Here is a 49,615-nt window from a genome sequence, read left to right as displayed (position 1 = left end):
ACCTCAGGCCTACGTGACTCAACCGGGCCCGCCTCCCAAGTAGGATGCGGTGAGCAAAGCGAACCGCATCGATCGTGCATGCGGATCCAGGAAGTTGTCCTCTGGCAGACAGAACGCGAACGTTCCGGTGCGCCTTTGGCTTACCGCATCCTACGGACGTCTATCACCTCAGGCCTACGTGACTCAACCGGGCCCGCCTCCCAAGTAGGATGCGGTGAGCAAAGCGAACCGCATCGATCGTGGATGCGAAGACAGGAAGTTATCCTCTGGCAGACAGGACGCGAACGTTCCGGTGCGCCTTTGGCTTACCGCATCCTACGGACGTCTATCACCGCAGGCCTACGTGACTCAACCTGGCCGGCCTCCCAAGTAGGATGCGGTGAGCAAGCGAACCGCATCGATCGTGGATGCGAAGACAGGAAGCTATCCTCTGGCAGACAGAACGCGAACGATGCGGTGCGCCTTTGGCTTACCGCATCCTACGGACGTCTATCACCTCAGACCTACGTGACTCAACCGAGCAGGCCTCCCAAGTAGGATGCGGTGAGCAAAGCGAACCGCATCGATCGTGCATGCGGAGCCAGGAAGTTGTCCTCTGGGAGACAGAACGCGAACGATGCGGTGCGCCTTTGGCTTACCGCCTCCTACGGACGTCTATCAGCGACAGGGTGGGAAAGCGCCTACTTTCCCAGATGCTTGTCGAAGAACTTCACCATCACCGCATAGGCTTCTTTCGACTCGGGCAGCTCCGGGTCGGAGAAGAAGGAGTGCCACATGCCATCCCAGACGTGCAGGTCGGCTTCCACACCCGCGTTGGTAAGCAGCCGCTGGCTTTGCAGCACGGAACTCATGGCGGAATCACGCGTGCCGGTGATCAGCAGCGTCGGAGGGAAGCGCTTCAGCATATCGGGTGAGTTGGCCGGCAGCACCAGCGGGTCGGTTTCATCGGCGCCCTTGAAGTAAGGCAAGCGCTTGGTGAGTGGTATCGGGCCGCTACCCACCGGGTCACCGCTGAGCGCCGGGGAGACGTACGTGGAATCACCGCCCAATGGCGCGATGGAACCGCAAAAGGTACCGATGGCGCCGGGTACCGGAATGCCGTCCTTGATCAACCGTGCCACGACCTCGCCCGTCAGGATGCCGCCGGCGGAGCAACCATAAATGCCGATGTTCGCAGCCGAATAGGTTTTCAGCAGCTCTCTGTACACCTTGACTACGTCCTCGGTAGCCGCAGGAAAGACATGTTCCAGTCCTTGCCGATAATCAACGCCGATGACCTTGATCTTGCCAAGCGCCGCCACCGGGATGGCTTCCACCAGCGCGCCGCTATGCGCACCCCACAGGAAAGCGCCGCCGTGCAGGTTGATCAGCACCCGTTGCCGATTGATCGGCGCGATGCCATCGGCGGGCTCCACGACATCCGCACCCACGCCTGCGATCGTCTGCGCGGACAGCTTCACCGGATAGAGCTTCTTCATGCGCTCGGCGCGACCGGCGTTGATCTGGTCGTAGAAGCGGCGTGGCGCTTCGATGCCGCCTTCCCAGCCCGGCGTCTGCTTGTTTTCCACCAGCATCTCGCGAAATCGCTTCAACGATTCCGGCGATGCGAACGTGGAATACGGCACGCTGAAACTGGGCAGCGCCATGCTGCCATCGGCACCGGCGACAGGACCCGGAGACGGAGGCGACTCTGCACCGTAGGACACATTTGCCAAGCTCAATAATCCGGCAAGCAAGAACACAGATGCACGCATGCTGTTTCTCCGTGATGGCCTTCGCCATAGGTGAATGTAGCAATCGGGGGCGGTGCCCCCGTCGACAATCCTGAAGCGACTTATGGGACTACGGGGCTTCCACCGTCAACGGGCGCACGTATTCCAACAGGCTGACCAGGGTCTTGCCGGGTTCTTCCCATGGCGCCATGTGGGCGGAGCGTTCAAACCAGATGGCTTGCTTGTATGGGGCTTGCACCTGATCCATCCACCGCGCGGTGGGCTCGGAGGGTGTGGTGTAGTCGTGGCGGCCCATCAGCATCACCACCGGTATGGGGAATCTAAGTACGCCGGTGAAATCCACTTCCAGGAATTCCGGCATCAGCTTGTCCAGGGTGAACACGCTGCCCTGGTTGATCGCGCAGCGGTCGCGATCGTCGTAATCCGGCGACAAGCGCGGGGCGCGGAAGTAGTAGTTGGAATCCTCTCGAAAAGCGGTCAGGCCGCCGTAGAACTGCGGCCACTTGCGCGCAATGATGATGCGTTCGCGAGTGATCGGCTTGTCTCCCGGGTACGGGCCGATGGATTCCAGTTCGCGCAGAGCTTCCGCATTACCGTGTGCCCTCGCCTGTGCCAATCCGTACTCGTAGCTGATGCGCTCGTTCTCGCGGGTGTTGATGACCTGGCCGATACCGACGTAGGCATGGAACAGATCCGGCCGCTTCAGCGCCGCATGCATGCCAACCACCGTGCCCCAGCTGTGGCCCATCAGGATCAGCTTCTGCTTGCCGTAGCGTTTGCGCAGGTGCTCGGCCACTTCGATGGCATCGTCTACGTAACGCTGTATGTGGATGGTGTCGGCGATCTTTTCCGGTGCCGTAATGTTGAAAGTCTTGCCCGCGCCGCGCTGGTCGTAGTTGGCGATGGTGAAGTATTCCTCCAGCGGCCGCTGGAATTGCCACTGGCTGGGCGTGATCGGTGCCGCTGGCCCACCGTGCACGAACAGCACTAGCGGGTTGCCGCGGTCCTGCCCGCGCACGTTGATCCACTGGTCGACGCCGCCTATTTTGGTGGCGTACGCCTCTTGCACGCCGGTAGGCGCGACTATCCTGCCGAGGTCGCGGATGATTTCGCGCGCGGGCTCATAAGACGACCTGTCGGGGCAAGCCTCCTGCGCTTGCGCGAATGGCGACAGTGCCGCCAGCAGGGCAACGATGGACAGCGAAGCTTTCATAAGTGGTTCCTGATATGGCACGACCAGTATTGACATGACGGGTGACTCGCTTCCCGTGTAGATCGTCATGTTCCGTCGTAGCGTGCGTTATGCACATGGATGGAGGCGGATCGCCGCAGGCATGGGGTGGGCGCGTCGACGTGCGCACAGCGCACGCTGCCAAAGGCGGCCATGATCAATACTACGTCTGGGCAACGGATATCCAGATACGATAAAGCGTCTTGGAACGAACATTCTTCCCCGGAGCGATTCGATGATCCAACGCCTGTGCATTTCACCTTTCTCGCCACTGCTCGCAACCGCCGTGGCGCTTGCCGCACTTTCCGGTTGCGCCACGGTCCCCGCCGGCAGCGCGATGTCCGTCGGCCAAGAGGCGACCATCGAGGGCAATGTCGTCAGCGTCAACACTGATCCATGGGCCTACGACGGCAACGCAGTGGTGATGGTGTCCACCGCCAAGGGCGACGTCCGCGTGCAACTTCCCGCACGCTGGAATCTGTGCAAGGCACAACCCCTGGACGATATACAGTCGTTCGAACCCAACGACCGCGTGCAGGCCGTTGGCACGGTAACCGGCCCCGGCGAGATGGTGGTATGCGGACAACCGGAGCATCGGCTGACCGAGATGTAGGCAGCTACGTAGGATGGGTCGAATCTTGGTTCATTCGTAACGCGATGACCGTCACGGCACAGGCCTGTGGACCGTCACTTTCGTCGACCCTATATCCCCTACAATCCTTCGACGGCGACGCTGTGCCTGTTCCCCCAACTGTTCCAGGCATAAGCCAAAGCGCCCTCGTTGATCGGCATGTGCAAGAAAGCGGACGCCCTGTAGCCGCGCGACGCGTCGTGCGGATATGAGTGCGATTGACTCAAATAGTCACGGAGCCACCCCCCATGAGCCCCGAACAACGCATCGATTCGTTAACCGGTATTCGCGGGATGGCGGCATTGCTGGTCGTCTACGCACACTTGGCCGAGGAACATTTCTTCGCCATCAGCGGGCTGCATCCCGGCGAGATGGGGGTGATGGTGTTCTTCACCCTCAGCGGCTTCCTGATGGCCTTTCTCTATGGTGGCAAGGCATTCGATTATTCCGCCGTCGCCCGCTACGGCATCTCCCGTTTTTCGCGCATCGCGCCCGCGTATCTCACCGTGGTGGTGGCGTCGTATCTGATCTACAACCTGATCGACGCTGATTTCGTCTACGCCATCACCCATCAGAACCTCATTCGCCACCTGGCGTTCTCGGGCAATGTGTCGGCGTTATGGAGCATCCCGCCGGAGGTTCAGTTCTACGTGATCTTCGTCGGGCTGTGGCTGGCGCTGTGGGCTTTCAGAACCCGCAACAACGCCGCCCTGCTGGTGCTGGCATTGACCGCCGTCTTCACACTGATGGCCTATCGCGGCGCACTGCCTGGCACGTTCGTCGGTTCCAAGATTCACTACTTCGTTGTTGGCGTGGCGTTTGGTCTGTCGCGCAGCCGGGCTCAGGCGGGTGTCGGCCTGACTTCCCTCAGCTGCCTGCAAGCATTGGCGGTGGTGGTGATCGGCCTGGTGGTGACCGGCGTCGTCGGGCTCGACCTCGGTACCAAGCGCGAGCTGTACCTCGATCTTGTGCCCGCGCTGTTCGCCGGGGTCTTCGTGTTCCTGTTCTCGTTCGACACCGGCCTGAGCAAACTGCTGTTCGGCAACCGCGCGATCACCATGTGCGGCGAATGCAGCTTCTCGATGTACCTGCTGAACCTGCCGGTGATCTACATCGCTATGGTGTTGATGGGCGATATGCCACCCACTCCCGCATTGGCTGTCCCGGTCACGGTGGCGATCCTGCTGGCGGCTTGGGCGATGTATCGATGGGTGGAACTACCTGGTGCCACGCTGTTGCGTGGACTGGGAATGCGATTGCTCGTCAGGCCACCCGCGGTGGCGGCTGTCGTCATGGCGCCTGTCATTGAGGAAGCGTTCGTAGAAGAACCGCTCGCCATGGACACGCTCTCGATTGACACGCCAGGTGCCGAACAAACCCCGTGATGCGCTAGCGGTCCGAAGCGCGGCACGCAAACAAGGGGACGGCTGGGCTGTTGGTCAACCCAGCATCCTGCGTCACGCATCGAAAGCGCTGGGTTGATAGAGCCAACCCAGCCTGCGATCGTCGTCTTGATACCTGTCGCGCCTTCTCGGGCGCCCTACTTCCAGCCCGTGGTCCAAGTGCCTTCCCAGATGATGTCGACGCCGCTCGCGTCGTCCTTGAAACGGACTACCTTCGCCTCGCCACTACCCAGCTTGTAAAGAAGAACGTGGCCCTTCCCGTCGATCAGCATCGGCGAGAACGCCGTCCAGCCCTTGCTCCAGCTCATGTCGCCGGTGATCTCGACACCCTGGCCGTTGGCCTTGAGCTTGATGAGCTTCGCGTCTCCCGTGGCGGCCTTGTAGCCGAGCAGGAACTGCTGGCCCATGTGGGAGACGGGAACCAGATTGGTCCATCCCTTGGTCCACGTCCCCGTCCAGACGCCAACTGCCGCGACGCTGGTACCGCTGCCGGTGATCTCGTCGATCTCAACTTCACCGGTACTGCCTTTGTACAAAAGGACGAACTGTGCGCTGCCCATCTGGTAGGGGATGAGCGCCGTCACTCCCTTATCCCAGGTGCGCTTGTAGACACTCGTCGTGCCATCGCCTGTCGCGCTGATGCGGTCGATGTTGGCGTAGCCGTGGACCGAGTCGTACGCAATGAAATACTTGTCCCCGGCCAGCGTCAGCGGGACGAAATCCGTCCAGCCTTTGTACCAAGTGTTGCTACTGAGCGTGGTCACGCCTGCCCCATGCAGGTTCAAGCGCAGGAAACTAACTTGGCCGGTAGATGACTTGTAGACGATCGCGTGCGGATGGCCGCCGGTCGCCAGGCGATAGGGCATGAAGTTCGTCCAACCCGTACTCCACTCCCCGTCCCAGGTCGACGTTATGCCGGTGCCGTCAGGATCCATGCGGACAATCTTGGTCTCGCCGGAACCCGACTTGTAAAGCAACTTGTAGTGGTCGCCGCCCTGCGTCCAGCCCATGAAGGTGTTGCCGGCGCAGTTCAAGCTGATGATCTTCTCGGCGCTGCTCTTGCCCCAGGTGCCATAGGAGCTCTCGTTGTCCGCGTGCGTTTTGATCAACGCCCCGGCGAAGGCGATCCGCACGGCTTGGTTGTCTTGCAGCTGCGTGTAGTGCTGGTGGATCGCGTCCGCGCCGCTCTTGCCCGTGCGCCCGATCTGCTCGCCCTGGGCTATTTCCCGCCCGACCGTAATCGGCAACGGGCTCTCTGTCTCAAGGTGGATGTAATGGGTGACCCAACCATCGCCGTGATCGAGATAGACCCGGTACTCATCATTCACCATGCCCGCGAACGTCACCTTGCCGGCGGCGGAAGCGAGCACGGGCTCGCCCGCGCCGATGTTGGCCAGGTTCTCGTCGCGCACGGTGATATCGATGCTGTCCTGGTCCGGCCAATGACCGTCATAGGTCGACGCGTCCCATATCTGGCCGCATTTGGCCGGGAACTGGAACAACGGGCGCGGGCCGGCGGCATGCGCCGAGGGCATCGCGTTGACGAGCAGTATCGAACTGAGCAGGAGTGTCGTTTGTAGCTTCATCGTTCTTCTACCTCAAAAAGTTGTCGGTTGTGTACGACGGGATCGGACGCCGGATGTCGAGCAGTCCAGGGGCGCTTTGGCGTGACCGGACTCGAATCGGAGCGGCGTCTTGGCCCCGTTCATCCAAGTAGTCGCGAAGACGGAAAGAAACCCGCCACTTGCTGTGAAATGGGGCTGGGGGGGGATTGGGCGCGGCGGCCGGTGGAACGTGGTGGGCTGCGTGCTTGTGTAGGAGCGCCGTCCCGGCGCGAGCTCTTCGCCTTTATCGCGATCTGCCGGCTTCGCTTTGTTGCGATCTGACGAGAAGAGTTCGCGGCGGGGACGTCGCTCCGCGCCGCGCCCCGATGGCTCCTCGGCACACGCGATCAGGAACGCGCCGCAGCGCGTCAAGATGGCGAACAGGCGTCAGTTGCTTTTGGCTTTGTTACAAGCTGATGGGAAGAGCTCGCGGCGGGACGCCGCTCCGCGCCCCGATAGGCCCCTCAGCGCACGCGACCACGAACGCGCCGCAGCGCGCCAAGGCGGCGAACTGGCGGCTTCAGCTGCTTTTTTGCTCTACCGCGATCTGACGGGAAGAGCTCGCGGCGGGACGCCGCTCCTACAGAAGCTACGGCCGCTCTACGATTACCGAGATCCCGAAGAAGCCGTGCATTCCGCCGTCGTGCGAACCCGGCCCAGGTTGAAGATCACCATGCTCACGACCGCGAGCAACCAAACACCCAGGGCCGCATACAGCATCAATAGATCGAAGCCATGCGCGAGCGCCGCGCGTACGGCATCAGACGCAGCCAACCCCTGCGGCAGCACTTGCAGATCGCTCAATGCAGACAGATTGCCAGCCGCAATCTTCTCCGCTGACGCACGCAGATCTTCCGCGCCGACATAACCACCCAGACGGTCCCGAAGATTCGAATGGATACCCGACAGCAGGATGAACCCCATGACCGCGATATTGATCGATAGACTGATGAAACGCGCGCTCATGTCCATGCCGGACGCCATGCCCGCCCGATCGCTCGGCACCGAGCCGGTGGTCGTGTTCGTCACAGGCGTGTTGGTCAGGCCCAGCCCGGTGCCGGCCAACAGCAATCCGGGCAGTAGCGTTGCCCAGCTGGCTTGTGCCGCGCTCCCGCCTATCCGCAGCAACAAAAAGCCTGCACCAATCACGAACAATCCCGCTGGAATTACCCATCCAGATCGATACCGCAAGCTCAGCCGCTCGGCCAACGGCGGCATCACCAACGCCGGCAACGTGTACGCAAGCAGGCATGCGCCAGCGACGAAAACCCCGTAGCCCAGCACGCCTTCCAAGTAAATCGGCAGATAGACGATAAAAGGCCAGAAACTGAAGTTCATCGCCATCGCGCCGACCATGGCACCCGAGAAATCTCGCAGCTTGAACACCGAAAAATCGAACATCGGATGCGGATGCGTCTTCTCTGCCCGCACGAATACCGCGAACGCTACCGTGGTAACCAGAGCGATGCCGATCGCGGCGGCACTGGCCAATCCGAGGCTTGGCCCCTGCGTGATGTAGAAAACCAGACCGAACACCGCCAGCGACAACGTCGCAATGCCAAGGCCGTCGAGCTTCTTCGCCCGCGGATCGCGCGATTCACGCACGCCGACAAGCAGAGGAAGCAACGTCGCCACCATCAATGGCACATGCACCAGGAACACCCAGCGCCAGTTGGACACCGCGACGATCGCGCCGCCGATGATCGGCCCGAAACCGAGCCCGACGCCGAACACCACGCCCCACACCGCGAACGCACGCGCACGGTCGCGGCCGGCTGGAAACTGGTGCGACAGGATCGCCGTACCGCAGATCAATATCGCCCCGCCGCTGGCGCCTTGCAGGAAGCGGGCGGCGACCAGCGTCCAGGGACTTTTCGCCAAGCCGCATATCAGCGAAGTAAGCCCGAAAAGCACCAGGCCGATGACGAAGATGCGCTTGCGCCCGTAGCGGTCGCCCAGCGTCCCGATCGCCATCAGTACCGAGGTGCAGGCGAGCGTGTAGGCGTTCATGATCCACTGCATCTGCGCGAAATCCGCATGCAGCTCGCGCTCCAGCGTGGGCAGGATCACCGGCACGCTGGATATCTCCAGACCGAACATCAAAGAGGACAGGGAGACCGCCATCAAGGCGGCTGTGTTGTGGTTGAAGCGGGTCATCTTGGCTCCGGGGGAAGACGTCGCGGCGCAGCGAAGGGAGGCCGTTCCTTGTGGGAGTGGTGCCGGCATGCTGGCACCGGTAAGTCGCGACGTTGATGTTTCCGGTCGCGACTCACGTCGCTCCTACAGGTGAAGACCACATTGTCGGCAAGCCGATCTAATGAGGGAAATGATTTAGTTTTTCGAATATCATTAATTTCCGTCATGTATCCTGCCGCCGCATGGACTTCGACCCGACCCTGTTGCGCACCTTCGTCGCCGTTGCCGATACCGGCAGCTTCACGCGCGCGGCGCAGCGCCAGCACCTGACCCAATCGGCGGTCAGTCACCAGATCCGGCGGCTGGAAGAACAGGTCGGCCGCCGCCTGCTCAGCCGCACCACGCGCAGCCTGACGGTGACCGAGGACGGCGAAGAATTGCTCCGGCACGCGCAACAGATCCTGCACTCGTTCGATGCGCTGGCCCGCCGCTTCCAGCCTTCACCGCTGTCGGGCACGGTGCGCTTCGGTGCGCCGGAGAACTTCATGGGCGGTCGTCTTCCGCGACTGCTGTGCCGGTTCGCGCGCGATTTTCCTGCGGTGCGGTTGGACGTCAGCATCAGCGCCAACCTCGACCTGCCGGTCTTGATCAAGGCCGGCGATCTGGACTTGGCCGTGGTGATCTCGGTGCGGGATCCGGACAACCTGGACGCGGGACGGCTGCTACGGCGTGCGCGACTGGTCTGGGTGGTGGCGGATTCTTTCGAGCCAGCGCGAAACGCGCCCCTGCCGTTCGCGTTCTACCCGCCGCCCTGCGTGCATCGGCAGGTAGGTGTGCGCGCGCTCGACCAAGCCGGCATCGACAGCCATATCGTCTTCACTTCGCACAGCCAGGAAGGCATCCACGCGGCCGTGCAGGCCGGCCTGGCGATCACCGCGATCGCCCACGACGACATCAAAGCGGGCATGCGGATCATCGACGGCGAGTACGGCCTGCCGCCGCTGCCCGACATCGATTTCAGCCTGGTCTGGAGCAGCGGCGGCAAGACCCCCGCCACCACCGCCTTCGGTGAGTTGATCTGCGAGATGGCGGATACGTAGGATGGGTCGAGCGAAGCGACACCCATCGATCGCGATGATAGGTATCGATCGATGGGTATCGCTGCGCTCAACCCATCCTACGGTCTTAAAACGGCGTTCCGGAGAACTTGCCGTCTTCGACGATGAAGATGGAATCCTTGAAGGCAGGGTGCGAGTTTTCGACGTCCTGCAGAAAACCGAGATCAGCGCCGTAGAACTCGACGAGACCCTCACGCGGCTTCACGACGGCGATGCGCTGGTCGGCCTGGAAGAAGAAAATCTCGTCGACATTCAAATCGCCATCTGTCGACGACCAATGATTGAAGTTCGTCGTGCCCATGAGGTAAGCGGTATGGGCGGTGAACTGGCATAGGAGCAGGTGGTAGTCGTGTCCATCGACGGTCTCGCGCACGGATTTCAGCGGCGTGGCTTCCAGCACATCGAAGAGCCCGCTCTCGCTAAGTTCCGTTTCCAATTTGTAGTAACTGAAGCCAACAAGGTCGCATGTCCGCGCCAGCAGCGGCGCGATGCTCCTCCACGTTTCATTCGGGAGGAAAGCCCAGGCGGTGAGTTCGCCGTCGGCGTTGAAGGAGGGGTTGCGTACCAGAGTCGCGTTCATGCGATCAGTTCCTGATGTCCATGTGTCCGTTCTGTTGATCAACCCGAGCACCTTAGGATGGGTTGAGCGTAGCGGCCTTCAACGGCGAAGCAGGTCTACCCATCGCTCGATACCATCGGTCTGGATGCTTCACACATCTGATGGGTGTACCGGCTGCGCCGTTGAAAACCGCTGCGCTCTACCCATCCTACGACCCTGCGAATCCTCAAACAAACCCAATCCAACGCCCCGCGATCAACGTCGCTATCCACAACAATCCCGACACTCCAGCCAATACCCGCACACGCATCGGCGGCGCATGTGTCGCACCCGGCAACCCAAGCGATCGCCATTGCCGGTGTTGCACCACGACGTTGACCAAGGCCAGCGTGAGCAACAGCAACTTCCAGCGGAAGGCGGTGTTCTGCAGATAATCCGCGGGATTAACCGAGAACAGCCATGCACCGGTGAGCGCGGCCAAGGCCAGACCGGTGGCGGCCGTGCGTATCGCCACCGGGGCCAGCACCGACAGGGCGGCCTGTGACCGCCCCAGCACCAGGCGCAAGTCCAGCGGCAGGATCGCACCCAGCAGCAAACCCAGGCCGAGGATATGCGCAGCATTGACGAACAGGTACGCCGTACCCGATTGCTGCAGCCAACGCGCACCGGGCCAGTGGCCGATCCACTCCACCACCGCCAGGCCCGCCGCCATCGCGGGGGTCACGGCGCGGCGGCCAACCGCTCGGGATAGATGTCGTAGTTGCGGCCATCGACGGTGATGCGCACCGCCTTCATATGCCGCTTGCCCGGCTCCTTGTTGCGGTTGCCTAGCACCGTGATCCGGTCGCCGGCGCTGGCGCTCTTGGCGGTGAAGCCGGAGCGTTCGGTCTGCGAAGGATTGCCCAGGTCGATCTGCCAGCGAGCGCCGTCGGCCGCTTCGACCTGCAGCTGCGGATGCGGCGGCGCCATCGACACCGACACGACCTTCCCTTCCAGCGTGGTCTGCTTCTCTTCCGCCCACGACCAACCGTGATGCGCCATTGCGGATGCCGCCGACAGGGTCAGCAGCAGACCCGCCACCACGCCGCGCAGCCCGCGGTTCACTTTCGTTGCCTTGGTCTTCATCGTCATGCTCGTCTCCTCGTTCGTGTCGCCTCCATCGACGCCGGCGATGCCCACAATCGCGGCGGTTGCACCACCTTAGCGCAAGAGCAAAGAGCGGGATGTAAAGCCGCTTAGCAGGCGCGCTTGGCCTATTCTCGTACCATCCGAGTTCCGAGATATCAGATCCTAGAGCCGAGTATTCTTGCGCTAGACCCTGAACCAGGGAAGGCGGTGGTAGCGCCTACCGGAGGCCGCGAACATCGCGTTCGCGACGGCTGCGCTAGTGACAACGGCAGGGGGCTCACCTACCCCCGTTGGAGCTGCGTCAGTAGAGACGAAGTGGACCTCGACTGTCGGCATCTCATTGATGCGCAGCACGGGGTAATCGTGAAAGTTGGTCTGCTGAATCACACCGTCCTTCAGCGCGATTTCGCTATGCAGCGCAGCGCCAAGACTGAAGGCGATGGCTCCCTCGATCTGTGCCCGTATCACGTCGGGATTGACAGGCAATCCGCAGTTGATTGCGCATACCACACGGTCGACTTTGAACGTTCCGTCAGGCTTCGCCGTCACTTCGGCCACTTGCGCGATGGCGGTGTAGTAAGCGTCGTGAACTGCAATCCCGCGCCCGCGGTTCGGACCAAGCGGCGTTCCCCATCCCGCCTTTTCGGCGGCCAACTCCAGCACGCCGCGATTACGCGAATCCTTGGTCAGGAGCGCGCGGCGGAATTCAACCGGATCGCGGCCGGCTGCATGAGCGACTTCGTCCATGAACGTCTCGACCACATAACACTGGCTGTCATCGCCCCGATAAGGACAAACAGGGATGCCCACACTTGGCACATGTCCATCGACGAAAAAATTCGGAACTTCATAGGTGCTGTAGACCATGCTGCCAATTAGGTTCGAATCGACGCCGTTCACATGCCTGTCAGTCCGCGAGGCTTGTCCCACCACCCGATGCTTGTAAGCCGTCAGATCACCGTTGCTGTCGAGCCCGGCGACTACCCTGTGCATCGACATGCGCCGGTAACCACTAAAGAGGACGTTCTGCAGTTCCTCTGCGCGATTCCACTGCAGTTTCACGGGCGCGCGCCCATCGATGGCCTTTACGATCTCGACCACTTCCATCGCGGTTTCCGTGCGCCGACCGAAATGTCCGCCCGCGTACACCGAATGGATCTCTATTTGATCGGACTTCAACCCCAGCATGCCCGCCGCGTGCTCCTGCAAGCTGCTGATACTCGCATCGCCAGTCCATATCTCGCATCGCTCATTCGTCAATCGCGCGACGCACGCCACAGGCTCAAGAGGCGCGTGCGCCAGATACGGCAGTTCGTATGTCGCCGTGACGGTTCGTGAAGCGCGCGCAAGTGCCTCTTCCACATTCCCATCATCACGCACGACTCGGCCAGGCTCTTCAAGCAACGCCGCAAACTGCGCATGCAGAACATCCGTTCCACGCGTTTCCGCGTCACTGTCATCCCATTCGATATGTAAGGTATCGCGCGCCTTCTGCGCGACCCAGAATGAGTTCGCGAGAACCGCTATGCCCGTGGAAATCCGCACCACATCCACAACTCCAGGCAATGCGCGTGCTTTGCCTGCGTCGAACGATCTGACCTTGCCGCCAAAGCGCGGCGAGTGCGCAACCACGGCGATCAACATATCGGGCAACGTTACATCGATGCCGAACTGCGCCTGGCCATTCGTCTTCTCGAGCGTGTCCGTCCTGGGCAGGGTTTCATTGCCGATCAGCGTGAAATCCTTGGGGTCCTTCAGCGCGACCTCTCCGGGTACAGGCAGCACGGAAGCCGCCTCCGCCAACTTACCCAATGTGGTTCTGTGCCCCGAAGGTACGTGCATCACTACGCTCTTCCGGATTGAAATCTCCTGGACGGGCACGTCCCAGTTCGCTGCTGCGGCACTGACCAGCATCGCCCGCGCAACGGCGCCCGCCTTCCGATACTGCTCGTAAGAGTTGCGCAATGAACTGCTGCCCCGGGTGTCCTGAGTGCCTGCGAGTAGATTCTTGTACAGCTCCACGTTCGCCGGCGCCGGAACGACTCGAACATGCGACCAGTCCGCATCGAGCTCTTCGGCGACGAGCGTTGCCAGGCCTGTATGAATCCCCACACCATGCTCCAGATGCTTGGAAACAACTGTGACGGTGCCATCCGGCGCGACGCGCACAAAAGCGTTCGGGGCGAAGGTTGGAGCGCCTCTCGCCGTAGCTGCCAGCGCTTCTCGCTTTCCCATCGCGTCAAAGCCAATGATCAGCCCCAGGCCGGAGGCTGCCGAGTACTTCAGAAATTCGCGCCGAGTGCTGGAGGGGAACATCTGCTTCACGCCTCCAACGCTTTCGCTGCTTCGTGAATACCCGCCCGTATCCGCTGATAGGTCCCGCAGCGGCATATGTTTCCGCTCATCGCCTCGTCGATATCCGCATCCGTCGGCTTCGGTGTCCGCTGCAACAACGCAACGGCCGACATGATCTGCCCGGACTGGCAGTAGCCACATTGCGGCACGTCGAGCCGCCGCCAACTGACCTGCACGGCCTTGGATACATGCCCGGAAATTCCTTCGATGGTCGTCACGGAACGCTCTTTCACTGCCGAAACCGGAATCACGCAGGCACGTATTGCTTCACCATCCAGATGCACTGTGCAGGCTCCGCATTGCGCCATGCCGCAACCGAACTTGGTGCCCGTCAGTGCCATGACTTCCCGGATCACCCACAGCAGTGGCATTTGCGGGTCTACGTCGCAGGCGACTTCTCTTCCATTGAGGATGAATGAGGTTTTCATAAGCTGCCCTGTGTCGTGGGTCGGATCCGCACATTCGTGCGATATGCATTTGCGACGCAAGGTCCGGGCTGGCTCAAGGACCAGCAAGTGCCGATCGCCGCAGAAAGCGTCCGCCAGCGATAGTTGCACGCGGCTTTCTCCGCTGCGAACAGAAAGTGCCCTGATCCCTGTATCGCCTGTTTCGGCGCACCGAGATCCCTATTTCGGCATATGTTTTTTCTGGCACGCAATCCGGCGCACCAGGATCACATTGCGCTTCTCGAAACCGAGGCCGGATTCCACTTTTCCCACAGGCTCTCGGGATATCGGTCGCACCGGGTTCTCGCGAGCGATGCGGTTCGCTTCGCTCACCAAATCCTACGTGCACTGCGTCAGGTATCAGACGGCCCGCTTGTCCGCTGCCCCCGGGACCAGGGGAGCCTGTCCATCGCCACGCGCCAGACTGCGTGGATGCGGGAATGAAGTGCGATGGGCTTCAGCCCACCCTGCGAATTCCAATAACCGGACCTGCGCCCTCTTCTACGGACCCAATCTGGTTGTACAGTTGTTCCACCGTGTGATCACAAACCTCATCAACCGCCATGACAACGGATCATCCTCGTCGCAACTTCCTGCAGAAACTGGTGGCTTCGGCCGCGGTCGTGCCGCTGCTGTCGCCCTATCGGGCATTCGCCCAGGCCGACCGTCCCGGCCCCGGCGGCAATCCGGGCCCAACGTTGCGCGTCGCGCTCATGGGATTGGGCAGCTATGCCGAACGGGTGGCGGAATCCATGCAGTCGTGCAAACGCGCCAAGGTGACCGGGCTCATCAGTGGGACGCCTTCCAAACTCCAGGAGTGGGGAACGAAGTTCGGTGTGCCGGAAAAGAGCCGGTACAACTATGAGAACTTCGACCGCATCAAGGACGATCCGGACATCGATGCGGTTTACATCATCACCCCCAATGCACTGCATCGCGATCAGGCGATCCGCGTTGCCAAGGCGGGCAAGCATGTCATCTGCGAAAAGCCGATGGCGGTCAACGCCAAGGAAGGACAGGAGATGATCGATGCCTGCGCCAAGGCCGGCGTGAAGTTGCTGGTGGGCTATCGGTTGCACTTCGAACCCAAGACGCTGGAAATAATCCGCATGCGGAAGGCCGGCGATTTCGGAAACATCTCATTCTTCCAGGGCTTGAGCGGCTTCCGCATCGGCGATCCGAACCAATGGCGGCTCGACAAGGCGCTGGCAGGCGGCGGGTCATTGATGGATATCGGCATCTACGCCATCAATGGCGCCCGCTACATGGTGGGCGAAGACCCGGTATGGGTGACCGCGCAGCAAACCAAGACCGACCCGGTCAAATTCAAGGAAGGCGTGGATGAAACCATCCAGTTCCAACTCGGCTTCCCCAGCGGCGCGGTGGCGTCCTGCCTGTCCACTTACCAGATGAACCACCTGGACCGGTTTTTCATGACCGGCGAAAAAGGATTCGCCGAGCTGCAACCCGCCACGGGTTATGGCCCCATCAAAGGCCGTACCCACAAAGGCGAACTCACGCAGCCGCACGCCACGCACCAGACCATCCAGATGGACGAGATGGCCGGCATCATCCTGGACGGGAACAAACCCGTGGTACCCGTGGACGGCGAAGAAGGCTTGAAAGACCTGAAAATCATCGATGCCATCTACGCCGCCTGTAAAACCGGCAGCAGGCAGGAGCTGCGCCTAGGCACGTAGCCTAGGCAAGGCCAAGGGCCGCAGCGCGACCAGATGGCGAACAATCGCAGCGAGCCTGGGTATTCGCTTACCCAGGCTACGCAGGGATCGGAATTTATTCGGCGAACCCGCTATCCGGCTCGTCCCGCACACGCTCCACGCGCGTGCGATACGCACTGACGTTGTCGCCGGAGATGCTTGTCGCTTGCGTCCCGTTGTTCTCGCCGATTTTCTCGTCCGAACCCGTCACCGGCTGCGCCTCGACGGCTGTTTCGCGTTCGAAGGCGTGCGATTTGTCGGTATTGCGGTAATACCGGTACAAGGCCCAGTACAGCGCGGCTGCGCCAGCGGGGCCGATTGCCAGCAGCCATAGCCCACTGTCGTCGCTCATGACGTGCTCACCATGATCCAGAGTGCGATGCCTTCCAGGAACGTGCCCACCGTGAGCGCGGTGGTGATCAGCTTCCACTGCTGCACCGGCACGCTGCCCATGGTTTCGCCGGTGCGGCCGTTCACCGCGATGTAGTGCAGCATGCCGCCGTTGGCGCCCGGCTGGTGGTAGGAATAAAGCCAGACCGGCAGGTACATCGATACCCAGCGCGTGCCATGCACGCTGAGGCGCTCCTGTTCCCAGCGCACGCCGCGGTCGTAGCGGCGCACCGATTTTTCGACCTGAGCGCGACCGACCGACAGCAATTGGTCTTCCAGGCGCGGACGCAGGCGTTCGACGTCGGTGTTGCGCTTTTCCGAAGTGAAGCCCGCCAGGTAGGACGCGTTCCACTTCACCGCGTTCTTGGTGTCGAACGGAAGGATGGTATTGATGATGTTGTTGGTGTTGGTTCTGGTGTCCAGGTTGCCGCGTTCGGTGGAGGACTCCAGCGGCAGGTCGTCCACCGTGAAGTCCACCTGGCGTTGCACCTGGTAGACGTCGGCGTCGTAGTAGGTCTTCTTCTTGTCGCCGGTGCCGCGCGTGTACTCGCGCGTTTGTATCTCGCCCTGGCCGGCGACCTCCACGCTGACATTGCCGTCGACAATCATGTAGGGCAGGTACACGCCGACCACGTTCTCCGGCGTGAACTGCTCCTTGAATTCCTTCAGCGCGAACAGCCGGCGCTTGTCCACGAACTGGCGGATGCGTGCGACCGCGTCTTCTTTCTTTATACGGAAGGGCAGCACCGCATCGGGCACCGCGCCGTTGGCCACCTGTTCGTTGACGCCGAGCTGGTGCCGGCACCAGTGGCAGCGCGCCGTCATCGCGTTGTCGGTGTTGACCGTCACCTCGGCGCCGCAGCCGGTGCACTTGAAGCTCATCAGGCTGACGGCGTCGGCGGCGATGTCGCGCGCACCGGATGCGATCACCGTGCCCTTGAGCTGGGCGATTCCCTCGCCGAACCCGAATGCCTCCTCGACCCGCTCCCCGTGCCATTCGTTGCGGCAGTACAGGCAGACCAGCAGATCGCTGCCGGGCTTGTGGCGGATTTCGGTGGCGCCGCATTTCGGGCAGCGGTTGAGGCCGTCCTTCAGTTCGGTGGCGGACGTATCGATGGCGACCGGATCGGGCGCCAGCAACTCCTCGCGGATCGCTTCGGGCAGCGTGGCCGTGTCGATAGGCACGCTGCCCGGCAGGGGTGGCACGTCTTGCGGTGATCCCGGGCCGCTGACGGGTGGCAACTGCGGCGGCAGCGGGGGAGGACGATTGGCGCTAGACATGACGTTTGCGTGCGCCCTGGTTTACAGGCCCAGCGCCTTGGCCTTGAGCGCGTCGTAGTCGTCCTGCGTGATCAGGCCGAGATCGAGCATCTCCTTGGCCTTCTTCAGCTTGGCGACTGGGTCGTCCGCGGCCGGCGCCGCCGGTGCCGCTGGCGTGGCCGGCTGCTGGATGTTGCCGATACCGCCGAGCATGCCCGAGGCCATGCCCACGCCGACCAATCCCGCGGCACCGCCATTTTCGCCCGCCGACTGGATGCCCTGGGCAACACTGGCCTGCAGGTTGGAGTTGCCACGCGAACCCGCCAGCGCATCGGCGCGCTGCACCGTCTTCAGCAGCTCCCGCGTGTTGGCGTCGTATTCGATCGACACGATGGCGGTCTTGACGATGGCCAGTCCGCGGTCGGATTTCCACTGGTAGCCATTTTCCACCGCATCGGACAGGCTCTTGGCGAAACCCAGCGAATCCTCTTGCAGCTTGGTGATGCGATTGCCCTTGGCGGGATCGTTGGAGTACAGGCTGAAGGCCGGGGCCAGCGAACCGACGACTTCGTTGAAGAGCTGGCCGGCGGCGGCGTTTTCCATATCGGTGAAGTCGAAGACCTTGCCGGGCTGCAGGTAGCTGGCGGGCACGAAGTTCTTCACGAACAGGATGGGGTCGACGATCTTCAGCGTGTAGGAGCCGCGGGTGACCGCGCCGACCTGGGTGTTGAGGAAGCCGTCGTCCCAGTAGATTTCCGACTGCGTGCCGAAGCGGTTCTCAGGCAGTTCCTTCAGCGAGACGAAGAAGGCCGCCTGCTGCGAGCCGGGCTGCCCGCCGAACTTGAAACGTTCCCAGCTCTGCTTGATGAGCGGGCTGACCAGTCCATCGCCGGCGAAGATCGACTGCGAACTGACGTCGTCCGAACGCCATTCGTAGCCACCCGGCTCCGCGGCGAAGCCGGTGATCTTGCCGTCCTGGAACAGCAGCAGGCCGTAGCCTTCGGGCACCACGATCTTGGAACCGTTGGTGATGATGTTGGAGGAGCCGTGCGTGTTGGAGCCGCGTCCGGCGTTGGTGCCGCGCGGCACCGCGGCGAACAGCGCCGCCGTCGGCGCCAGGCCATCCGGCACCGTGTAGAAGTCCTTCCACTGATCGCCGAGCATGCCACCGACCGCGCCCGTCACCGCTTGAACAAGACCCATGACATCTCTCCGTGATTAGTGGCCGGGCAAGGCACCCGCCATAGCCGACGTACTATACCGTTCCGGACAGACAGTAAAGAGTCAAAGTGCATATCTGTTTGAAACAGATATGCAATCTAGCCTTTATGTTGGGCCCCGTATGTTGCCGTGTTTCGAGTGGATTGGTGCCGCGATGGAGAGCGGCGTGCTTGAGCCCACCTTGCAGCCGAAGCGACCCCGGCGCCACCTTATAATCCCCGGCGCCCGCACTCGCCGAACCCGCGTATGAAATACCACGCATGAAATACGACGACGCCGAATATTACTTTCTGGATTTCGAAACCGAGCTGCCGAACGAGAACGGCGGCCGGCATATGGGTTTGTTCCTGGAATGGGCGGTGCTGCGCGGTCTGGCCAGCGATGAGTTGATGACACGATCGGAGGCGCTGCGCCGTGGAGAAACCACCGGGCTGGAACTGCTGTTCGATCATTGCGACGGCAAGCTGTGGGACAGCGATCTCAACGACGAAGGTAACGCGTTCGCCATGGATGCGTACGAGCGCTGGGGCATGGTCGACTTCATCGACGCGATGAATTGCACGGCAGAGTCTTCCGGCGACGATATTTTTGGCGCCGAGGTTACGCCGCAGCGGCACGATCGCGTGCTGTGGCAGTGGGATCGCCGCTATTCGGACTGGCTTCGGCAGTTCGGCCTGCCGGACAAGGACGCGCTGTTGGGGCGGCTGCTGGTCGCGGTCCAGCCTGTGGCCGAGGCCGCGGGCTTTTCGCGCTTGGCGGACAATGCGCGGGGATCGCATCAGGTCGGCGCGACCTTCGAGTGCGCGGACACATGGGGGTATCGGCGTTTCGAAATGACGGCTGTCGATATTCCGCAGTGGTTTTACGGCGTGCGGGTGCGGTTGTATGTGCATCACCAGCAGTTGTGCGACGTCATCTACACCGAGAAGCAGCTGGATCAGGACTTGGCGTCCGGGTTGCAGACTTGTGCCGAGGTTTCGTTCGCGAGCCTCGCCGAAGGTTGGGATGGCCCGCGACACGATTACCTGATGCGGGACTGCGGGTACTGGATTTTCCGCGATGCGCAGATCGAGGCGTTCGCATCGTGGCTGGCCGGGCGCCTGCGTTCGTTCGCACTGCCGACGTTACGCAGTCTTGATGGGATCGACAGCCTGGCGCTGGCGTATGGCACGCGGCCGATGTCGGCATCGCCGATCTACGAGCCGCGCGATCCCTACCCGGCGCTGTTGTCGGCGGAGATGGCTCGGCATCCGCGCCTGGGGCAGATGCTCGTGGAAACCGAAACTGCTATCCGTACAGCCGAATCGCATCAGTTGACCTGGGACCAGGAAAGCGCCCTTCGCCTGATAGAACGGATTCGCGAGCGAAGCAAGTAGCCCAGGTAAGGCCAAAGGCCGCACCGCGCCCCGATAGTCGCTCAGCGCCCGCGATGAAGAACGCGCCGCAGCGCGACCAGATGGCGAACAGCCGCAGCGAGCAAATACCGTTATTCGGACGGGGAACCTGGAGTTTCCGTGTAAGGCATCCTGGGTGCGCTTCGCTTACCCAGGCTACGCTGGCTGTGGCTATCTGGTGGGGGAGCTTACGCCTCCTTCCCCGTTCGTCGACGCTGCTCCCGATTGTTCCTTCTTATCGTAAAACTCTTTCAACACAAAGAAAGATTTTTTCTTTATGCCGCTATTCGAATAAATTCCTTTGCGATTGTAATCATCCTGAATGCCATCGAGCTGGCGGCGCGGGGAGCGGAAGTCGGCAAGAATCCAGGGTGAGGTGCCCACAAAGCCGTCGATTCTATCGATCATGCCCAAGCTCTTCCTGTAGAGGTTCTCCTGGAACTCTTCGGTGAAAATCGTGTTTACATCGCCGTGATAACCCTGTTTCGCGCCGCCGCCGAACTCGCTCACGAATACCGGTTTGTCGTAGTTGATTTCCCAGGTCACCTTGTCGGCTTTTTCCGGCAGACCGTCGTACCAGCCGATGTATTGGTTGAAGCTCACCATGTCCACCAGATCCGCCAGCGGATCCTCTACGACCGCGATATTGGGATTGTCGCTACGGTAATGCTTTTCCATCGCCGCGCTTAGCAGGCGGGTGCTATCCAACTCACGCGTTTTTCCAGCGAGACGCGCGAGGAACCGATTGCGAGCTTCCGATACCGGCGTTTCGTTGGCGAGCGACCATATGATGACTGCCGCACGGTTCTTATCGCGCTCGATCATCCCGGCTAGTTGCGCTTCTGCATTCTGATACGTGGCTTCGTTCTTCCAGTTGATCGTCCAGTAGACGGGAATTTCAGACCAAACCAGTAAACCCATTCGGTCCGCGAGGCGAACCATATCTTCATTGTGCGGATAGTGGGCGAGGCGCACGAAATTTGCGTTCAACTCTTTTGCCCAGCCTAATAACGTCTCAGCTTCTTTGGCGCTGCTGACACGGCCACCGCCATCGGCGGAATATTCTTCGTGTACCGAAATGCCGCGCAAGAAAAGCGGCTTGCCATTCAGCAATAATTGTTTGCCTTGGGTGGTAATCGTGCGCAGACCGATATCGTCGGTCAGCTTATCGTCGCCACTGCTGATTTGGACGGAATAGAGTTTGGGGTTTTCCGGCGACCAGAGCTCTGCGTCAGGCACTGCAAATGAGAAGGTGGCAGCTCCGTTTTTATCGACAGTGAGGGTTTTCTGCACTTCCAATTCTGGCAAACGCAGCTGGATTTTCTCTCCGCCCTTAGCTCCATCCAATAGCACCGAACCGGTCACGGTCTTCTGCTCCCATGACCCGAGTGCAATGGTGTAATCCCGTATGAACGTGCGCGGCATATTAAAGAGCTTCACATCGCGCGTGATTCCGCCGTAGTTCCACCAATCGGTATTGAGCGTGGGGACTTCATCAGCGTGGCGTTTATTGTCCACTTTAATGATCAAGGAATTGCCTTTGGATTTCAGTTTCCCGGTCACTTCATAGTGAAATGGGGTAAAACCGCCTACATGCGTACCGAGCTTTTTGCCGTTCAGATAAACATCCGCACGGTAGTTGACGGCACCGAAGTAGATGAACTGGCGATCCGATTGTTTCGCAGCGGGCGCATCGAATTTTCTCCGGTACCAAACGCTGCCCTCGTAGTAATAAAGTTTTTCCTTCTGTGTATTCCAATCACCGGGGACCTGCAGGGTGTCGGCCTTATCAAAATCGTATTCGATCAGATCGGATGGCGTTCTGGGTTTTGAATCGGTAAAGAACGCACTGGACGACGGAGTCTCCTGCTGATCGAACGGTTCCCAGCGATAGTTGTAATAACCGTTTTCGTAAGGATCGACGATGGTTCTCCATTCGCCGTTGAGTGATGTAGCGTTCCGTGTGTGTGCTTGCAGCGGTAGTTCTGCCGCGAGTGCGAATTGCGAAGTTCCCAAGCAGAGCACGAGCAGGCAGGAGATGGAACGCCTGAACAGAAATAATAGTTTCATTCGATAGCTCTCTTGTGGTCGGAGATTACTGCGGCTTTGAACGTTCGCTCATCTGTTGCGGGCTGATTGACCAGATCTGCGTATCCCGCGTGCTGGTCTGCGAATGCGGGAAGCGTTGGGATTCTAGTCTAGCTTTACCGGGCCCAGATCCCGCCATGCACGAGATGGCAACAGATATTTGTGGCGTCCCGGCACGCTGGGTGGCACGATTCAAGTCGTTCCTGTGTCTTCTGTGGTTTCCAGCGTCTTTCCATACACGTCCTGCTTAGTTTTTTTACTGTTCCCGTCTACCTGCCAGAAAGGCGCCTTCGGAGGATGAGTCGAGCGAAGCGACACCCATCAGATCGGACGGTGTGACGCGCGATGGGTGTCGCTGCGCTCGACCCATCCTACATAGCTAAAGCACACCCGGCAGATAGGCGGGCACTGATGCAGTTGGATGCGATGGCAGTATCCTTTTTTCAGATATCTGTAAAGCGGATATATCTCACGATGAAGCCGCAATGTCCGCCAAGTCGATCCACAAGGCCGACTACCAGCCGCTGCCCAAACTGCAACAGCGCACCATCTTCTACCGACAAGTGAACCTCACCATGAAGCCCGCCCTCCTCGCCCTTTGTCTGCTCAGCCCGGGCGCACTAGCGTGCGACACATCGCATCTGTCCTTGTCGGGTACCGCCACAGTGAACACCTGTTCTTCCACGCAGGGTTGGCCCGATTGCATCTACTCCGGTAATGCGTTGCACGAGTACATGGAAGCAGTGCCGGACACCGATTCAATTTTCACTATTGGCCTGCAGGCGAGTCCTTGGCGCATGTACGACGGTCAGATGCGCATCCTCACCGTCGAAGACGTAGCGGATGTCATACGGCCCCAGCTCGGCAAGCTGGAGCGTGTCGAGCTCATCGCTTCTTGGACGGGCGTATCGCCGGAACCGGCGCGTCCGTCGCTGGCCGACCGCGTCTCGAAGGCACTCGGCGGCTTGCCAGTGCACGGCGAGGACGGTTTCCTGTGGCTGGCGCAGGACGGCACACGCCGCACTACGCGCCAAGCATTCACCCTGCGCGAAGGCGCTGGGTCGTATTTTCTGCCGAAGGGCGACGAAGTGTTTGTGCCGCTGGTGGCCGGCTGGCCTGCTTTCGTAGAGGAACAGATTCCGGAGGACGACGCCGAACTATTGATGCGCGCTGCGGCCGGCTGGGACGTCTTCTTCTTATGCCCGGATAAGGCACTCGCCGGATTCGAACACGCCGCAAAGAAAGGCAGCGCCATCGCTGCCTATAATGCCGCTCTCATGCGCCTGGAGCGCAACGCCGATGGTGACCGCACCCTGGCATTAGCGCTGCTCGAACGCGGTGGAGAATTAGGCGATGCCAAGTCGCGTGTACGGCTCGATGCGGAGCGAGCACGTAAGGTCAATTGACGGCCGACCGCCTTAAAACTGAAGTGCACTTTTTCTACAGATTCTCGCCATAACGAGATCGCCGCGGAAGACGCCCCGCACGGGGTTTTTTCCGTTGCGAAACGAGGAAAGTGTACTCTGCTCCCTGTCTTTGCTCGCACGGACTGGGAGCGCCGTCCAGTAACGACGGCCTCGATCGGCTCCAACCGGGTTGACCTATTCCACATCACCCTGCCCGTCCCCGACAAAGCCGCTCCAGCTCGTAGATCGCATCGCCCGCAATAGCCGTCGTGAGGGACTTCCCCAAGAGACGTTGGCGCACGTGCGAGGCTTCGGGCAGCAGCGTCGCCACGGCATGAGATATGTTTGGATCCCAGGTTTCCATGCCGTTCCGCTTCCACGGCAGCATCAAATCCTGTTGCGCATCCGAACGGATCGTCGCGACCGCTTGGTCTCCACGATGAATTCGCACCTCGATGATGGGGTAGTCATCTGTCCAACGTATGCCGGTGCCATAGTAGCCATCGAGCAAACGATACGTGGTGCTGGTGCTTGCCAATTGTTGTTTGTAACGCCGCATTTGCGTATCGCAAGCGAGATTCCAATCCGCCGACTCCTTTTCGAGTGCCTCCGTTAACGACTGTGAACTCATGGTCGCCGCGACGGCGTGCAAGCCCTGCGCTCGGGGCACGACCGGCGCGTTCCAGGCTTCCAACAGTTGCTGTACCTGCGCTACAGGAATCGCTTTCACGGTCGGCACGATGGCTGGCCCACCATGGCCGCGTTGCCGCGCGGTGTCGGGGACGATGATGAAGTCATCTCCGTATGGCTTGATCAGATAGTTCTCTTCGATGGAACCCCAGCCAGAATGCTGATACGCGATCTCGATCTTCTCTACAGCGCGCGTAGCTTCCGTCGCTTTCGCCGGCGGTGCAGCTTCCGAAAGCTCACAGGAGGAAAGCTGGGCGGCCAACAGCAGCCAAGTTATTGCCAGTACGAATCTCAGATGGTCCCGCGTGAAGGCTGCGACCGGTCTTCTTGCCAACGGACTTCCCCTGTTTGCCAATAAATACCGAGGAACTCACCCTCCCTCCCCGGATAGTGCCTTGTCACCCCATCCGCATCTGCGGGTTGATCTCCCTTCTGGGTTCATCCATCGCCTGTGCCTGCACCTGTTGTTGCCTAGTCTCGTCCAGGGCTTGCAGCCGCGTCAGCGATTGCTCGACTGGGGTATCGATGGCGTCCTGGGTTTTCATCATCGCCCTGTGGTGCGCCGGATCGTTCGGGGCGCCCTGCACGACGAACATGTTTTCGCCTGCACGCACTTCGCCCCGCGACTCGCTGAGCACGACGTGGTCGATGCGCGACAACCCATTGGATTTGGCCAGACAGGCCGCGCTGGCGGCGAGGCAGGCGCTGCGGTCGTCGTAGTCGCGGCCGACGCTGGCGTCCAGGCGGCGTACGGCCGCTTCGGCTTGCGGTATCAGTGGATCTTGTTGGTTGGCGGCTGCCTGGTCGCGCTTGGAACCGTCCGGCGCCACCTGCTGGTCTGAAATCAGCCACTGCAGCGGCGAGCGCTCCGGCATTTTGTTCTGCTGTTCTTTGTTGAGCTCGCTGTCGGGGAAGGGCGCCTGGATGCTCTTGATGTCTCGTATATTGTCCAGCGGCTTGAGCGCACCTTCGTAGTCTTTGTCCTTGCCAAGCACCGTGTTCCGATGCAGTCCGGCGTGGTTCAAAGCGCCCCAGGTGAAGTCAATGCAGCTGTTGGCCGCGCCGCCATACTTCATGTCGAACCCGTACTTGCCCGGTTCTTTGCCAAATGCCTGAAGCTTGTCGTACTGCTCCTTGCTGATCTCCATGGTTCGGGAATAGCGGGGATCTTTGTAATCCTCGACATCCTTGTCGTATACCTTCCCCGGACCGCTGGTTTGTCCGTGTGTCTCCGGAGCAAATCCATAACTACTCACTATCTGGCCATCATCGATGGAATAGTAGACGTGACCTGCGGCGGAGGTTCCTTTGGATATCAGTAGTGGCGTTCCTGGCGCGGCAACGTAAACGGTCACTGCGTAACGCTCTTCTTGCTTTTCCATAGCTAGATGGTCCTATTTTCCTTTGGCGATGTACGCGATCAGAAGTTCTGCTTTCGCAGCCAATAGCGCCTCGCGGTTCTGGGCAAGACGAACTGCAACCCGATAGCGGCCTGACGGAAGACTGGGTGTGTAAGCGAACGCAAGTTCTCGGTGTTCGACGCCCACAGGAAGCAGACCCGCTGCCTGCATCGAACTGAAGTCGGCATCCATGGCGCCCAACTCTGGTACCAGGCCATCGGCACCGATCGACACGCGCTCCACCTCGCCCCATCCAACGCGCTGGCTTCGCGTAAGCTCTACTGCAACCAGACCTGACGCCTGAATCCGGAACAGATGCACTTCTGCCGAGACGTCAGCTCTTCTCAATTCCTCGGCCGCGTCGTAAACCGCGCCGACATCACTGCCCGCCACCCGCACGCCGATGAACAAGGGCGGAGCATCATCGTCCTGTTGCGCAGGCACGTCGAACTCCAGTTCGATCGGACCGGCTTGACTCGGGTCCAAGGCGCGCACCAGGGGAACTGTCGTTCGCATATCACTTGGCTCCTTTGCGATAGGTCCGCTTACCTGCTGCGGTTGTTGCTGACAGCTTGTCGCCACACACAGGGCCAAGGCCATGAGCGCGATTCGCGTTGCGGTGTGCGCTGTGAGCATGGATAGCGATGTTGCTGTGGATGAAACACACACATCGCGCAGCCTTCGAGTCATACAGATCCTTCTGCCTTCGTTGGAAAGTCGCCTGATGCCGGGAGTGTCTTCCGTATCGGACGACTTCAGTGTCCTATCAGTCGCCAGAAAAGAAAAGGGCGGCACCAGGCCGCCCTTCTCATATCGATTTGCTTACGAGGATCAAATCCCAACCGGATTAACCTTCTCCACATCGATCTTGTACTGTTTGATCGCCCTAGCCACGTCCTTACCCGTCATCTTGCCTTCCTTCGCCAGCGCCGCGATGGCGGCGTGCGCGATGTAGTAGCGGTCGACTTCAAAGAAGCGGCGCAGGTTGGCGCGGGTATCGGAGCGGCCGAAGCCGTCGGTGCCCAGTACGGTGTAGCTCATGGGGATAAAGGCGCGGATCTGGTCGGCGAAGCCGCGGACATAATCCGTTGCGGCGATGGCGGGGCCGCTGCGGCCTTCCAGGTTTTCCGTCACGAAGGCCTTGCGCGGAGTCTTGGCTTCGGGGTTCAGGCGGTTCCAGCGTTCGGCGTCGAAACCGTCGCGACGCAGTTCGTTGAAGCTGGGGCAGGACCAGATGTCGGAGCTGACGCCGAAGTCCTTGTCCAGCAGTTCCGCGGCGGCCATGGCTTCGCGCAGGATGGTGCCGCTACCGAGCAGTTGCACGCGCAGTTCGCCCTTCTTGGGCTTGCCGGCGTCCTTCAGCAGGTACATGCCCTTGATGATGCCTTCGGCCGCGCCTTCCGGCATGTCCGGCTGGGCATAGTTTTCGTTCATCAGGGTGATGTAGTAGTACTCATCCACCTGCTCTTCCATCATCCGCTTGACGCCGTGCTGCAGGATGACGGTGACTTCGAAACCGAAGGTGGGGTCGTAGCTGCGGCAGTTGGGAATGGCGCCGGCCAGCAGGTGGCTGTGGCCGTCTTCGTGCTGCAGGCCTTCGCCGTTGAGCGTGGTGCGGCCGGCGGTGCCGCCCAGCAGGAAGCCGCGGGTACGCATGTCCGCCGCCTGCCACGCCAGGTCGCCGACGCGCTGGAAGCCGAACATGGAGTAGTAGATGTAGAACGGCAGCATGGGCACGTTGCTGACCGAATAGCTGGTGCCGGCGGCCATCCACGAGGCGATGGCGCCCGGTTCGCTGATGCCCTGCTGCAACACCTGGCCGCTCTGGTCTTCGCGGTAGTACATCAGCTGGTCGGCATCGACCGGCTTGTACTTCTGGCCGAACGGTGCGTAGATGCCGATCTGGCGGAACATGCCTTCCATGCCGAAGGTGCGCGCTTCGTCGGCCACGATGGGCACGATGCGCGGGCCGATCTGCTTGTCGCGCAGGGTGATGTTGAGCGCCTGCACGAACGCCATGGTGGTGGAGATTTCGCGGTCGCCGGTGGACTTGAGCAGGCGGTCGTAGCTTTCCAGCTTGGGCGCTTCCAGCGACAGGTCGGCCTTGCGGCGGCGCTGCGGCAGGTAGCCGCCCAGCGCGGCACGGCGCTCCTTGAGGTACTGCACTTCCGGCGAGTCTTCGCCGGGGTGGTAGAACGGAATCTGCGCGTCGTCTTCCAGCTGCTTGTCGCTGACCGGGATGTTGAAGCGGTCGCGGAAGGTCTTGATGGCCTCGTTGTCCAGCTTTTTGGTCTGGTGGGTCGGGTTGAGCGACTCGCCCGCCGAACCCATGCCGTAGCCCTTGACCGTCTTGGCCAGGATCACCGTGGGCATGCCCTGGGTGTTCACGGCTTCGTGGTAGGCGGCGTAGACCTTGTGCGGGTCGTGGCCGCCGCGGTTGAGGCGCCAGATGTCGTCGTCGGACAGGCTGGCCACCATGGCGGCGGTTTCCGGATATTTATTGAAGAAGTTGGCGCGCGTGTAAGCACCGCCAAACGCCTTGCAGTTCTGGTATTCGCCGTCGACGGTTTCCATCATCAGCTTCTTCAGCACGCCGTTGGTGTCGCGCGCCAGAAGCGGATCCCAGTAGCTGCCCCACAGCAGTTTGATGACATTCCAGCCGCCGCCGCGGAACACGCCTTCCAGTTCCTGGATGATCTTGCCGTTGCCGCGCACCGGGCCGTCCAGGCGCTGCAGGTTGCAGTTGACCACGAAGATCAGGTTGTCCAGACCTTCGCGGCCGGCCAGGGCGATGGCGCCCAGGGTTTCCGGTTCGTCGGATTCGCCGTCGCCGATGAAGCACCACACCTTGCGGTCGGACTTCTCGATCAGGCCGCGGTGCTCCAGGTACTTCATGAATTGCGCCTGGTAGATCGCCGCCAGCGGGCCCAGGCCCATCGACACGGTCGGCGTCTGCCAGTAGTCCGGCATCAACCAGGGATGCGGGTACGAAGAAATGCCCTGGCCATCGACTTCCATGCGGAAGTTGTCCAGCTGCGCTTCGTTGATGCGGCCTTCCAGGAACGAACGTGCGTAGATGCCAGGCGAGCTGTGGCCCTGGATGAACAGCAGGTCGCCGGGGTGGTTGTCGCTGGGCGCGCGCCAGAAATGGTTGAAGCCGACGTCATAGAGCGTGGCGCTGGAGGCGAAGCTGGCGATGTGTCCGCCCAGGTCGCCGGGCTTGCGGTTGGCGCGCACGACGGTCGCCATGGCGTTCCAGCGGATGATCGAACGGATGCGCCATTCCAGGGCCGGATCGCCGGGCGATTTGGCCTCGTTCTGCGGGGCGATGGTGTTGACGTATTCGGTGGTGGGCGAGAACGGCAGGTAGGCGCCAGCGCGGCGCGTCAGTTCCACCATGCCTTCCAGCAGCTGGTGGGCGCGCAGGGCGCCTTCGTTGTCGATCACCGCCTGGATAGAATCGATCCACTCCCGGGTTTCGGTCGGGTCCGGATCGTTCTGCAACATCTCGTTCAGCCAGTTCATTACCACTCCCGTAGCACCGTGCCTGCGCGCGGCTGTTATCGTTTTAATGAGTTCTAAAGTGTAACGCACCGCCACCCCCGATTTATGGGCTACGCGGGCGTATGGACAGTGTTCTATCGCTGTCCCAGGACAGGCCACCACACCAAAGTGAGACCTTTGACGCTTTGCAACATTGCGCGCGTCTTATTATCGGCGGTGGGGAGATCGGGGGATCGAATGTCGGGAAGACAACAACCTGCTCAAGCACCGCCGCATGTCGACAAAGGCAGGTCCGGCGATGGCGTGCAGTGGGGGCGAAGCCTGCGCACGCGCATCGCGTTGTGGGCGGGTTTGGTGAATGTGGTGCTGTTGTTGCTGCTGGCGCTGACGGCGGCCTGGTTCGGACGGCGCGCCATTGAAGAAGACGCGCGCCTGGACACCCGCGCCAGCACGCAGGAGGCAGCGTGGCGGCTGGACGAGGCGTTGCGTGTGGTGACCATCACCACGCAGGGCGTATCGAACCTGGTCGCCAACTCGCGCCTGGATGCCGAAGAACTGACCATCACGCTGCGCGCGATGGTGAAGGCCACACCCGGCTGCGCGGGCGGGCTGCTGATCCTAGAACCGCGACAACGCGGCGACGCGATGTTCGCCCGCTACATCGCCGCCAACGGTCGCGACCGCGATCTGGTCGCCGACGGTTATGCCTTCCGCGATCAAGGCTGGTACCAGCGCACCGTGGCCGCACCCGCTGGTTGGTGGTCCGAGCCCTACCTCAACGAAACCGCCGGCGGCGTGTGGATGGTGACCTACAACATGCCGCTGCGCGACCCGGGCCAGGGTGCGACGACACGCGGCATGGTCAGCCTGGATCTGCCGTTGAGCAATCTGACCGAGATGGTCGAATCGATGGCGAGCATGCCGGGCTGGCGGGTGTCGCTGGTGGCGCCGGCAGGCACGCTGGCGATGAATCCGGAAGTCGGTGTCGAGCAGCGGGAAACATTGGACGATTACATCCGCCGCGTTGGCCGCCATGATTTCGCGCCCGCTGCCCAGGCCGTACGCTCGCGCCAGCGTTTGCAGTTTGTGCACACCGATCTGAAAAGCGGCGAGAAGCGCTACACGGTTGTGGAACCGGTGGGCGACAGCGGCTGGATGTTGTTGGTCGCGCAGTCGTACGAACTGATCGTCGCGCGCCTCAATCACGCGCTCTATCTGCTGATCGCAGTGGGCGTACTGTTGGCGCTGATCTGCATGCTGGTGGTGCGCAAGCTGGCCCGGCAGATCAGCCGGCCGATGGAGCGGTTGTCGGATTCCGCCGCGCACCTGGCGCAGGGCCACTACGAAACGCCGGTGCCGCATACCGGCGGCAGCGACGAAGTCGGGCAGATGGCGCGCACGCTGGAACACGCGCGCGTTTCCATTCGCCAGCAGTTGCACGAGATCGAAGAGATGGGCGCGGCGCGGCAGAAGATCGAGAGCGAGCTGTCGATCGCGCGCGATATCCAACTTGCCATGCTGCCGCCCGGTTGCATGATCGACCGTCAAGGCGTCCATCTGGAAGCGCAGGCGCAACTGGAACCGGCCAAGGCGGTAGGCGGCGATTTCTACAGTTTCCTGGAAACCGGCGACGGCCGGCTGTGGTTCGTCATTGGCGATGTTTCCGACAAGGGCGTGCCGGCAGCGTTGTTCATGGCACGCACCATGACCGTGCTGGAAGTGGCCGCGCGCGCCACCCAATCATTGGAACTGGTATTGGCGGAAGCGTCGCGGCGACTGGTGGAAGGCAACGACACCTGTATGTTCGCCACCGTGCTGTGCGGCACCATCGACACGCAAAGCGGCGATTGCATCATGGCCAGTGCCGGCCACGACGCGCCGTTGCTGTTGCTGCCCGATGGCAGCACCGAATGGGTGCCGGTGGTATCTGGGCCGCCGCTGGGTTTCGAGATCAGCCTGGACTTCCCGCTTTGGCGCGGAACGCTGCCCGACGGGGCCACGCTGGTGGCCTACACCGATGGCGTCACCGAGGCCTTCAACCCGGACAACGAGGCCTACGGCGCCGAGCGACTGCGAGCCGCGCTGCAGCCGCACTACAGCGCGCGCGAACAGTGCCAGCGCCTGATTGCCCAGGTACACGCATTTACCAATCCCGCGCCGCAATCGGACGACATCACGGTGCTGGCGATCCAACTGCGCCGGATCGCGGCGGTGCCGGCCACGCCCCCTTATGACTTGTCCCCTCAGGAGTTAGCGCATGCAGATGCGATTGATGATCCCGCGTGAGTACGCCCGTGTCGACGACCTCAATGCCTCGCTGGAAGCCGTCTTGGAGAACAACGGTGTCAGCCGCGGCTTGCGCGACGACGTACGGTTGATCGTGGAGGAACTCGCCTGCAACGCCATAGAACATGGCGACCTGAGCGATGTCGAAGCCGAGCAGCACGAATTGCGCGTGGATATCTCAATCCGCGATAGTCTGCTTGCGCTAGAGTTCCGCGAAAGCGGCGCGCCGTTCAACCCGCTGTCGCTGCCCTCGCCCGAGCTGGATGCCGACATCCTGGATCGCCCGACCGGCGGCCTGGGTGTGCACCTGATCCGACAGGTGGCAGAAGAAATGCACTATGAGCGAGTGAACGGTTGTAATGTTTTGTCCGTCAGCTTGCGTATCCCCACATTGGAGAAACAAACATGAGTCTGGATATCCAGATCCAGCCCCCAGGAAAAGGCAGCCAGCGCATCAATCTCAGCGGCCGCCTGGATACGCACACCTACGAAGACCTGGACATGGCGCTGGTGCCGATACTGACGCCGCAGCTGCATTCGCTGGTGCTGGACCTGTCCGGCCTGGAGTACATCAGCAGCGCCGGCATCCGTTCCATCTTCAAGGCGCGCAAGTATCTGGCGGCCGGTGGCGGCAAGGTGCTGGTAGTTAATCCGCAGCCGCAGATCCAGAAAGTGTTCGACGTGGTGAAGGCGGTGCCGATGAACGAGATTTTCTCTTCCACCGCCGAAGCCGACGCCTATCTGGACGCCATGCAGCGTAAAGTGCTTGAAGGTCGGGACGACGATTGACGCCGCCCTGCCAGACGCCACACCAGGGAGAGCGCCGATGACGCGGGCCGCGGAAAAACTCGTTATCGAGGTGTACCCGCCGGTCAACGGCAATCAATACGTCACCCTGGCCGGACGGCTGGACACGCATAGCCATGCGGCGTTGGAAGAGCGGCTGGCGCCGCTGCTGGCGGGCAAACCGCACGCCCTGGTGCTGGACCTGGCGCATCTGGAGTACATCAGCAGTGCTGGCGTCCGTTGCATTCTGAAAGCCCGCAAGTCGCTGGCCCCTTACGAAGGCAAGCTGCTGATCGTCCACCCGCAGACGCAGATCCAGAAAGTGATCGAAATGGCGCAGGCGGTACCGATGGATGACATCTTCGAATCCACCGCCGATGCGGATGCTTATCTGGATGCCATGCAGCGTCGGATATTGGATGGGGAACCGGAGCAGCCGCCGCCCGCGGTTTTGTAAAGGCGGCCCTTGCCCTTGTAGGAGCGGCGTCCCGCCCATTCGCCGTGTACGTTCGTCGGCTGTAGGAGCGGCGTCCCGCCGCGAGCTTTTCCTGTCAGATCGCGAGAAGCGAAGAGCTCGCGCCGAGACGGCGCTCCTACAGGTCATTCGTCTTGTGCGTTCGTCGGCTGTAGGAGCGGCGTCCCGCCGCGAGCTTTTCCTGTCAGATCGCGAGAGAAGCGAAGAGCTCGCGCCGGGACGGCGCTCCTACAGGGGTCATTCGCCTTGTGCGTTCGTCGGCTGTAGGAGCGGCGTCCCGCCGCGAGCTTTCCCGTCAGGTCACGATGGAAGCGGAGAGCTCGCGCCGGGATGGGGCTCCTACAACGTTATCAATGCAAGCTCGAAGCCGTGTGTTTGAAGAACATTTAAAGCCTGTCGTTCACCATCCGGGCGCGCTGCGGCGCGTTCTTGATCATGCACCTGAGCATCTATCGGGGCGCGGAGCGGCGTCCCGCCGCGAGCTCTTGCTGTCAGATCGCGACACGAGCGAAGAGCTCGCGGCGGGACGCCGCTCCTACAGAGGCAGGGATCTCCTCCTGTGGAGCTTTACGAGACTGCCAATTCAATCGTGGCTGGCTTTCTCGGCTTCCAGTTGATGACGGATTTGCGCGTCGACGGCCGCTATCGCGGTCATGTTGATGACGCGGCGCGGGGTGGCGCTGGTGGTCAGGATGTGCACGGGCTTTGAGATGCCCATCAGGATGGGCCCGATGGCGACGCCGTCGGTAACCACGCGCACCATGTTGTAGGTGATGTTGGCTGCATCCAGATTCGGCAGCACGAACAGGTTGGCGCGGCCGGTCAACGTGCTGCCCGGCATGATGCGGTTGCGCAGCACTTCGTCCCAGGCGGTGTCGCCCTGCATTTCGCCGTCGACGTTGAGGTCCGGCTTACGCTTGAGCAGTAGCTCGCGCACCTTGCGCATCTTCATTGAACCGGGCGTCTCGTGGCTGCCGAAGTTGGAATGCGACAGCAACGCGATGCGCGGTTCGATGCCGAACAGCTTGAGGCGATACGCCGCCTGCAAGGTGGCTTCGGCGATCTGCTCGGCGCTGGGGTCGTCCTGCACGTGGGTGTCGAGGAAGAACCACGCACCTTGGTTGTTGATCACGCCGGTCATCGCCGAGGTCGACTGCACGCCCGGATCCAGCGGGATCACGCTGCGCACGTAGCCGAGCTTCTTGTGGAAGCGGCCGACGATGCCGCTGACCAGCGCATCGGCTTCGCCACGCGCCACCATCACCGCGGCGATCAGGGTCGGCCGCGAGCGCATCAGGTTCTTGGCCGCCGATACGGTGACGCCACGGCGCGAGGTCAGCGCGTGGTAGTACTGCCAGTATTCGTTGAAGCGCGGATCGTCGTCGACGTTGGTCAGTTCGAAATCCACGCCGGCGCGCATGCGCAGGCACAGGCGCTTGATGCGCGCGTCGATGACGTCGGGACGGCCGATCAGGATCGGGAACGCCAGGCCTTCGTCGATCACCGTCTGCACCGCGCGCAGCACGGTTTCTTCTTCGCCCTCGGCGTACACCACGCGCTTCTTGTCGGCGCGCGCACGGTCGTACACCGGCTTCATCATCAGGCTGGTGCGGTAGACGAACTGGCCGAGTTTTTCGCGATAGGCCTCGATGTTCTCCAGCGGGCGCAAGGCCACGCCGGAATCCATCGCCGCCTTGGCGACCGCGGGCGCCAGTTCGACCAGCAGGCGCGGATCGAACGGACGCGGGATCAGGTATTCCGGACCGAAGCTGGGGACGTCGTCGCCGTAGGCCGCGCCCAGGTCGGAGGCTTCGCGCCGCGCCAAACTGGCGATGGCGTTGACGCAGGCCAGTTTCATCGCCTCGTTGATGCCGGTGGCGCCCACGTCCAGCGCGCCGCGGAAGATGTACGGGAAGCAGAGCGCGTTGTTGACCTGGTTGGGATAGTCGGAGCGGCCGGTGGCGATGATGCAGTCCGGGCGCACCCGCTTGGCGTCTTCCGGCGAGATCTCCGGATTGGGATTGGCCAGCGCCAGGATGATCGGCTTGTCGGCCATGGTCGCGACCATTTCCGGTTTCAGCACGCCGGCGGCGGACAGGCCCAGGAACACATCGCAGCCGACCACGATCTCGGCCAGGGTGCGCTTGTCGGTGTCGCGCGCGTAACGCGCTTTGTCGGGGTCCAGATGCGGACGGCCGGTGTACAGCACGCCATCGCGATCCACTGCCAGGATGTTCTCCGGCTTCAAGCCCAGCGCCACCAGCATGTCCAAACAGGCGATGCCCGCCGCGCCAGCGCCGCTGGTGGCCAGCTTCACGTCTTCGATCTTCTTGCCCACCACTTCCAACGCGTTGACCACTGCCGCGCCGACGATGATCGCGGTGCCGTGCTGGTCGTCGTGGAAGACCGGGATCTTCATCCGCTCGCGCAGCTTGCGCTCGACGATGAAGCATTCCGGCGCCTTGATGTCTTCCAGATTGATGCCGCCGAAGGTCGGTTCCAGGCTGGCGATGATGTCGACCAGTTTGTCGGGGTCGGTTTCGTCGATCTCGATATCGAATACATCAATGCCGGCGAACTTCTGGAACAGCACGCCCTTGCCTTCCATCACCGGCTTGCCCGCCAGCGGACCGATGTTGCCCAGGCCCAGCACTGCGGTGCCGTTGGTCACCACCGCCACCAGATTGCCGCGCGCGGTCATCTCGCTGGCCTGGTTGGGATCTTCCACGATCGCTTCGCAGGCATAGGCCACACCCGGCGAGTACGCGAGCGCCAGGTCGCGCTGGGTCAGCATGGGCTTGGTCGGCGCGATCTTGATCTTGCCGGGGGGCGAGACGCGGTGGTATTCGAGCGCGGCCTGTTTCAGATCTTCGTTGGACATGGAAGGGGCATGGAATGGCAGGGCCATCGATTCTAACGGCTCTGCTGTGCGATTACCGGGCAGTGTGTGAATGATTTCGGGATAACAAGTACCGTCATCCCAGCGAACGCTGGGATCCATCTTGCTCTTGATTGCTCTTAAGAGCGGAAAAGCAAATGGATCCCAGCGTTCGCTGGGATGACGGTACGGGAGTTTCGCTGCGCCGTCATTAATCCCTATTCGCTATTGCCTATCGCCATTCCCAATTCCCAATTCCCGACTCCCAACTCCCGGCTTCTACCGATCCGGCGGCAACTGCTCGATGCTGCTGCGCCATGCATCGAGGAACTGGCGGCGCTTGAGTGCGTCCAGGTAGACCAGCAGACCCGGTCCCAGCTTGATCGGACGAAATGGCTGGTTTCGGCCGTCCTCGCGGCCGTAGGGCGCTGCGGCGGTAGCGCTGTCCGAGATCACCGGTTCGACATGGGCATGCCGGGCCAGGGCCTGTTGGCCCTCCGGCGATAGCAGGAAATCCAGGAACCGGTCCGCCTGCGCGGGATTGGGCGCATGCCGCGGAATCAACGCGGTTCGCAGCAGCACCAGGGTGTAGTCCTCCGGCTGCACGATGGCCAGCGATTTTCCAGCAGCCATGCGCAAGCGCGCATAGGACGACAGCGCGTTGTAGGCCAGCGCCAATTCGCCATTGGCGACCCGGTCCAGCAGCACGCCGCTGCGATTCTCGCGACGCACCTGGTTATCGCCCAACGCCGACATCAACGCGCCGGCCATGCTGCCGGTCTGGTTGTCCTGGGTCGCCAGCAGATAGCCGACGCTGCTCTGGGCCGCGTCGTAGATGCCGACGCGTCCAGCCAATGGTGCATCCGGCGCGCGCAGCAATTCCAGCAGCTGGCGACGCGTGCGCGGCACGCGTCCGGCGGGCAACAGACGGGGGTTATAGGCGATCACCACCGGCTCATAGCTGATCGCGGTGATCTCATTGCGCCAATGGGCCCATGCCGGCAGCTTGTCGGTCAACGCGCTGCGGTGCGGCTGCGCATAACCGTCGTTGACGAGCTTGGTCTGCAAGTCCATGCCGCTGCTGATCAGCAGGTCGGGGCCATCTTCACGCGCGGCGGCCGTAAGGAACCTGGCGGTCAGGTCCTGCGCGATGTAATCCACATAGACCACTTCGGTGGCGGGATGCCTGCGCTGGTAGTCGCGAATGATCGGCGCGAACACTTCCATGTCGGTGGTGCCATAGATGGTGAGGCGTTCGATCGGTGCCGTACCGCGGGTCAGCGCGGGAAAAAGCTGCGTGGTGCCGGGCGCGGCATTCGCCGTGCCATGCAGTGCGAGCAAGACCACTATCAGGAAGAGACAGCGCAGGCTTCGGATCATGGGAATATCCGCGGAAATCGCAGCGTGACGATCAGGCCACCTTCGACGCGATTGCTTAGATCGATACGGCCCTGATGGCTTTCGACGACACGCTTGACGATGGCGAGACCCAAACCTGCCCCGCCCGTACCCGCATCGCGGCCACGCACGAAACGATCGAACACTTGTTCGGCCTCGGCTGGGGCGATACCAGGGCCATGGTCGGCAACGGTGACAACCCAGTCGTCCTGGTCCAGCGTCAACGCCAGTTGCAGCGGGCCGCGGCCGGTTTGGCCGTACTTGAAAGCGTTGTCGATCAGATTCTTGAGGGCCTCCCGCAGCAGCAGCGCATCCCCTTTCACCAACGCGGGACCCGCAGCCAGCGCCAGGCGCACATCCGGACGCTCACCGGCGAGCAACTGCGTCTGCGGGATCGATTCGTGCAGCGCCTGATGCAGCACTTCGGCCAAGTCCACCGACTCGAAACGTTGCAAGTTGGCGCGATGGATGACGCTGGCATCGCTGAGCAACTGGTTGAGCAGGCGTGAGAGTTGGCTGGAGTTGCGTTCGATCGCTTCCAGGCTGTGTTGCCGCTCTTGCGCGTCATCATCGTCCAGCGCCAGCTGCACTTGCGCATGCAGTGCCGCGAGCGGAGTGCGCATCTGGTGGGCGGCTTCGGCCATGAACGCGCGCAAGGTCTCGTTGCTGGTGTCCAACCGCTCCATGAAACGATTCAGTGCCGCCACCATCTGCTCCAGTTCCTGCGGCACAGGCCCGGGTAGCGGCTTGAGATCGGACGGTTCCCGCCGCGACAGGTCGCGCTCGATGCGGACCAGCGGACGCAGCGCCTGACGTACGCCCAACCAGGACAGCAACAGCATCAACGCCGACAACAACGCAATCGGCAACAGCGCGCGCAACACCATGTCGGCCGCCAACGCATCGCGTGCGCGCCGGGTTTGTCCCACCTGCACGATCACCTGCCGCTGGTCGGAGACGGACGACACGCGTCGTGCCACCGCGGCGAAACGCACGGTTTCGCCACTGTACGGGGCATCGAACAAGACGGCGTCACCGTCCAGCTCCGGCAAACGCGGCGGCGACGGAAGATCGGCATATCCCGTGATCGATCCCGCACCACGTTCGGCGACGCCATAGAACACACGGTCTTCGGCGGCCATGCCCAGCAAGTCCAGCGCGGCGTAGGGAAAATCAACCTGCCAATGGCCTTCGGCGAGCACCACACTGCCGGCGATGGATAGCGTCGACGACACCAGCAAGTGATCGAAGGAGCGATCGGCGGCGCGGTAGCTGTAGTCGCGCGCGGCGACGTACAGCACGAGAAGACCCAGCAGCGACAAGCCGCCCAGATACAGCAGCAGCTTGCGCCGGATCGATCCGCCCGAAACCACCGGCTCAGCCATCGCCATCGCTCGAGTTTTCTGGCTCCGTTTCGGCTGGATCGTGCGCCTCGGCCATGTAGCCTGCACCGCGTACGGTGACGATGCGTAGTGGCGTACCTGCCAACTTCTTGCGCAGACGGCCGATGTACAGCTCGATGGCGTTGGGACCGGCCTCGTCATCGAAACCGAATAGCCCTTTGGCGATGTCGTCCTTGCTGACCAGTTGGCCGATTCGGCCCAGCAGTATCTCCAGCAGGCGATATTCGCGGTTGGGGAGCTCAATGGGTTCGCCATCGAGCGTCAGCCGATGCGCGGCATTGTCGAACGCGAGTGCGCCGATCTGCAGGACTTCGCTGGCGTGGCCGCGGTTGCGTCTTAGCAGCACCCGGCAACGTGCCTCGAATTCGCGAAAGTCGAATGGCTTGGCCAGGTAATCGTCAGCACCCGCATCGAGCGCTTTCACTCGATCCTCGATGCCATCGCGTGCGGTCAGCATCAGCACGGGCGTGGTATCGCCACGTTCGCGCAAGTCCGCCAGCAAGCGCAGGCCGTCGAGCCGCGGCAGGCCGATATCCAGCACCACGACATCGAACGGCTCGTAGCGCAACACGCTGGCCGCGGTCAGTCCGTCGGACTGCCAGTCCACCGCGTGGCCATTGCGTCGCATCCGGCGAACGATGGCGTCGGCTAGATCGGCATTGTCCTCGACCAGCAGCATTCTCATCGGATTGCGATGCGGTGCGGATGATGCGGTGCGGTGCAACAAGCGTTCATGGGGCCAGGGCTGTGCCGCGCGATAAGGATGACCGCTCTATTCAAGCACAGCATGGCGATGCGATGACCACATTTGTGACGTCGCAACATTGGAGCAGCAACGACAGGTGAATGACAGCTTCGCCGGCCTAGGCTCTGACCGACCACGATGGAGTGGATCGCGTACCTGGGAGGGGCGATGGGCAAGAGAAAGAAAAGCGCACGGGGGCTGTGCAGCGGTGGTGCGATATTGCTGGTGCTGTGCTCGTCGCCTGTGCTCGCCGCTGACGACGACGCGCCCGTGACAGCGACGCTGGGCGGGCGTATCCACCTGGATTTCGCCAATTTCAACAACGACCATCGCGGCGCACCCAACGCCAACGACGTGGATTTTCGGAGACTCTGGCTGGATGTATCGGGCCGCTTCTTCGCGGTCGACTACAAGCTTGAAGCCGATTTCGCCGGCGACAAAACGGTCGCGCGCGACGTCTACGTCAGCAAGGATTTCTCCGCGGGCCGGCTGACCGTGGGCCAGTTCAAGCAGTTCTATTCGCTCGACGATCGCACCGGCTCCAACTACGGCAGCTTCCTGGAACGCGGCTATCTGGCCTCGACGCTCGCACCGACCTACCGCCAAGGCATTGCGTGGCAAGGCAGTCGCGACGGCTACACGTGGGGTGCGACCGGCTATCGTCTGGCCAGCGTCGACAACTGGAAAATCAAAGGCAATGCGATCGGTGGCCGCGGTACCTGGGCCCCGCGGCATGACGACGGCGACGTGCTGCACCTTGGTGTTTCGCTGGCCCACGAACGCTACGAGGAGCCCGGCGCCAACGGTACGCCCGGCCTGAGCGTCCGCCCGCGCCCGGCGGGCTATTTCTCCGATGCCAGCCGCGTCACCCTGGCGAACTTCAACAGCGGCCGCGACACCGACGTGGACAAGTGGTCGCTGGAATATGCGCAAGTGCGCGGGCCGTGGTCGTGGCAAGCGGAACTGGGTGGCGGCGAGTTCGACGACGGCGCCCAGCGCGCGCGCATTCTGTCCGGCTATGCCTTCGTCAGTTGGTTCGTCACCGGTGAATCGCGCGCCTACGACACCAAAACCGGGCGCTTCACTCGCATTCGCGGTATCCGCCATGAGCGCGGCGCGTTCGAACTGGCCCTGCGCTACGACGAAATGCGCGGACAACAGCACCTCTACGGGCAACCGGACTTCATCGCCGCCTCGGTGCAGGCTCTGACGCTGGGCGGCAACTGGTACCTGAAGCCGAACCTGCGCTTCATGTTGGACCTGATCGAAAGCCGCAACCAGGACCGCCGCATCAGCGCCACCACTGATCGCACGCATGCGGTTACCGGTCGCTTCCAGTTCGATTTCTGATCTTCCCCGCCCCGACCGTCGCCATGCGGCGGTGCCACTCCTTCTGCAACAAGGAACACGCTCATGCTGACCGCGCTCGGTTTCGGAATGGTCATCACCTTCATGTACCTGATCATGAGCAAGCGCTTGTCGCCGCTGGTGGCGCTGATCGTGATTCCGATCCTGTTCGCGCTGGCCGGCGGATTTGGCGGCGGTATCGACGAGATGATGCTGGAAGGCATCAAGAAGATCGCGCCGACGGGTGTGATGCTGATGTTCGCGATCCTGTACTTCGGCGTGATGATCGACGCGGGTCTGTTCGACCCCATCGTTGGCCGCATCCTGCGCCTGGTCAAAGGCGATCCACTGCGTATCGTGATGGGCAGCGCCGCGCTGGCGATGCTGATTTCGCTGGACGGCGATGGCTCGACCACCTACATGATCACCATCGCCGCGATGCTGCCGCTATACCAGCGCCTGCGCATGGATGCGCTGGGCCTGACCTGCGTCACCATGCTGTCCAGCGGTGTGATGAACCTGACGCCCTGGGGCGGCCCGACCGCGCGCGCGGCCACCGCATTGCACGTGGATCCGGCGGACGTGTTCGTGCCACTGATCATCCCGATGATCGTTTCGCTGGTGGGCATCTTGATGCTGGCTGCGTGGCTCGGCATGAAGGAGCGTCGCAGGCTCGGCATGGTGTACCTGCCTGGCCAGGTCGGTGGCGACTCGTTCATCGATGACAACGAGCGGCTGCCGACCATGGACGGCGACGACGAACACATCAAGCGACCCAAGCTGCTTTGGTTCAACACCGCATTGACTGTCGCGTTGATGGTCGCGCTGATCATGGGCGTGCTGCCGATGCCGGTGTTGTTCATGATCGGCTTCGCCATCGCACTGGTGGTCAACTATCCCGACATGGCCGAACAGCGTCGACGCGTGGCCAACCACAGCGGAAACGTACTGGCGGTGGTGTCGCTGATCTTCGCCGCCGGCATCTTCACCGGTATTCTGTCCAACACCGGCATGGTCGACGCGATGTCGCGCAGCTTTCTGGCGGTGATTCCCGATGCATGGGGGCCTTACCTGGCAGTGATCACTGCTGTGGCCAGCCTGCCGTTCACCTTCTTCATGTCCAACGACGCGTTCTACTTCGGCGTGCTGCCGGTCTTGTCCGAAGCCGCCGGCCACTACGGCATCACGCCGGTGGAAATGGCCCGCGCTTCCTTGATTGGCCAGCCGGTGCATCTGCTCAGCCCGCTGGTGCCGTCGACCTATCTGCTGGTCGGCTTGGCCAAGGTCGAATTCGCCGATCACCAGCGCTTCACTTTGAAATGGGCGGTGCTGATCTGCCTGTTGATGCTGGGCGCGGCATTGCTGCTGGGCCTGTTCCCCTTCTTTGCTCGTTGATTGGAGAAACACTAATGAGAGCAGTGCTATGACGCTTCGTATCGCTTACGTCACCTCCGGCATGGGCAGCATTGGCACCGCCATCTGCCAGAAGCTCGCGTTGCAGGGCCACACCGTCGTCGCGGGCTGCGGACCGAACTCGCCGCGTACGACCGCATGGCTTCGGGAGCAGCGGGAGCTTGGTTTCGAATTCACCGCCTCCGAAGGCAATGCCGCCGATTGGGATTCCACTGTTGCCGCTTTCCGGAAGGTTCGTGCGGAAGTCGGCGAGATCGACGTGCTGGTCAACAATGCCGGCGGCACACGCGACACACTGTTCCGGCAGATGACGTTGGAAGACTGGAACGCGGTGATCAGCAGCAACCTCAACGCGCTGTTCAACATCAGCAAGCAGGTAGTCGAACCGATGACCCAGCGCGGCTGGGGCCGGATCATCCACATCGCCTCGGTCAGCGCGCAGCGGGGCCAGATCGGGCAGATCAACTACGCCACCGCCAAGGCGGCGATGCACGGTTTCACGCGAGCGCTGGCACTGGAAGTGGCTGGACGCGGTGTCACTGTCAACACGGTATCGCCAGGGTACATCGCCAGTTCGGCCATCAGCGGATTTCCGCCGGATGTGCTGGATCGGTTGGCGACCGCGGTACCGGTTCGCCGCCTGGGTCGGCCGGAGGAAGTCGCCAGCTTGTGCGCGTCGCTGGCTTCAGATGACGCAGCTTATGTGACGGGTACGGACTATGCGGTCAATGGTGGGTTGCATATGGGGTGATCCGCTCGAATCGACGGTTCAACGCCATCAATAGTCGTCGTCATGACCAGCCATTCGGCTGTTGAAGAGCGCTTCCGGCGCAGGCCGGGACCTAGCGACTCCCTACATCCGGAGTTAAAGACACTGGGTCCCGGCCTGCGCCGAGATGACGGTTTTTTTTTTGACTTGCGATGAAACTCGCCAACACTAATCCGCATCACCCAACACCACCTGCCCAGGACCACCGAACCGGCCCGGAACTTGAGGTTGCAACTCCGGTGTTTCGATCAGACCACCAGGACCGGCGGACAATTCGGCCTGCAGCTTGGCCACGTCCAACTCGCCTTCCCAGCGCGACACCACCAAGGTGGCGACGCCGTTGCCGATGATGTTGGTGATGGCGCGTGCTTCGCTCATGAAGCGGTCGATACCCAGAATCAACGCCAGACCCGCAACCGGCACCGACGGCACCACCGCCAGCGTGGCGGCCAAGGTGATGAAACCAGCGCCGGTGACGCCGGACGCGCCCTTGGAGGTCAGCATGGCTACCAGCAGCAACGTCATCTGTTGCGTCAGGGTCAGATCGATGTTCATGGCCTGGGCGATGAACAGCGCCGCCATGGTCAGGTAGATGTTGGTGCCGTCCAGGTTGAACGAATAGCCGCTGGGCACCACCAGGCCGACGACCGATTTCGGGCAGCCCAGTTTTTCGAGCTTCTGCATCAGCGGCACCAGTGCGGACTCGGACGAGGACGTGCCCAGCACCAGCAGCAGTTCGCCGCGGATGTAGCGGAGGAACTTGATGATGGAAAACCCGGTGAAGTGCGCGATCGTTCCCAGCACCACCAGCACGAAGATGGCGCAGGTGGCGTAGAAGCCGCCCATCAGCTTCATCAGCGGACCCAATGCATCGACGCCATACTTGCCGATGGTGAAGGCCATGGCACCTCCGGCACCGATCGGCGCCAGCTTCATGATGGTGCCCATCATGCGGAAGAACACCTGGGAAATGGATTCGAACAATCCCATCACCGGCTTGGCCTTTTCACCCACCGCCATCAACGCGAAGCCGAACAGACACGCGAGCAGCAGCACCTGCAACAGGTCGCCGTTGCCGGTGAAGGCCTCGGTGAAAGTCTTGGGAATGATGTGCAGCAGGAAATCGACGGTGCTCTGGTCTTGTGCCTTTTCGGCGTACTTGGCAACGGCGGAGGCATCCAGGGTGGCGGGATCGACGTTGAAGCCGGCACCGGGACGCCACAGGTTGACCACCAGCAAACCGATGCCCAGAGCGAAGGTGGAGACCACTTCGAAATAGAGGATCGCCTTGGCGCCGACTCGCCCCACTTTCTTCACGTCAGCCACACCGGCGATGCCGATGACAACGGTCAGGAAGATGATCGGCGCGATCAGCATCTTGATCAGCGAGATGAATCCATCGCCCAGCGGCTTCATCGCGACGCCGGTTTCCGGCGCGAAATGCCCGATCAGTCCACCGATCACGATGGCGCACAAGACCCATAGATAGAGCCGTGAAGATTTGGCGGCTGACATGGCGGGAACTCCGGTAGCAGGATGACGGAGCGACAATGGCAGCCTTGTGGTCCGGGACCAATAACGCATTGGTACTAGGGGACGGGAATCGAGAATTGGGAATGGTGGAAATTCGCTTCTAACACCAAAGGACTAGCACTCATCAGCCCACTGGCATAAACCGTCCCCACGCGCGACGATGCAGCATGCTTTCCCAACGCCGACCCCATCTTCGACTACTGCTGATCGGCAGCGCCCTTGCGCTGTTCATCGGGCTGTTGTCCTGGCTAGTGGCACATGAAACAGAGCGACGCAGTCTGTTGACCAGCGCGGTGCAGGCGCGCGAACAGTTGCGAGTGCACGACGATGCGCTGCAGGCGGTGATCGAACGCTACCGTGTGCTACCTGTGGTACTGGCGATGGATCCGGAGGTCCATGCCGCGCTGGAGCACAGTGCGTTGGATGCGACCGACGTCGATCGCCTCAACCGCAAGCTGGAGCAGGTCAATGGCGCTGCTGCGACCTCGACATTAACCCTGCTGGATCGCCGCGGATATTCCATCGCTGCGAGCAACTGGCGGCGGCCCGACAGCAACGTCGGCGTGGACTACGGGTTTCGGCCGTATTTTCAGAAGGCCATGGCCGAAGGCGTCGGCGACTTCTATGCGTTGGGATACACCACCGGCGTACCCGGATATTTCCTGTCGCAAGCCGTGCGGGATGATCAAGGCCGGCCGATCGGCGTGGTGGTGGTGAAGCTGGTCTTCAATGAGCTGGAAGCGGCATGGCGTAATTTGCCGGATCACGTCTTTGTCAGCGATGCGCACGGCATCATTTTTCTTTCCGGTCGCGAAACCTGGCGCTATCGGGATTTGCGACCGTTGCGGGAAGACGAACGAGTCGAGTTGGCGCGCACACGCCAGTACGGCGACGTACCGCTGAAACTGCTGGCGCGCCGTGATCTGGGCGAGCTCACCGCCGGCGTGCGCCGCATCCGTGTGCCGCAAGCGGGCGAGCTGCTCTGGTTGTCGCAACCGCTGCCAAAGCAAAACTGGACATTGCATCTGCTCCGCTCTACCCGCCCGGCGCAATTTACCGGGCAAACCGCAGGTATCGCGGTCGCGGCAGGCTTGTTGGCAACCACGTTTCTTTTGCTGTTCATGCAGCAGCGACGGCGACTGGCACGACTGCGCGAACGCAGTCGGGTGGAACTGCAGCAATTGGTCGAACAGCACGCCATCGAGTTGCGCACCGCCCAGGATGGATTGGTACAGGCGGCCGGCCGCGCCGACTACGGCGAAAGCCCCAGCCTGCAACACCTGCCGCAGGGCGTGTGCGTGATCGATGCCGATCTCCGGTTGGTGGCGTGGAATCGGCGGTATATCGAATTGTTCAAGTTTCCTGCCGGCTTCATCCATGTCGGCCGGCCGATCGAAGACGTCTTCCGCTACAACGCACGCCGCGGGTTGCTGGGCCCGGGCCCGATCGAAGAGGCCATTGCACGCAGGTTGGGCCATCTGCGTTCCGGCAAACCGCACATGCACGAGCGCGAACGTGGCGATGGCACGGTAATCGAAATACGCGGCAATCCGCTGCCCGATGGCGGCTTCGTCACCAGCTACGCGGATATCACAGCTTACAAGCAGGCCGCACGCGAGTTGCGCTCGCTGGCAGATGCGTTGGAGCACCGCATCGAAGAACGCACGCGTGATCTGGCGGTAGCCAAGCGCGAGGCGGAAAACGCCAATCGCTCCAAGACGAGTTTCGTCGCCGCCGCCGTGCACGACCTGCTGCAGCCGCTGAACGCCGCGCGCATGTTCGTATCCGCACTGCGCGGACGTCTGCAGGAGCCGGGCGCCCAGCAGATCGCCGACAACGTGGAAGGTGCGCTGGCCGCGCAGGACGCCATCCTCAACAGCCTGCTGGATATTTCACGGCTGGAGTCGGGCGCATTGGAAACACGCATCCAGGATTTCGCGCTGGGTCCGCTGCTGGAGACGCTGGCGCGCGAGTTCGGGATGCTGGCGCGCGCCCGCGGACTGAACCTGGACTGGGTAGCCACGCGTGCGATAGTGCGCACCGATGAAGCGCTGCTGCGCCGCATCCTGCAGAACTTCCTTTCCAATGCAATCCGCTACACGCCGAAAGGACGCATCCTGTTGGGCTGCCGACGCACGAAGAACGGCTTGCGGATCGAAGTGCACGACACCGGCCCGGGCATTCCCGAGAGCCGTCAGCGCGAGATTTTCGAGGAGTTCCGACGGCTAGACGACGGGACAGTGGATGATCGCGGGGCTGGTCTGGGCCTGGCCATCGTCGAGCGGATCGCAAGGTTGCTGGATCATGCGGTTGGCCTGCGCTCCACCGTGGGACGCGGCAGCACCTTCAGCGTCGTCGTGCCATGGGGCGAAGCAGATGCGGTGAGTCCGGTAGTCGCTTCCATCGAATCGGACGACGACACGCTGCTGCGAGGCTGCGTGGTCTGGTGCATCGACGATGACCCGCGCGTTTGCGAAGCCAGCCGGACGTTGCTGGAGCGATGGTCGTGCCGAGTGGTGTTGGCGGCCGGAGTGAATGAAGCGCTCGCTGCCGCGCAAGTGGGTACCGCACCGCAGATTCTGTTGCTGGACGTGCGTCTGGGTCAGACGACTGGACCTGAGTTGTATATGCAGTTGGTGGAACGTTGGGGCCAGGACACCGCGGTGATCCTGGTGACCGCCGAGCACGACGACGCGGTGCGAGCACTTGCCCGTGAGCGTGGTTGGGGGTTTTTGTCCAAGCCGGTTAGGCCGGGTGCGCTGCGCGCGTTGATGATGCAGATGTTGCTTAGGAGCGGAGAGCGCACAGTTTCGGAGGGCGACGAGGGTCAACCCGCATAGCAACAGCGTCGGCACAGCATCCGGGCTTTGTAGAGCCGAGCTTGCTCGGCTGCTCTTGTTTCGGAACGAAAAGCAGCCGAGCAAGCTCGGCTCTGCGAACAACACAATTCAATACAGCGTGCCGTTGCGACGGCATCATCGTTACAGACGCTGTGCTATCGCGAGGCGCAGCTCCGCTCTACGACGAGCCACTACAACTCCGCCGCACCCTCCTGCTGTTCCAGCGCCTTCACCAGCACCGCGGCCTGGGTGCGGCTATTGCACTCCAGCTTCTTCAAGATCGCGGTGACGTGCACTTTCACGGTGTTTTCGGCCAAGCCCAACTCGTAGGCGATCTGCTTGTTCAACAAGCCGTCGGCAATGCACAGCAATACACGGAACTGTTGCGGTGTCAGCTGCGCAAGCCGGGCAGCCAGGCGGGCATCGGATTCGGAGCGTTCCGCGGTCAGCGGCGGGAACCAGGTGCCACCGTCCAGCACCGTTTGCACGGCGGTACGAATGATCTCCACCGGCGACGATTTGGGAATGAAGCCGGCCGCGCCGAACTGCTGCGCGCGGCGGATCACCCGCGGGTGATCGTTGGATGAAATCACGATTACGGGAATATCCGCCCGTTCGCCCCGCAGATACACCAGGGAGGAGAAGCCGCGTGCGCCCGGCATGGTCAGATCCAGCAATACCAGCTGGATGTCCGGATGTTCGATCAATGCCGCCGTAAGCGTCGAAACGCTGGATGCCTCCACCGTGACAACGCCAGCCATCGTTTCGCGCAGAGCGTGCAGTACCGCCGCCCGAAACAGCGGATGGTCGTCGGCCACCAGGATCTTGTTGTCGCTCATGACGCAAGTCTGGCACGGACGACGCGTCTTGAATGCTGCCGCGCAGCACGGTGAAGCGGGCATATTCCGACTGGCAATCAGCTAGTACCAATGCGTTATTGGTACTGGGACATACAACTGTCATCTTTCAGTTCATCCTTCCTTAATCTGACACGCCGATGACCCTGCGACGCACCCGCCTGCTTCCCTTCGCACCGCTCCTGTTGCTCGCATGCTCCGCCGGCGCGCAAGCAGCCGAGGGCGAGGAAAAAGACATCACGGCCAAGGTGGGCGGACGATTGCACTGGGATATCGCGCGTTTCGACAACGATTCTCGCGGAGCGCCTGTCGCTGACGATTCGGACCTGCGCGCGGCCTGGCTGGACGTTTCCGGCAAGTTCTATGGCCTGGGCTACAAGTTGGAAGCTGACTTCTCCGGCGACGAAGTGATCGCGCGGGATGTCTATGTCACTCGCAAGTTCAAGGCGGGTACGTTGACCGTCGGCCAATTCAAGCAGTTCGTCACCTTGGATGATCGAGTCAGCTCCAACCACATCCCCTTGGTGGAGCGCAGCTATCTGGGCCAGGCGCTGGCGCCGACCTATCGCCTGGGCGCCGGCTGGTTGTCCGCACGCAATGGCTACACCCTGGGCGGCGGCATCTATAGCCTGGAAAGCATCGACGTCTGGCAAACCAAGGGCGAGGCCGCTGTCGTACGCGGCACCTATGCGCCTTGGCGGGAGGAAGGCCGGGTGTTGCATATCGGTCTTTCGGCGGCACGTGAGGAATACGACCACCCCGGCGCGGATGGCGCCTCGGCGCTGCGGGTACGCGTGCGTCCGGACGGGCTGTTCTCCGAAGCCAATCGAGTCACCCTGCTCGATTTCAGCCGTGGACTGGACACCAGTGTGGACAAATACTCGCTGGAACTGGCGGGCGTTCACGGCGCTTTTTCTTACCAGAGCGAACTCGGCGGCGCTCGTTTCGACGATGGCGCGCAAACCGGGCGACTCTCCACCGGCTATGTCCAGGCGGCGTGGATGCTGACCGGCGAAATACGTCCTTACGATGCGAAGACGGGACGCTTTGGCCGTATCCAGCCGACGTCGCGCGGCGGCGCCTGGGAAGTGGCGCTGCGCTACGACACCATCAGCGGCCGGCAGAACGTCGATGGCTTGCCCGTATCGCGTGATCAGGAGGTCAGCGCATGGACCGCCGGCGTGAACTGGTATCCGCGCCCACACTTGCGGGTGATGCTGGACTGGGTGGAAAGCCGCAGCCGCGACCGCCTGAACAACGCAACGCTTGACCGCACCAGTGCTTTGCTGGGGCGAGTGCAGGTGGATTTCTGAGGCACGTTCGGGTAACTGGCGAGCGAACAGTTGGGAAGATTTTCTGGGTTTTCGTCACGACTTCAACCATTGCACAACGCGCAATGGCTCGATCATTCCCCGCTCCCCCTTCTCCTCATCGATCGCTGCCCTTGTAGGAGCGCCGTCTCGGCGCGAG

General features: G+C 61.9%; 38 protein-coding genes. 15 read left to right on the top strand and 23 right to left on the bottom strand.

Annotated features, from left to right (window positions below; translation table 11 throughout):
* Positions 1-680 precede the first annotated feature (680 nt).
* Both AADW18_RS11920 and AADW18_RS11915 read right to left on the bottom strand, forming a co-directional pair.
* Positions 681-1,754, bottom strand: a complete 1,074-nt coding sequence (locus tag AADW18_RS11920) for an alpha/beta hydrolase (RefSeq protein WP_337343603.1) — start codon at positions 1,752-1,754, stop codon at positions 681-683.
* A gap of 88 nt (positions 1,755-1,842) precedes the next feature.
* Positions 1,843-2,946: an alpha/beta hydrolase gene (locus tag AADW18_RS11915; RefSeq protein WP_337343602.1), complete on the bottom strand. Its 1,104-nt coding sequence runs from the start codon at positions 2,944-2,946 to the stop codon at positions 1,843-1,845.
* 253 nt (positions 2,947-3,199) lie between these two features.
* Between AADW18_RS11915 and AADW18_RS11910 the strand changes: the two genes are divergently transcribed.
* Both AADW18_RS11910 and AADW18_RS11905 read left to right on the top strand, forming a co-directional pair.
* Positions 3,200-3,577 (top strand): hypothetical protein, encoded by a 378-nt coding sequence (locus AADW18_RS11910; protein WP_337343601.1) that lies wholly within the window; start codon positions 3,200-3,202, stop codon positions 3,575-3,577.
* Between the two features lie 266 nt (positions 3,578-3,843).
* Positions 3,844-4,980, top strand: a complete 1,137-nt coding sequence (locus tag AADW18_RS11905) for an acyltransferase (RefSeq protein WP_337343600.1) — start codon at positions 3,844-3,846, stop codon at positions 4,978-4,980.
* A 155-nt stretch (positions 4,981-5,135) separates the two neighbouring features.
* Here AADW18_RS11905 and AADW18_RS11900 read toward each other — a convergent pair whose 3' ends face one another.
* Positions 5,136-6,584, bottom strand: coding sequence for a M23 family metallopeptidase (locus AADW18_RS11900; RefSeq protein ID WP_337343599.1), 1,449 nt, complete (start codon positions 6,582-6,584; stop codon positions 5,136-5,138).
* 624 nt (positions 6,585-7,208) lie between these two features.
* Positions 7,209-8,759, bottom strand: a complete 1,551-nt coding sequence (locus AADW18_RS11895) for an MFS transporter (protein ID WP_337343598.1) — start codon at positions 8,757-8,759, stop codon at positions 7,209-7,211.
* A 221-nt stretch (positions 8,760-8,980) separates the two neighbouring features.
* Between AADW18_RS11895 and AADW18_RS11890 the strand changes: the two genes are divergently transcribed.
* Complete coding sequence (locus AADW18_RS11890; RefSeq protein WP_337343597.1) at positions 8,981-9,838, top strand: LysR substrate-binding domain-containing protein; 858 nt, start codon at positions 8,981-8,983, stop codon at positions 9,836-9,838.
* Between the two features lie 85 nt (positions 9,839-9,923).
* Here AADW18_RS11890 and AADW18_RS11885 read toward each other — a convergent pair whose 3' ends face one another.
* From AADW18_RS11885 to AADW18_RS11865, 5 genes are all read right to left on the bottom strand, one after another.
* Positions 9,924-10,436, bottom strand: a complete 513-nt coding sequence (locus AADW18_RS11885) for a hypothetical protein (protein ID WP_337343596.1) — start codon at positions 10,434-10,436, stop codon at positions 9,924-9,926.
* 205 nt (positions 10,437-10,641) lie between these two features.
* Complete coding sequence (locus tag AADW18_RS11880) at positions 10,642-11,139, bottom strand: DUF6644 family protein (protein WP_337343595.1); 498 nt, start codon at positions 11,137-11,139, stop codon at positions 10,642-10,644.
* Entirely contained in the window at positions 11,136-11,546 is a 411-nt protein-coding gene (locus AADW18_RS11875; protein WP_337343594.1) for a DUF6152 family protein, read from the bottom strand. The genes AADW18_RS11880 and AADW18_RS11875 overlap by 4 nt, the downstream gene beginning before the upstream one ends.
* Positions 11,547-11,726: 180 nt before the next feature.
* Positions 11,727-13,859: a molybdopterin cofactor-binding domain-containing protein gene (locus AADW18_RS11870; protein ID WP_337343669.1), complete on the bottom strand. Its 2,133-nt coding sequence runs from the start codon at positions 13,857-13,859 to the stop codon at positions 11,727-11,729.
* Positions 13,860-13,864: 5 nt separating this feature from the next.
* Positions 13,865-14,326, bottom strand: a complete 462-nt coding sequence (locus tag AADW18_RS11865; protein WP_337343593.1) for a (2Fe-2S)-binding protein — start codon at positions 14,324-14,326, stop codon at positions 13,865-13,867.
* 581 nt (positions 14,327-14,907) lie between these two features.
* Between AADW18_RS11865 and AADW18_RS11860 the strand changes: the two genes are divergently transcribed.
* Positions 14,908-16,044, top strand: coding sequence for a Gfo/Idh/MocA family oxidoreductase (locus AADW18_RS11860; RefSeq protein WP_337343592.1), 1,137 nt, complete (start codon positions 14,908-14,910; stop codon positions 16,042-16,044).
* Positions 16,045-16,138: 94 nt separating this feature from the next.
* Here AADW18_RS11860 and AADW18_RS11855 read toward each other — a convergent pair whose 3' ends face one another.
* The 3 genes from AADW18_RS11855 to AADW18_RS11845 are packed head-to-tail and all read right to left on the bottom strand — an operon-like array spanning position 16,139 to position 18,915.
* The gene (locus AADW18_RS11855; protein ID WP_337343591.1) at positions 16,139-16,414 is read right to left on the bottom strand and encodes a hypothetical protein; all 276 of its coding nucleotides are present in this window, start codon (positions 16,412-16,414) and stop codon (positions 16,139-16,141) included.
* Entirely contained in the window at positions 16,411-17,733 is a 1,323-nt protein-coding gene (locus AADW18_RS11850; protein WP_337343590.1) for a TFIIB-type zinc ribbon-containing protein, read from the bottom strand. The genes AADW18_RS11855 and AADW18_RS11850 overlap by 4 nt, the downstream gene beginning before the upstream one ends.
* Positions 17,734-17,754: 21 nt before the next feature.
* A complete protein-coding gene (locus AADW18_RS11845; protein WP_337343589.1) occupies positions 17,755-18,915 on the bottom strand; it encodes an SPFH domain-containing protein in 1,161 nt (386 codons plus the stop codon).
* 278 nt (positions 18,916-19,193) lie between these two features.
* Here AADW18_RS11845 and AADW18_RS11840 point away from each other — a divergent pair, with 278 nt between their 5' ends.
* Positions 19,194-20,309: a hypothetical protein gene (locus tag AADW18_RS11840; protein ID WP_337343588.1), complete on the top strand. Its 1,116-nt coding sequence runs from the start codon at positions 19,194-19,196 to the stop codon at positions 20,307-20,309.
* A gap of 189 nt (positions 20,310-20,498) precedes the next feature.
* Here AADW18_RS11840 and AADW18_RS11835 read toward each other — a convergent pair whose 3' ends face one another.
* Positions 20,499-22,397, bottom strand: a complete 1,899-nt coding sequence (locus tag AADW18_RS11835) for a glycoside hydrolase family 2 TIM barrel-domain containing protein (RefSeq protein WP_337343587.1) — start codon at positions 22,395-22,397, stop codon at positions 20,499-20,501.
* 503 nt (positions 22,398-22,900) lie between these two features.
* On the opposite strand from AADW18_RS11835, the gene AADW18_RS11830 reads away from it, so the two are divergent.
* Complete coding sequence (locus AADW18_RS11830; RefSeq protein ID WP_337343586.1) at positions 22,901-23,821, top strand: hypothetical protein; 921 nt, start codon at positions 22,901-22,903, stop codon at positions 23,819-23,821.
* 205 nt (positions 23,822-24,026) lie between these two features.
* On the opposite strand, the gene AADW18_RS11825 is transcribed toward AADW18_RS11830, so the two are convergent.
* The 4 genes from AADW18_RS11825 to aceE all read right to left on the bottom strand — a co-directional run bounded on the left by AADW18_RS11825 (position 24,027) and on the right by aceE (position 29,436).
* On the bottom strand, positions 24,027-24,773 hold the full coding sequence (locus tag AADW18_RS11825; RefSeq protein ID WP_337343585.1) for a hypothetical protein: 747 nt from the start codon (positions 24,771-24,773) through the stop codon (positions 24,027-24,029).
* Between the two features lie 136 nt (positions 24,774-24,909).
* Positions 24,910-25,893 carry an XVIPCD domain-containing protein gene (locus tag AADW18_RS11820; RefSeq protein ID WP_337343584.1) on the bottom strand — a complete coding sequence of 328 codons (984 nt, stop codon included), beginning with the start codon at positions 25,891-25,893 and terminating at the stop codon, positions 24,910-24,912.
* A 12-nt stretch (positions 25,894-25,905) separates the two neighbouring features.
* On the bottom strand, positions 25,906-26,427 hold the full coding sequence (locus AADW18_RS11815) for a hypothetical protein (RefSeq protein WP_337343583.1): 522 nt from the start codon (positions 26,425-26,427) through the stop codon (positions 25,906-25,908).
* A gap of 315 nt (positions 26,428-26,742) precedes the next feature.
* The gene (gene aceE, locus AADW18_RS11810; protein WP_337343582.1) at positions 26,743-29,436 is read right to left on the bottom strand and encodes a pyruvate dehydrogenase (acetyl-transferring), homodimeric type; all 2,694 of its coding nucleotides are present in this window, start codon (positions 29,434-29,436) and stop codon (positions 26,743-26,745) included.
* Between the two features lie 216 nt (positions 29,437-29,652).
* Here aceE and AADW18_RS11805 point away from each other — a divergent pair, with 216 nt between their 5' ends.
* The 4 genes from AADW18_RS11805 to AADW18_RS11790 are packed head-to-tail and all read left to right on the top strand — an operon-like array spanning position 29,653 to position 32,944.
* Positions 29,653-31,701, top strand: coding sequence for a SpoIIE family protein phosphatase (locus AADW18_RS11805; RefSeq protein ID WP_337343581.1), 2,049 nt, complete (start codon positions 29,653-29,655; stop codon positions 31,699-31,701).
* On the top strand, positions 31,673-32,110 hold the full coding sequence (locus AADW18_RS11800) for an ATP-binding protein (RefSeq protein ID WP_337343580.1): 438 nt from the start codon (positions 31,673-31,675) through the stop codon (positions 32,108-32,110). The genes AADW18_RS11805 and AADW18_RS11800 overlap by 29 nt, the downstream gene beginning before the upstream one ends.
* Positions 32,107-32,490 carry an STAS domain-containing protein gene (locus tag AADW18_RS11795; RefSeq protein WP_337343579.1) on the top strand — a complete coding sequence of 128 codons (384 nt, stop codon included), beginning with the start codon at positions 32,107-32,109 and terminating at the stop codon, positions 32,488-32,490. The genes AADW18_RS11800 and AADW18_RS11795 overlap by 4 nt, the downstream gene beginning before the upstream one ends.
* A gap of 37 nt (positions 32,491-32,527) precedes the next feature.
* On the top strand, positions 32,528-32,944 hold the full coding sequence (locus AADW18_RS11790) for an STAS domain-containing protein (RefSeq protein WP_337343578.1): 417 nt from the start codon (positions 32,528-32,530) through the stop codon (positions 32,942-32,944).
* A gap of 601 nt (positions 32,945-33,545) precedes the next feature.
* On the opposite strand, the gene AADW18_RS11785 is transcribed toward AADW18_RS11790, so the two are convergent.
* The 4 genes from AADW18_RS11785 to AADW18_RS11770 form a co-directional block, all read right to left on the bottom strand.
* Positions 33,546-35,843: an NADP-dependent malic enzyme gene (locus tag AADW18_RS11785; RefSeq protein WP_337343577.1), complete on the bottom strand. Its 2,298-nt coding sequence runs from the start codon at positions 35,841-35,843 to the stop codon at positions 33,546-33,548.
* Positions 35,844-36,119: 276 nt separating this feature from the next.
* A complete protein-coding gene (locus AADW18_RS11780) occupies positions 36,120-37,208 on the bottom strand; it encodes an ABC transporter substrate-binding protein (protein WP_337343668.1) in 1,089 nt (362 codons plus the stop codon).
* An 8-nt stretch (positions 37,209-37,216) separates the two neighbouring features.
* Positions 37,217-38,623 (bottom strand): sensor histidine kinase N-terminal domain-containing protein, encoded by a 1,407-nt coding sequence (locus AADW18_RS11775; RefSeq protein ID WP_337343667.1) that lies wholly within the window; start codon positions 38,621-38,623, stop codon positions 37,217-37,219.
* Entirely contained in the window at positions 38,616-39,326 is a 711-nt protein-coding gene (locus AADW18_RS11770) for a response regulator (protein WP_337343666.1), read from the bottom strand. Before AADW18_RS11770 ends, AADW18_RS11775 begins: the two co-directional genes overlap by 8 nt.
* A 228-nt stretch (positions 39,327-39,554) precedes the next feature.
* Between AADW18_RS11770 and AADW18_RS11765 the strand changes: the two genes are divergently transcribed.
* The 3 genes from AADW18_RS11765 to phbB all read left to right on the top strand — a co-directional run bounded on the left by AADW18_RS11765 (position 39,555) and on the right by phbB (position 42,897).
* Positions 39,555-40,736 carry a porin gene (locus AADW18_RS11765; protein ID WP_337343576.1) on the top strand — a complete coding sequence of 394 codons (1,182 nt, stop codon included), beginning with the start codon at positions 39,555-39,557 and terminating at the stop codon, positions 40,734-40,736.
* A gap of 63 nt (positions 40,737-40,799) precedes the next feature.
* Positions 40,800-42,128, top strand: coding sequence for a CitMHS family transporter (locus AADW18_RS11760; RefSeq protein ID WP_337343575.1), 1,329 nt, complete (start codon positions 40,800-40,802; stop codon positions 42,126-42,128).
* Positions 42,129-42,156: 28 nt separating this feature from the next.
* On the top strand, positions 42,157-42,897 hold the full coding sequence (phbB, locus tag AADW18_RS11755; RefSeq protein WP_337343574.1) for an acetoacetyl-CoA reductase: 741 nt from the start codon (positions 42,157-42,159) through the stop codon (positions 42,895-42,897).
* 186 nt (positions 42,898-43,083) lie between these two features.
* Here the strand turns inward: phbB and AADW18_RS11750 are convergent, their stop codons facing one another.
* Positions 43,084-44,430 (bottom strand): dicarboxylate/amino acid:cation symporter, encoded by a 1,347-nt coding sequence (locus tag AADW18_RS11750; protein WP_337343573.1) that lies wholly within the window; start codon positions 44,428-44,430, stop codon positions 43,084-43,086.
* A 185-nt stretch (positions 44,431-44,615) separates the two neighbouring features.
* Between AADW18_RS11750 and AADW18_RS11745 the strand changes: the two genes are divergently transcribed.
* On the top strand, positions 44,616-47,288 hold the full coding sequence (locus AADW18_RS11745) for a NahK/ErcS family hybrid sensor histidine kinase/response regulator (protein WP_337343572.1): 2,673 nt from the start codon (positions 44,616-44,618) through the stop codon (positions 47,286-47,288).
* A 191-nt stretch (positions 47,289-47,479) separates the two neighbouring features.
* Here the strand turns inward: AADW18_RS11745 and AADW18_RS11740 are convergent, their stop codons facing one another.
* Positions 47,480-48,127, bottom strand: coding sequence for a response regulator transcription factor (locus AADW18_RS11740; protein WP_337343571.1), 648 nt, complete (start codon positions 48,125-48,127; stop codon positions 47,480-47,482).
* Between the two features lie 158 nt (positions 48,128-48,285).
* Here AADW18_RS11740 and AADW18_RS11735 point away from each other — a divergent pair, with 158 nt between their 5' ends.
* On the top strand, positions 48,286-49,458 hold the full coding sequence (locus tag AADW18_RS11735; protein WP_337343570.1) for a porin: 1,173 nt from the start codon (positions 48,286-48,288) through the stop codon (positions 49,456-49,458).
* The last annotated feature ends 157 nt before the right edge of the window (positions 49,459-49,615 follow it).

This window comes from Pseudoxanthomonas sp. CCNWLY206-1, assembly GCF_039710385.1.
Taxonomy (GTDB): Bacteria; Pseudomonadota; Gammaproteobacteria; order Xanthomonadales; family Xanthomonadaceae; genus Pseudoxanthomonas_A.
This window is presented reverse-complemented; position numbering and strand designations above follow the sequence as displayed.

Excerpts from the sequence above, each read along its gene's own strand:
- AADW18_RS11875 (WP_337343594.1), bottom strand. The coding sequence starts at position 11,546 with ATGACGATGAAGACCAAGGCAACGAAAGTGAACCGCGGGCTGCGCGGC.
- AADW18_RS11850 (WP_337343590.1), bottom strand. The coding sequence starts at position 17,733 with ATGTCTAGCGCCAATCGTCCTCCCCCGCTGCCGCCGCAGTTGCCACCC.
- AADW18_RS11840 (WP_337343588.1), top strand. The coding sequence starts at position 19,194 with ATGAAATACGACGACGCCGAATATTACTTTCTGGATTTCGAAACCGAG.
- AADW18_RS11820 (WP_337343584.1), bottom strand. The coding sequence starts at position 25,893 with ATGGAAAAGCAAGAAGAGCGTTACGCAGTGACCGTTTACGTTGCCGCG.
- AADW18_RS11845 (WP_337343589.1), bottom strand. The coding sequence starts at position 18,915 with ATGGGTCTTGTTCAAGCGGTGACGGGCGCGGTCGGTGGCATGCTCGGC.
- AADW18_RS11830 (WP_337343586.1), top strand. The coding sequence starts at position 22,901 with ATGTCCGCCAAGTCGATCCACAAGGCCGACTACCAGCCGCTGCCCAAA.
- AADW18_RS11855 (WP_337343591.1), bottom strand. The coding sequence starts at position 16,414 with ATGAGCGACGACAGTGGGCTATGGCTGCTGGCAATCGGCCCCGCTGGC.
- AADW18_RS11885 (WP_337343596.1), bottom strand. The coding sequence starts at position 10,436 with ATGAACGCGACTCTGGTACGCAACCCCTCCTTCAACGCCGACGGCGAA.
- AADW18_RS11860 (WP_337343592.1), top strand. The coding sequence starts at position 14,908 with ATGACAACGGATCATCCTCGTCGCAACTTCCTGCAGAAACTGGTGGCT.
- AADW18_RS11890 (WP_337343597.1), top strand. The coding sequence starts at position 8,981 with ATGGACTTCGACCCGACCCTGTTGCGCACCTTCGTCGCCGTTGCCGAT.
- AADW18_RS11740 (WP_337343571.1), bottom strand. The coding sequence starts at position 48,127 with ATGAGCGACAACAAGATCCTGGTGGCCGACGACCATCCGCTGTTTCGG.
- AADW18_RS11785 (WP_337343577.1), bottom strand. The coding sequence starts at position 35,843 with ATGTCCAACGAAGATCTGAAACAGGCCGCGCTCGAATACCACCGCGTC.
- phbB (WP_337343574.1), top strand. The coding sequence starts at position 42,157 with ATGACGCTTCGTATCGCTTACGTCACCTCCGGCATGGGCAGCATTGGC.
- AADW18_RS11750 (WP_337343573.1), bottom strand. The coding sequence starts at position 44,430 with ATGTCAGCCGCCAAATCTTCACGGCTCTATCTATGGGTCTTGTGCGCC.
- AADW18_RS11770 (WP_337343666.1), bottom strand. The coding sequence starts at position 39,326 with ATGAGAATGCTGCTGGTCGAGGACAATGCCGATCTAGCCGACGCCATC.
- AADW18_RS11790 (WP_337343578.1), top strand. The coding sequence starts at position 32,528 with ATGACGCGGGCCGCGGAAAAACTCGTTATCGAGGTGTACCCGCCGGTC.
- AADW18_RS11800 (WP_337343580.1), top strand. The coding sequence starts at position 31,673 with ATGCAGATGCGATTGATGATCCCGCGTGAGTACGCCCGTGTCGACGAC.
- AADW18_RS11895 (WP_337343598.1), bottom strand. The coding sequence starts at position 8,759 with ATGACCCGCTTCAACCACAACACAGCCGCCTTGATGGCGGTCTCCCTG.
- AADW18_RS11765 (WP_337343576.1), top strand. The coding sequence starts at position 39,555 with ATGGGCAAGAGAAAGAAAAGCGCACGGGGGCTGTGCAGCGGTGGTGCG.
- AADW18_RS11815 (WP_337343583.1), bottom strand. The coding sequence starts at position 26,427 with ATGCGAACGACAGTTCCCCTGGTGCGCGCCTTGGACCCGAGTCAAGCC.
- AADW18_RS11865 (WP_337343593.1), bottom strand. The coding sequence starts at position 14,326 with ATGAAAACCTCATTCATCCTCAATGGAAGAGAAGTCGCCTGCGACGTA.
- AADW18_RS11835 (WP_337343587.1), bottom strand. The coding sequence starts at position 22,397 with ATGAAACTATTATTTCTGTTCAGGCGTTCCATCTCCTGCCTGCTCGTG.
- AADW18_RS11870 (WP_337343669.1), bottom strand. The coding sequence starts at position 13,859 with ATGTTCCCCTCCAGCACTCGGCGCGAATTTCTGAAGTACTCGGCAGCC.
- AADW18_RS11900 (WP_337343599.1), bottom strand. The coding sequence starts at position 6,584 with ATGAAGCTACAAACGACACTCCTGCTCAGTTCGATACTGCTCGTCAAC.
- AADW18_RS11905 (WP_337343600.1), top strand. The coding sequence starts at position 3,844 with ATGAGCCCCGAACAACGCATCGATTCGTTAACCGGTATTCGCGGGATG.
- AADW18_RS11735 (WP_337343570.1), top strand. The coding sequence starts at position 48,286 with ATGACCCTGCGACGCACCCGCCTGCTTCCCTTCGCACCGCTCCTGTTG.
- AADW18_RS11805 (WP_337343581.1), top strand. The coding sequence starts at position 29,653 with ATGTCGGGAAGACAACAACCTGCTCAAGCACCGCCGCATGTCGACAAA.
- AADW18_RS11760 (WP_337343575.1), top strand. The coding sequence starts at position 40,800 with ATGCTGACCGCGCTCGGTTTCGGAATGGTCATCACCTTCATGTACCTG.
- AADW18_RS11920 (WP_337343603.1), bottom strand. The coding sequence starts at position 1,754 with ATGCGTGCATCTGTGTTCTTGCTTGCCGGATTATTGAGCTTGGCAAAT.
- AADW18_RS11795 (WP_337343579.1), top strand. The coding sequence starts at position 32,107 with ATGAGTCTGGATATCCAGATCCAGCCCCCAGGAAAAGGCAGCCAGCGC.
- AADW18_RS11910 (WP_337343601.1), top strand. The coding sequence starts at position 3,200 with ATGATCCAACGCCTGTGCATTTCACCTTTCTCGCCACTGCTCGCAACC.
- aceE (WP_337343582.1), bottom strand. The coding sequence starts at position 29,436 with ATGAACTGGCTGAACGAGATGTTGCAGAACGATCCGGACCCGACCGAA.
- AADW18_RS11745 (WP_337343572.1), top strand. The coding sequence starts at position 44,616 with ATGCTTTCCCAACGCCGACCCCATCTTCGACTACTGCTGATCGGCAGC.
- AADW18_RS11775 (WP_337343667.1), bottom strand. The coding sequence starts at position 38,623 with ATGGCTGAGCCGGTGGTTTCGGGCGGATCGATCCGGCGCAAGCTGCTG.
- AADW18_RS11915 (WP_337343602.1), bottom strand. The coding sequence starts at position 2,946 with ATGAAAGCTTCGCTGTCCATCGTTGCCCTGCTGGCGGCACTGTCGCCA.